Here is a 57,671-nt window from a genome sequence, read left to right on the forward strand (position 1 = left end):
CTTTCAGTCATACAATTGTTTACGATGATTGTTTGAAGAAAGGAAGAAAAAACCAATGAAAATTAGAAAGCTTTTACGGATCCTTCACCGCGATTTAGGATATTTTATTGTAGGAATGACCATCGTTTATGCCCTGTCAGGAATTTTTCTGAATCACCGGCACGATTTTAATCCCGACTACAACATCATAATTGAAGATTTCCGGTTTCCGGTTCAGGAGGATGGAATTTATGGCGCAGATGACATCAGAAGTATCTTATCTGAATTACCTCACGAGATGACGTATAAAAAGCACTATACCAATAACGAAGGTTACATTAAGGTTTTTATCGAGAGTGGCGAAGCTGTATTGGATCCGGAAACGGGAGAAGGCAGGTTTCAGTTTCTGCAACGACGTCCATTAATTTTTGAGATGAATAAACTGCACAAGGCGACGCTCGGAACCGTTTGGAAGTGGGTGAGTGATTTAATGGCAGTTATTCTTTTGTTTGTGGCCATTTCCGGGCTGTTTCTGTTAAAAGGAAAGCGCGGCCTGACCCGATGGGGATGGTGGTTGACGCTTGCCGGTTTTATCGTACCTTTAATTTTTGCAATTTTATACATTTAACCAAAAATAACTGATTATGAAGAAAATCGCGATGTTAAGTATGTTGGCTCTAATCGTGTTTGCATGTGGACAACAAGCCAAAAAAGCGCCTGTAAAAACGGAAGAAGCTCCGAAAGAAGTAGTTGTATTAACCGTAGACGAGCTGTTGCAGCAAGCTCCCGAACTGGCGGATAAAGAAGTAGTAGTAAAAGGAACAGTGTTTCATGTTTGCCAGCATGGCGGCGAACGCTGCTTTTTAATGGGAAGTAGTGAAGGCATCAGTATCCGCATAGAAGCCGGAGAAAAAATCGGTGCGTTTACCCAGGAACAAATGGGAAGCGAGCTGGAAATAGCCGGTATACTTAAAGAAGTAAAAACCGAGGCAGATGCGCACAATCCGGGAGCCGAACACGGTACTGGCGAAGGAGAAGCTGAAGAGGATACTGAAACAGCAAAGGCTCATCAGATTATTGCTGAAAACCAGGCTGCCGCCGAACGGGTATTTTTTATCGAAGGACTGAAAGTAAAAGAACTGTAAAGTCTTATCAGCACAAAAAGGCCTTTGAGGCTAACAATACTGATTTGGAAGGAGAAGGATGCAAAACGATCAATTTGCATCCTTCTTTTTTTGGGTATTGTTTCACATAGGTGAAAGCAATATGCCGGTTTTAGAGTTCATTTTTGCCTGTATTGGCGGCCGGATACTTTTTCTATTTTAAATTACTTGTCAGCCCCCAAGCATCGCTTTCATATTCAAGTATCCAATGAATGTTAATTATCTTCCTCTTTCCGCAACCTTTAATTGTTTGGAGTTCCAAACTCATACTTTCCAATTGTAAAGATTGCTAAAGAGAAACTGTTTGAGCAATTTGAAATTGCTCTCTTAATAGGCTTGATTAAGCTGAAACAAAGTGCTATGGCGGCACTTTCATTATGAGGTATGCCTGTACTCTTATAAATTAAGATCCAACAAATTTTCAGGATGAACTTTAATGGGCAGCTTAAACTTTCAGAAACAAAAAAGCCTCCCGTTTTTCAACGGAAGGCTCGGATATTTCAAGTTTCTTTGTTCTTATTTTGCGTAGCTCACAGCACGTGTTTCGCGAATTACCGTGATCTTGATCTGTCCAGGGTAAGTCATCTCGTCCTGAATACGTTTTGAGATGTCGTACGAGAGCTGTTCGGTTTCCTGATCGTTCATCTTGTCGGCACCTACAATTACACGCAATTCGCGTCCTGCCTGAATGGCGTATGTTTTCATAACGCCCGGGTAGGAGAGAGCCAGATCTTCCAGGTCTTTCAATCGTTTAATGTACGATTCCACTACTTCGCGACGGGCTCCCGGACGGGCACCTGAAATAGCATCGCAAACCTGAACGATAGGAGCGAGAAGGCTCTGCATTTCCACTTCATCGTGGTGAGCACCAATGGCGTTCGCAATGTCCGGTTTTTCCTTGTATTTTTCGGCCAGCTTCATACCGAGTACTGCGTGTGGCAATTCCGGTTCATCATCCGGCACTTTACCAATATCGTGCAGCAATCCGGCGCGTTTTGCTTTTTTCGGATTTAATCCCAGCTCAGCTGCCATAATTGCACTTAGGTTAGCTACCTCGCGCGAGTGTTGCAGCAGGTTCTGTCCGTACGACGAACGGTATTTCATTTTACCGATCAAACGGATCAATTCAGGATGCAGGCCATGGATTCCAAGGTCGATTGCGGTACGTTTCCCGGTTTCGATCACTTCTTCTTCCACTTGTTTTTTCACTTTCTGAACCACTTCCTCGATACGGGCCGGGTGAATACGTCCGTCGGTCACCAGTTGGTGCAAGGCCAAACGGGCAATCTCACGACGCACCGGATCGAACGCTGAAAGCACAATGGCTTCCGGAGTATCATCTACAACAATTTCAACACCGGTAGCAGCTTCAAGAGCTCTAATGTTACGTCCTTCACGTCCGATAATTCTTCCTTTTATCTCGTCGCTTTCAATATGGAAAATGGTAACAGAATTCTCAATGGCTGTTTCGGTTGCCACACGCTGAATGGATTTCACCACAATCTTTTTCGCCTCTTTATTGGCGGTTTGCTTGGCTTCTTCCATGATTTCATTGATATAAGCCACCGCATCCGATTTGGCTTCTTCTTTCAGTGATTCTACCAGTTGCGCTTTGGCATCTTCAGCAGATAATCCCGAAACCTGTTCCAGTTTTTCGAGTGTTTGTTTGTAGATTTTTTCGAGCTCTTCGTTTTTGTGTTCTACCCGTTGTAATTGGGCATTCAGGTTTTCACGAATAACTTCAATTTCACGTTTTTCGGTCTCAAATTCCTTAACCTTTCGGTTGATTTCATCGCGACGCTGGTTAAGCATATTTTCGCGCTGTTTGTGTTTGTTTTCAAGGTTTGACAGCGTCGAGTTCTTCTCGTTAATATACCTTTCGTGTTCCGACTTTAACTGAAGGAATTTTTCCTTAGCTTGTAGAATCTTGTCTTTTTTGATCACTTCAGCTTCGGCCATGCCTTCCGCTACTATCTTTCTTTTCTTTGCTTTCAGGGCTTTGTTCCATGCGAAGTAGGCCAATCCACCACCTCCAACAAAACCCGCAGCTACTGCAAATATCAAATTTATGTCCATGAATTTTTAATTTAAATACTAAAAAACCCGTAGAGAACCTTTTCTGTCCGGAAAAGGCCCAATACGGGCTTTGATAAATACTTTATAGTTCTATTTCCAATTCTGCTCTTTTAAGAAATCAGAAATGTCGTCATTTAAATCCTTAATATCATCGATGAATTGAGAATAATCCTGGCGATCCTGTAAAATGCTGTAATTCAAAGCCGCCTGAAATGCAGTCATTGCCATTATATCTTGTTGGTCGTTGTGTTGAAACCTTTTTCTGAATTCACTAATGGTTTCGTTCACAAATTTTGCAGCTTTCCGGTATCTCTCTTCATCTCTGCGATTGATGGTCAGCGGATAATTCCGCTCGTCAATCTTAATATTTATTCTAAAATCGTTGTCTTTCACAATACATTACTTGTTTAGTAATGCGATACATTTATCAATCTCCCGTATCAATAAGTTAATTTTCTGTTTTGCCTCCCCGTTGCCATGTTTCTCAGATAACAATTGGTTGGCAATTTTCAGTTGCTCGTTTTTTTGACCGATCTCCGACTTTTCGTGCTCCAATTCCCCGATTTTATTACGGAGTTTCGAAATTTCGTCGTGCAACAATCGGTTTTCATTTTCCAAATGCTTGAAACTGCTGAATAATTGCTGCACATTCGTTTTTAATTCTTTCAGAAGCAAACGATCTTCTTCGGTCATTATAGCTGCATTTCAGAGGCAAAGTTAACTTTTTTTCAATACCAAGAAAGTAAAAGTATTTGTTTGGGGACAAATAATGCTAACATCTCTGTGTTAATGAGATGGATGCACCAGTGACGTAAGATTGTGCAAATAAAATAGTTTGCCCTTCGTTGTAATAAGAATTGAAGCCTGTAAAAAGTTAAATTTGCGGGCCAACTAAATGATGTTTATGAGAACTTTAGTTCTGTTTATTCTGGTTATAGTCGCACTGGGAACAAGTGCACAGGAGAAATATTACAGCGATCCGTTAAAGATACCTTTGTTATTAAGCGGTAGTTTTGCCGAACTGCGGAGTAATCATTTTCATTCCGGGATTGATATTAAAACGCAGGGAGTTACCGGATTTCCGGTTTATGCAGTTGCAGAGGGGTATGTTTCCCGAATTTCGGTATCTCCCTCCGGTTTCGGAAATGCGCTCTATATTCATCATCCCAACGGAACAACTTCGGTTTACGGGCATTTGGAACGTTTCGCTCCGGCTATTCAGAAATATGTGACAGACCGGCAATACGAGCAAAAATCTTTTCGGGTTGACCTGGAGGTGCCATCATTTTTGTTTCCGGTGAAAAAGGGAGAGGAAATTGCCAAAAGCGGAAACAGTGGCAGTTCGGGTGGTCCTCATTTGCATTTCGAAATCCGGGATACACGGTCCGAAGAGCCACTAAATCCCCTGGAATACGGATTTTCAATAGTTGATAATATTGCGCCCAAAATGTTCTCGTTACTGGTAGTCCCACTATCCGACACTTCGCATGTTAACTATCAGCCGGTGGCCGCCAGTTATCCGCTGGTTTTATCCGAAGGAAAATATTGGGTAAAGGGAAACCCGATAATTCCGGTGTATGGGCCGGTGGGCTTTGCTGTTCAGGCCAACGATTACCTGGATGGAAGCTACAATAAGTGCGGTATCACTGGGCTCACTCTTTCGGTGGACGATCTTACACGTTTTGCTTTTCAGCTTAAGCGTTTTTCGTTTGGCAACTCGCGGTATATTAACAGCCATGTGGTTTACGGCGAATACATCGAATCGGGGCGGCGTTTTATTAAAACTTGGGTCGATCCCGGAAATCAACTACCCATTTATACTTACGATCTTTCGCAAGGTGTTTTTGTGGCAAGCAATGGTCGTCACAAAGTTCAGCTCGAAATGGCTGATACCTATGGAAATTCTTCTTTGCTTGAATTTAAGGTGGAAGGAAAGTTCAAAGAAATACAGGCAAGTGTTCCGAATGGGAGCGTGGCTATGAAATATGACAAGGATAATTTGTTTGAATCGGAAAATTGTATGCTGAATATTCCGAAAGGCGCACTTTATTCCGACTGCCGGTTTTTGTACAAAGAAGAACCGACTACCGATGCTTTTTATTCTGACTTTCAGGTATTAAAAGATGAAAAAGTGCCGCTTCATATTCCGGCTGAGCTAAAAATAAAACCGTGCCATCTACCGTCGGAACTGGAGCCGAAAGTGTTGATCGTTAGTCTGAACTCTAAAAGCGGCCAGCCCAGCGCTGTGGGAGGGACTTTTAACAACGGTTGGGTGGAAGGAAGCATCCGCACATTGGGAAGGTATGCCTTGATGGTGGATACCATTCCTCCGCTTATCAGACCGCTCAGTATAAGCGAAGGTCGTTTAAGCGAACAAACACGAATTCGTTTTAAAATCAGTGATGATCTTTCAGGAATAAAAAACATCGAAGCTTTCCTCGACGGGAAATGGGCTTTGTTTGAATACGATGCCAAAAACAGTTTGATAACCCATTATTTTGATAAAACGCGGTTTGAATTCGGGAGGCAGCATGAGTTGGTTTTAAGAGTAGTTGATTACAAAGACAATATCTCGGTTTACCAGTCCGGTTTCTGGAAGTGAAACAACTGAATCCGGCGTAGAAGGTGTTTTTTAACAGCAAGGCTGCCGGGTGAAAAACAGATTTTCGTCATTCTTCGGGGCCGCGAATCCTGTTAACTTGGGCGAAAACTAATTTACCTGAGTTATGAAATCTAATCCTGCAAAGAGAATTTACGACCTTCAGCAATTTGGTGAGTTTGGCGATGTGAACCCATCGATAACCGATTCGTCCACCTATACCTTTCTGGAAGGCGAAACCATGGAAGAAACGTTTTTGGGGCACATGGAAGGCTGTTTTCTGTATTCGAGACACTGGAACCCCAGTAATAAATACCTGGCCGATGCGCTGGCTGCCATGGAGAATACCGAAGCAGCCTGGGTAACATCGTCAGGGATGGCTGCCATTACCTGTGCGCTCCTGCAATTATGCAGCTCGGGCGACCATATTGTCACCAGTGTTACAACCTATGGCGGCACCTATGCTTTTTTAAAGAACTGGTTGCCGAGGTACAACATCGAGGTGAGTTTTGTGGATATCACTAACCTGGAGCAGGTGCAAAATGCCATGCGTCCGAACACAAAAGTTATTTACACCGAAACGGTTACAAATCCCTTGCTTCAGGTTTCCGATATTCCGGAGTTGGCCAAAATTGCACATGCGTCCGGTGCCAAACTAATGGTCGACAATACGTTTACACCCATGATTTTTACCCCGGCAGAACTGGGAGCCGACTTTGTAGTGTATAGCATGACCAAGTTTATTAACGGGAAAAACGACTGCGTGGCAGGAGCCATTTGCGGATCGAAAGACTTTATCGCAAAATTATCGAATGTAAACGACGGTACGGCCATGTTGCTGGGGCCGGTGCTCGATCCGCTGCGGTCATCCAGTATTTTGAAAAACATTCACACCCTGCATCTCCGGATGAAGCAACACAGTGCGAATGCGATGTATTTGGCTCATAAACTGGAAGAAATGGGTTTGGCTCTGAAATATCCCGGGTTGAAAAGCCATCCGCAGCACGAGTTGCATACCCAGCTAATGAACAAGCGTTTTGGATACGGAGGAATGCTGGCGATTGATTTCGGAACTGAAAAGGATGCCAATCACGTAATGTACAAACTGCAGCAGGCCAACGTGGGCTATCTGGCTGTTTCTTTGGGCTACTTCCGTACCTTGTTTAGTTGTTCGGGGCACAGTACTTCGTCGGAAGTGCCGGTGGAAGTCCAAAAAGAAATGGGCTTATCTGACGGATTGGTCAGACTGTCGGTTGGGTTGGACGAAGACATGGAAGAAGTATTTGACCGAATTAAAAGCTGCTTAGCTTAACTGAATTGATTTATTGTTTTCATTTAGATTGGACAAAGTAAAGTTTTCAAGCTGCAAAATATCATAAGAAGGGAAGCTGATTTCATTATCTTTGTCTCTTTCGCAAAATAAATAAGTAGTAGTAATGAAGAAAATTTCAATGATAGGAATGCTGATTTTTGCATTTCTGATTATCAACCAACAGGTTTCGAATGGGTGTACTAACTTCTTAATCACCAAAGGTGCGTCGGTAGATGGTTCCGTAATGATCACCTATGCAGCCGATTCGCACACTCTTTACGGTGAATTGTATTACCAGCCGGCACAGGATCACCCCGAAGGTGCCATGCGTAAGATTTACGAGTGGGATACCGGTACTTACCTGGGCGAAATACCACAACCAGCCCATACTTATAGTGTGGTGGGAAACATGAATGAATTTCAGTTGGCAATTGCTGAAACTACTTTCGGAGGCCGTTCAGAATTATCCAGCCAGGCTGGTGCGATTATGGATTACGGTAGTCTGATTTATGTGGCTTTGCAGCGTGCCAAAACAGCCCGTGAAGCTATTGATGTAATGACCGACCTGGTGGAAAAGTACGGATATTACAGCTCCGGCGAATCTTTCTCTATTTCGGATCCGAACGAAGCATGGATACTGGAACTGATTGGCAAGGGAGAAGGCGAAAAAGGAGCCGTTTGGGTAGCCATGCGTATTCCGGACGGATACATCAGCGGACATGCCAACCAGGCACGTATTACTACATTTCCGCTTGACGACAAGGAAAATTGCGTGTATGCCAAAGACGTAATTTCGTTTGCCCGCGAAAAAGGATGGTACGACGGACCGAACAAAGATTTTAGTTTTTCTGACGTGTATGCACCCGTTGATTTTGGTGGCGCCCGTTTTTGCGACGCCCGCGTTTGGGCCGGTTTTAACATGGTAGCTTCCGGAATGGAGAAATATACCGAATATGCCAAAGGTATTGTGGAGCATGGTGGCGAGCACAATTTCCCGACCAACCGTATGCCGTTGTGGATTAAGCCTGACAGAAAGTTAGACGTTCAGGATGTAATGGGAATGATGCGCGATCATTTTGAAGGTACTGAACTGGATATGACACAGGATTTGGGAGCAGGCCCTTATAAATTGCCTTACCGCTGGAGAGGACTGACCTGGGAAGTGGATTCAGTTCAATACTGCAACGAAAGGGCCATTTCAACTCAGCAAACCGGTTTCTCGTTTGTTACGCAGAGCCGTAGCTGGTTGCCCGATCCGATCGGTGGAATCCTGTGGTTTGGTGTAGACGATGCTTATAGCACCTGTTATGCTCCTATGTATTGCGGAATAACTGAAATTCCGGAGTGCTTTGCAGTTGGCAACGGCGACATGCTGACTTTTAGCGAAACTGCTGCTTTCTGGACATTTAGCCAGGTGGCCAACATGGCTTACCTGCGTTACGACGATATGATCAAGGATGTGCAGGTGGTTCAGTCGGAACTGGAAGACAAATTTGTAAGTTATGTTCCGGTGATTGACAAAGCGGCTGAAATTCTGTACAAAGAAAAAGGGGATGCGGAAGCCCGTCGTTTTATTTCCGAATTTTCGGTAAACGAGGCGAACAACATGACTAAACGTTGGAAAGAACTCCGTAATTACCTGGTGGTAAAATACACTGACGGCAACATCAAAAAAGAAAAAGACGGTCAGTTTGAACGTACGGAAACAGGTATGCCGGCTTCACCCATTTTTGCCGGATATCCGGAATGGTGGTACAGAGCTATCGTAAATGCAACCGGCGATCATTTTAAAGTGATTGGCTCAAGTCATTAAGCATTTCATCCTAAAACAGATAGAAAAAGGCCTCCGTTGCGAGGCCTTTTTTTGTAACTTAGCGCGACAAATTATTTTGTAGCTGAAAATCAGTCAACTAAAATTGAGTTTTGACATAAAAATAAGTTTGTTGAAATAAAAAGAAATGCTATTTTTGCAGCCGATTTTATGCAATCTCTTGTCCGTCAGCTGACGGATTACATTGCCAACTTATAAAAACTACAAGAAAATGGATTTAATTAAAGCAGTAGAAAAGGAATTTGAGGTAGTTACTCAGCATCCGGAGTTTGGCGCCGGTGATACGATTACCGTAAGTTATAAAATTGCGGAAGGTGGAAAAGAGAGGATTCAGAATTTCCGTGGGGTGGTTATTCAGATTCGCGGAAGAGAAACCACCAAAACTTTCACCATTCGTAAAATGTCAGGTAACATTGGCGTGGAAAGAATTTTCCCGTTGTTCTCTCCGTTCATCGATTCAATTGAAGTGAACAAACGCGGTAGCGTTCGTCGTAAAAGAATTTTCTATTTACGCAGTCTTACAGGTAAAAAAGCCCGTATCAAAGAAAAAAGATTCTAGTCTTTTACTACGATATTCAAAAGGTCTCTGGTTCAGAGGCCTTTTTTTTTGCTTTAAACTTTTGCTGATAATCTTTTGCCAAAGAGTTGCACCGAGTAAACCTGAGTTGCACAGAGACTTTCAACATGCTTTATGAAAAAGCCGTCGTTCCTTCGGAATTAAAATGGGAATCCTGTTTGAGGTGAAAATTCAGTGAAATTCAGGCTGTTTTAAACAAACGCAGCAGCTGTTTTATTTTGTCTTCCTTGTCAGTAAAACCAACTGTTTGATAAGCTTCCATCATCGATTCGAGTAAACGCACCAAAAACAGCGTGTCGGGTTTGGGTTCGGTATAATCGTGCAGGGGAAGATATTCGTGCTTTTTCAGGTGGTATTCAATTTCTTTGCGGCTGGTAATGGCCCCCTTGTTGGATGGGTTAACGTAGAAAAGAACATCGGAGCTTACCGAGGGCCCATGTACTTTTTGCGCCAGTTCGGCATCCACAATGGCTACCAGCGGATTTTTGGGAAAATCAACAAGATAAGCGGGCATTTCAAGCTGACGGGCAACAATGGTGTAAAAAATACTCATCGAAACCGGGTTGCCTTTCTTGGTATCCAACAGCTGATTCAAAAAACAATTCTGCGGCGAATGCGGATTGGAGAGGTTAATCGCGAATCCGTTTATGTTGAACAGAAAGTGATTCAGAATGGTTACCTTCTCGAGCAGCGTAAGCGAATTATTAAGTTCCAGCCAAATGCTTTTCCGGAGGTTCTCAATTTTTACCTGAATGTTCAGTGGATTCAAATCGGGATACTGGAAGCGGTCTACATGGCAAAAGCCGTTTAGTAAACTCCTGCCTTCGGCAGGATGACCCAGCCATTTTTTTATGCGCCGTTTGGTTTCTTTGAACTGTAAATGCTGAATAATGTTTTCAATCCGTTGTTGACTGTGTTCATCAAAGCTTGCTTCCCACTTTTTCTCCAGTTCAGGAATAATGTCGTCTTTGGTTTTTAACAGCTCTTTTTCGACCATCCCAAATACCGTTTCATCCGGGTCGTCGAGGAGGTTAATGAGTGCTTCCAGGCGGGTTTTGTCCATATATTTATTTAGCTAGGTTGTTGAGCACAAGTTGGATGAGTCTTTTCATCTCGTCGCGGTAATTCTCGTTTGCCGTGAGTGTTACCCGGTTGGCAATAATCAGGCAAACGGTTAGGGCATTGTGCCCCAGTAGCTTTGAAAGACCATAGATAGCCGAGCTTTCCATTTCAAAATTGGTAATACGCAGTCCCTTAAAAGAGAACGATTCAATTTTTTCATTTAAGTGTGGAAAAGCCAGTGGAATTCTTAATTCCCGACCCTGTGGACCATAAAAACCGGGAGCAGAAATGGTTACACCTTTCGAGAATTCTTTTCCGCTGAACAGGTTCAAAAGTTCGGCAGAAGCATCTGCCACGTAGGGCGAAGCCAGTGAGGCATCCCATCCGGTGTAAGCTTTAAAGGCTTCTTCAAATGCGTGGTCTACCACATTGTTTCGTCCCGAGTAATAATTAAGCAGCCCGTCGAAACCAATCGACTTTTCGGAAACCACAAATGAGTTTACCGGCAAATCAGTTTGCAGCCCTCCGGAGGTGCCAATTCGAACAATGTTCAGGCTTTTATGCTCTTTCTTTATTTCGCGTGTTTCCAGGTCGATGTTTACCAGCGCATCCAGTTCGTTCACAACAATGTCGATATTGTCGGTCCCAATCCCGGTTGAAAGTAAGGTAAAACGTTTGTTGTTGTACCAGCCGGTAACTGTTTTAAATTCACGGTTTTGGGTCGTAAACTCAATTTTGCTGAACAGCTGGGCAATGGTGTCAACCCGGGCCGGGTCACCCACCAGGATTATGTTGTCTGAAATGTTTTCAGGTTTCAGATGCAAATGAAAAATGGATCCGTCGGGGTTCAATATTAATTCAGAATTCCTGATCATAGCGGAAATTTTGATGAAAATCAAAACTATTTAAAATAAGATGAATAGCCAATTGCAACAGGGAAAACATATAAACAACCCGATCTTGAAAATTTACCTGTGTTTTTTATTTTGTTAAAAACTGGCTTTTGAGAGACGGTTTTGGTAAAAAATGTCCGCAGTGGGAAATGTGTTGCCCTGGTTAGGTAAAATAACGACCGAAATTTCTATTTTTGAGAAACGAATCTAACATACAAACGGATGTCATTCAAAATCTTTTCACTTCAACTTACCGGTAAAATTAAACCTACGGCAACCATTGAACAACAGAGAGCCCGGTTAAGAGCTGATTATGATGCCTTTTTAAAGACCGAAAGCTCAGAAGAATTAAAACTATTTCTGGAGCTGGAAGCCTGGGCAAACTCGGAGTCCTATAAAAACAAGAAAAAAGAGATTGAGGGGCTTAGCTTCAAAGGAAGTAAGGAAGAAAAAGAATGGAAGGAATTTGAGCGGCTTAAGAAGTCGGGGTCCATCAAAAAATATTTTTTGGTGGAAGGCTCATCTGATTTAAAACGGTTTGAAAAGGAACGTGAGTCCGATAAACTAAAGAGTTACTATGCGCTGCTCGATTATATGAAAGAGGGGCAGTTTGAGAAGGATAAAAAGGAAATTACCAGCCAGGTATTTAAAGGTTCGGTAGAAGAGAAGCACCTGCTCGAGTACAAAAAGCTGGCAAAGTCGGCAGGAATAAAAGCTTACCTGGAATTGCACGGCCTCGAGGTTTTGAAGAGACACGAAGCCCTTGCAAATTCTGAAAAATTCAAAGAATACAACGAACTGAAAAATGCTTCTGACCGCAGCAAGGAAGACAAAGCGGCGTTCAAAAAAATAATGGGCGACAGTGAGATCAAAGCCTATTTTAAGCTGGAAAAATCAAAAAAACTGAGACTTTATAAAGAGATCAGCAGTAGTCATGATCTGAAGAGATACCACGAATTAAAGGCTTTGGTGGAGTCGAAAGAGTTCAGGGAAAAGGAAGCTTTTTTGAAAGACAAGCAGAAGTTTGAAAAGAGTGAGGCGTATAAGAAGCAGACCGAGTTTAAACGGCTGGCAGCGGACGATACAGTAAAGTTTGTGTTGAAATACGAGAAGTCTTCGTTGTATAAAAATTACCTCGATGTAAAAGATTCCTTCGACCTGAAACGCTACCACGAGCTGGATGCACTTTTGCAGTCGGAAGAATACAGAAAGCAAAAAGCCTGGCTGGAAGACAAAAAGCGCTGGGAAAAAACGCCGGAATACGCGAGGTATCAACAGTATTTGAAGGATAAACAAATACCTGATTTTGTCAATTATTTCAAATACAAGGATTCCAACGATTTTGATTTGTTTAAAAACCTGGAAGTTGTTTTTGAAGATGATTTTTCGGGCAGGAAACTGGATTCCGAAAAATGGTCGACTGCTACTCCGGTGGCCGGTAAACTGCTGGGCGAGAATTATGCCATGCCGGGCGACCTCAATATTTTTACCAGTGGAGATAATCTGAAAGTGGAAGATAAACTGGTGATCCAGGTAAAAAAGGAGAAAGCAAAAGGAAAAGTGTGGCAGATGCCGGCAGGATTTGTGCCTACCGATTTTGAATACACATCCGGACTCGTTTCGAGCGCACCAAAATTTATGGTGGAAGACGGAATTCTGGAAGCCAAAATAAAATTCGATCCCGTAAAACAGGTTGTCAGTTCTTTGTACCTTACCGGAGAAAAGGCAACCAACCGTGTAAATTTATTGGAAATGGGTGCCAGAAACCATCTGGGGTTTACTTTCATGAATGGCAACGGGAAGGTGGAAAGCCAGGGAATCGATATCTCAAACCTCAAGAAAAACACCTACATTTTTAGTGTTGAAAAGGCAGGCTCAACATTCACCTGGAAAATTAACGAAGTGGAAATTTTGAAACAGGAAAAGCCGGAAATGAACAAGCAATTGTTTATTGAAGCTTCCAGCCTGGTGATCAATCCGGTTTCATCAGCCGTTAATTTCGAAATTGAATGGGTAAAATGCTATCGTAGAAAATGATGCAGAACAATTGGAATGTTGACTGGGCCGAAGAGTTTAACGGGGCCATTACTGTTTGCGACCGAAAGGGGATAATTGTGTACATGAATCGTCGTTCTATTGAGCAATTTCATAAATACGGTGGTGCCGATCTTTTGGGAAGCAACCTGCTCGATTGTCATCCCGAGCCCTCCAAAACAAAGTTGAAAGAGATGTTGGAAAAGCCGGTAGACAACATGTACACAACCGAGAAAGATGGCGTTACAAAAATCATTTATCAAACTCCATGGTACCAGGAAGGAATGTTTCGGGGAGTGATTGAGATTTCTTTTCAACTGGATACGTCCATGCCTCATTTCTTTAGGAAATAGGCTCAAGCATTGTTCTTAGTATAGCGAACGGCCAGACAGAAACACAGCAATATTGGCATTCGGCACCTATTACAATCCACGTTTGTTAAACAGAATGTATCCAAAATTCAGGGTTACATACCACTGCGTGTTTTCTTTCTCGTAATAATTAACGGCCAGACTTATCGGGCCAATTCCGGTCTGATAAACCATGGCTGCCATTCCCTGCCAGTAGATATTGTGGAAAAGATTGTCGCTTCTGTATGCCGTCAGGTCTTCTTTTATCAACTCTTCCCTGATGGGTAAAAATGCATAGCTTTCAAGCCGCAGGTGTATGTCGGGCGTAAAGTTAAAGATCGTTTTTAGTCCACCTGCGGTAAATTGGTTGGAGTGAAAATTGTTCAGAAACAGTGATTTGCTATGCGGCGTTGGCTGAAAACCGGGTGCACTTAATTTCACTGCTTTGTAGTTTCTGAACAGATCTTTTGTACCCAGCATTCCTTCGGCATGTACTCCCAAGGTAAAGGCTTTCCCAAAATTAAAATAGCGAAGCAATTTGGCATTCACCTGGAAATACTCCTGGTGTTGCAGGATTCTTCCCCGTACTTCGGATGTGCTTCCCGGGAGGTGTCCTTCTTCACCTACAACATATTTAATATCCAGCATCCGAAGGAGCCCTTCTGTTGCATATTGTTTGTAATTCAAAGAGTTGGTTTCAAGTCTTACATCGGCCACAAAGGCATTGAAAGTGCTTTCATCCGGTTCATCCTCTTTGTTGAAAATCTCTGTTTGGTAGTACTGGTCGGAGGCGGAAGAATAAGCAACTCCCGTGTAAAATTTGCTGTTCAGCCCAAGCGGAAAGCCCGTTTCAACCCTGAAACTAAGCTCGTCGCGGATGATGTAGGGAGGCCGCACGTTTTCGAAAAATAACTCGGAGCTGGAAGCAAAATAATCCCAACGGTTCAAGGTGAAATAAGATGCCAGGTAGTACGGCAATCTCGACGGGTAATCAATCCTGCCTCCCAGTTTAAAAGAACTGTAAAAACGACCAAAAAACAGGTTCGAGTTAAGCAAATAAGCCCTGCGGTTGTACATCCGGTAATTTACCCCCACATATCCCTGGTTGATGGGCTTGGTTGAAATATTACCGCCAATGTTTACATCCACTTTTTTTTCGGGTTCCACTTTTAAATGAAGGTCGAAATAACCTGTTTCCTTGTTGTAATAGGTAATAGGTTGTATTGATTTTACCTGCTGATCCGATACCAGTTTAAAATACTCCTTTTTCAGATCGGCCAACGAAACAATCGGCATTCCGTGTTTCATACTTTGGATAATAAATTGCCGTTGCATGTTGTCTTGCACACCTTCCACCTGTATGTTTTGGAAATAAAGCGCCGGTTTGCGCGCCACAAAATTATTTCGCTTCTCCTGTACTTCCTCTTTCGAAACTCTTCGGGTAACCAGTGCTTTAATGCTGTCGAGGGCATTCATGGCCGTTTTTCCTCCGGCTTCCATGGCCTGATCAATTTTGTCAAAGTCAAGCAAACCAACATCTTCAAATCTAGTTTCGAGCAAAATACCATCTTTCGGATCAATCTCGAAATTGGTGGGCCGCATAACAAGGTTGGAGATTTGCTGCATCAGGTCGTCGGCCTCTGCGGCCCTCACATTGTTGGCCACTTTGTGCCCGATAATAATATCGGGTTTAAAGATTTCCTTCATTTGCTGTGTGGGGAAGTTGTTCAGCAAGCCACCGTCGAACAACAGGCTGCCGTTAATTTCAATGGGTTTAAAATACAGGGGCACGGTCATCGATGCGCGAATGGCATTTCCCAGGTCGCCGTTTCGTAAAACAACCGGTTTGCTGTTATATACGTCGGCAGCCACACAAAAAAACGGGACCATCAGGTGGTTGAAATCATAGTCGCAGGCAGCGCTGGTGGCAGCCGTTAACTCCATAAACGCAAAATCCATTTGCTCGGCCGGAATAATGTTGGTAGGAGGGAGTAATTTAACCTTCTCGTTCTTTTTGGTAATTCTAAGCTGAAGCCAGGTGGGATCGGCTTCGGGCTGTTTGAAGTAATAACGGTAACCGGTTTGAATTTTCCCGGTCGACCAAAAATAGAAGTCGTCCGATTTAAACAACTCTTCCATTTCGTCGGGTGTATATCCTGCTGCATACAAGCCACCAACGATCGCACCGATCGAGGTCCCCGAAATATAATCGATCGGGATATTGTTTTCTTCCAGCACTCTTAAAACAGCAATGTGCGCCATACCTTTGGCACCGCCGCCACTCAATACCACGCCCACCGATTGGGAGTTTCCCTGAATGCCGATTAACAATAGAAATAAACTAAGGAGAAGTCTACATTTCATGGTTTTTCCGCCTACATTCTGAACACAACCAAATTTACAAAATCTACGGAATGTTAATTAGAAATATTCCGAAAAATAAAGCATTTTTGAAATATCTGTCCTTAATGATGCCTGATTGCTTCAGAAACAGCCTGGAATCAGTAGGACAATGAATCAAATAATAATAGATTTGTAGGACATTCTTTAAAAACCTGAATCATGTATAAACACATTTTGATTTTTCTTTTGGCGGTTGTGCCGTTTTCAATTTTTGCTCAAAGCGGGAAAGTGATGGAGTCGCTTCAGTTTGAGAGTAAACTGGTTTCATACCCGGTAGAATATTCGGTTTACCTGCCGGCTGATTATGAGACTTCTAACCGTAGTTATCCAGTTTTGTACCTTTTGCACGGTTATTCTGACGATGAAACCGGCTGGATCCAGTTTGGCGAAGCCAACCTGATTGCCGACAAGGGAATTGCCAACGGAGATTTTCCTCCCTGCATTATCATCATGCCCGACGGAAAAGTTAGCTGGTATGTGAATAGTTTTGACGGAAAAGATCCCTGGGAAGATATGTTTATCCAGGAGTTTATCCCGGCTATGGAAAAGAAATACCGGATTCGTTCGAAAAAGGAATTCCGCGCAATTGCCGGGCTTTCGATGGGCGGAAACGGAGCTTTGTTGCTTTCTATGCACCATCCCGAACTATTTTCAACTTGTGTAGCCATGAGTGCCGGAACGTTTACCGATGAAGAGATTAGCAGCAATGGTCGTTACGATCACTATTTCAAAAATATTTACGGCGAAAAACCCGAAACGGGCGTGAGCGATTATTGGAAAGCCAATAGCCCGATTCACCTGCTCGATAGTGTGGACAAAGAACAACTCAAATCCATTCGATTTTATATCGACTGTGGCGATGACGACTTTTTGTACAAAGGAAATTCGGCCTTGCATGTAAAAATGCGCGACCTTGGCATTCCGCACGAATACAGAGTCAGAAACGGCGGGCACCAGTGGGAATACTGGCGTACCGGCTTATTTGATGGATTAAAATTTATGGCGCAATCTTTCCACCGTTAATTCATCGTTTTTGCTTTATCGATTGATTTGAAACGCATATTTCCCATACTGTTGTTGCTGGGATTGTTGGGCACTACATTCAAAATTGCTGCCCAGACCAAGCCCGACTTTAAATGGGGAAACTGTGCTTATTTTAGTCTGAATGTTGGAGACAGCATTTTGTATGACAGTACCAGTGTACGGTTACTGTCCATTGAAAATCAATACAATCTGATAAAGATGGGAGCCGATACACTTGAAGTAAAAGTAAGCGGGCGTTCGCTGCCGCACAGCACTGCCGGCTTACAACTTTTTGTGGCCGACAACCGAAACGTGAAAGCCTTGTCGGGCAATGATTCCATCCATGGTTTGCTGAAAAAAGATGTTCTGCTGTGTATTTCCGACAGAAACAGGGAAATGCTGGATAAAAAGGAGTTCGTTTTCCCGGTTAGCTTTAACCAGGGTTTTGTTTGGAACGGCGACGAAGACACCTACATGTTTTCGTATGTTTTTGATGATCAACAAAAGAAGTACGAAACGTATCCAGGAATTGGAATTGACCTGAAAGATGCACGAGGCATTGAAAAACACTGGTTGGTAGCCATCGGGAACAGCACTGTGATTTGGGTCGACAAGGCAAAGGATGGAAGAACAGCTTGTGTGTTGCTGGCAAGTGAATTAAGTCCGGGAATTTATTACGTGTACGATTGCCTGTACGAAAAAACGCTGGAAGTAAAAAAAGGGCAAAAACTGGTGCGGGGCGAGTTGATTGGTACTGCCTGGGGAAATGCCTATTGGGGGCACGCACACCTGGCGGTTGTTTACAACGATACGATTCCTGCTTTTGGCGACCGTTTTGTGAATTGTGTCAACTTTTTTCCGCAACTATACGAGTTGTATTATTCTTTCACCTATAGTTCCGGCAAGTCGTATTCTAAGGGGAAAATTAGCTTTGGAAGGGCGGCTTCGCATCTCGGAAATGATAAAAACAATGCGGCTTTTGAAGAGTACCTGGGCAAAGGATGGATTTTCGGGCGCTGGAATCTTTCGGATAAAGTTGAAGCGGTTTCTGTGCGCGAAGGAGGCAATGTTCGTCTTGCGAAAAAGGTGTTCTCCGGAACGCCGGCGGAAAGTATTAATCCGAATGATTATTTTGACTACGAAATCAATGTGCGAAACGGAGTATACCGGATTCGGGCAAAAGTGGGTGATCTAAAAGCCGAATCGTGGCAAAAATTAGAGTACGAGGGCGTGTCCGATAAAACCTTCTCCTTGTCGGCAGGCGAACAAAAATGGACAGATGAAAGGACCGTAAGAGTGGAAGACCGAAAACTAACGGTTCGTGTTTATGTGGATCCCGAAAATAAAAAAGTAGCCGGTTTAAGTGAGATCGTATTTCAAATGGTTTATTAGGCGAACTCCAGTGTCATTCCCGTTTTTACCTGTTTTGAATTGAATTCTTTGTGAAACAAAGCCAGTGCAGGCAGTTCGGTGCAATGCGCAGGAAGTACGTGTTCTACATGGTTTTCTTTCAGGTATCGGATGGTTTGCATCGTTTGCTCATTGGGCTCCTTTAGGTGAAAACCGCCAATGACGGCTTTAATTGTTGAAATTCCGGTGACTTCTTTGGCATATTCGCAAATGTTGCAAATGCCGGCATGTGCGCAGCCCGAGATGATGACAAGTTGATTGCTTACCACGGCTGCCAATGCCGAATCATCGCTAACAAAATCTTCCGAATTGTCTGCAAATTCAAAACCGGTTGTTTGGCTTTCAAATGAATTTTTGCGGGGTATTTCTCCCAAAAACCAAAGATTGTCGGTGATTTTAAGCGGTTTTTCTGACAGAGTTAAATGGAAACGACTGGCCATTTCCTGACTGCTTATTTCAATACCTACAGGTGAGTGGTCCCTTTTTCGAAAGCGCTTCCGTAAAGATCCGGGATGCGTTATCAGTGTTTTATTTCGAAGAAACTTTAATCCATTGCCATGGTCCCAGTGTCCGTGGCTTAGCACAATTTTCGGTACGTCCTGTTGAATGTTGATTCCCATTTTACGGGCATTTTTCAGAAAAACATCTGAGTGGCCGGTGTCCACAAGGATTTTTTCACCGTCCGTTTCAAGCAGGTAAGAAAGACCGTGTTCGGCCTGAAACCTGCCGCCGGCGGTGTTATCGGTTAATACTGTCAGCTTCATCGGATGGTTTCTTCTAGTTTTTCCCAAACATGCTGAAGCTCTTTCCCGCTTGCAGAATCCGGTGCATATTCCATCATTGTCTGACTGTGTACCATCGACTCCACCATTTTTTTGTCGAACGGAATTTTGCCCAGCAGTTGAATGTGATTTTCTTTCAGGAACTCTTCCACAGTGCTTGTCATTTCCAGGTTGATGTCGTATTTATTGATCACCGCAAACATAGGAATCCGGAACGAGTTAACCAATTCTTTTAAACGCGTGGCGTCGTGCAGGCCCGAAACGGTGGGCTCTATTACCAGCAATACCGCATCGGTTCCGGTTACGGAGGCAATGGCTGCGCAACCGATTCCGGGAGGGCCGTCGTTGAGCAGAAATTCGGCTTTTATTTCCCGGGCAATGCTTTTGGCGTGCTCGCGAATGTGGGTAACCAGGTGCCCTGAATTCTCTTCTCCCGGGCCCATTTTTGCGTGAATCATTTTGCCAAAGCGGGTATCGGAAACAAACCAGTGGTTGTTGAATTTTTGGTGCGTTGAAATCGCTTCTGCCGGACAAATTCTTTCACAGAGGCGGCATCCTTCGCACTGAAACGGATTGACTTCCGGAAACTGAGCCTTGTTGGTGTGGATGGCATCAAAACGACACGAAGTTTCACACAACCCGCATTGCGTGCATTTCTCAGGATCAATTTCTGCGACTGAACCACTGGAGAATGGGTGAGTTTCCAGTATCTCGGGCTTAAAAATAAGATGCAGGTCGGCGGCGTCCACATCGTTGTCGCAAAACACGGCATTGCTTGCCAGCGAAGCTAAAGCAGCTGTGATGCTGGTTTTTCCGGCACCGCCTTTTCCGCTTACAATAGTTATCTCTTTCATTTGTTGAATAGTCAGTTTTTTATTCCGGTCACTTCCAGCAATCTTTCCGCTGTTTTGATGTAAAAAGCTTCGAGTTCTTCCGGAACATTGTTCAGAAGTGTTCCTTTGGAATAGCTTTCGGCATATTCTTTCGAAAACGGTATTTTGCCGATCAGTTCAATATTATTTGCTTCCAGATAGCCGTACACCGCTTTGTTTCCCAACCCGGCCTTGTTGACAATTACGCCAAACGGAATTTTAAGATCGTTTAGCAAGTCTACAGTCAGTTTTAAATCGTTCAGGCCAAAAGGCGTTGGTTCGGTTACCAAAATTACATAGGCTGCTCCGGAAACGGTTTCTACCACCGGGCAGCTGGTTCCCGGCGGAGCATCGAGTATTTGAAGTACAGCGCTGCCGGCTGTCTGCTTTTTTAGCGCACGGATAAGCGAAGTCTGCATCGAAGAGCCAATCCGAAGCCGGCCTTCGGTAATCCCCGTGCCAAAAGTTGTTTTGTAGCCGCTGATTGTTCCGATGGGATTTTTGTATTCACGAATGGCGGCAAACTCGCAGGCATGAAGACAGGCACCACACGAATGGCACAGGTCTTTGTTTATTTCCGCAAATTTCCGATTTTTTACAAGGGTGATGGCGTTGAACTCGCACCAGTCAGAACACTTTTTGCAAAATGTACATTGGGCAGTATCAATCTCCGGAACCATTGTAAACACCGTGTTTTCAGAAATATTGACTGCATTGGGGATAAAAAGCAAATCGTTGGGCTCTTCCACGTCGCAGTCGATCAACTGAACCTGATCATCCAAAAGTTTCGACAAATACTGGTAAAGGTGAATCGCCACAGTTGTTTTTCCTGTCCCACCTTTTCCGCTGGCAATGGCAATGCGCATAAAATTCTTTTTAATAAATGGAAAGCTACCGGGCATGAAAAGAAATCCCCGAAAAATGATTCCGGGGAAATCTCAGTAGCTAATTCAAAATCCGGACTAAAAGGTTCTACCTTTCCGGTTTACTTATATTAATGGTCGCAGTAGTTGGCTGTAAAACTGATGCTTCCGTTCAGGAAGCCTTCTGTTAACTCGTTGGCCGTTAATTTGGGCGCTCCAACAAACACGTTTACATCGTTGTATTTAAAAATCTCGATGGCTTTTTGGCCCATTCCTCCGGCCAGCACATCGGTTACTCCCTGTTGTGCCAGCCATTTGGGAAGTAGCCCCGGCTCGTGAGGGGGAGGAGTTACTATTTCTTCGGAAATAATTTTCTGATCTTCCACGGTCAGTAACGAAAAGTAATGACAGTGTCCGAAATGCCCGTCCAGTACGCTGTTTTCGTCAACGGGTATGGCAACTTTCTTTTTCATTTTATACTTTATTATTCAGTGTTAACGGCTACCGCGGTTCATACCACGACCTCCTAAGTTTTTTCCCTGACGTTTTCCTCGCCCTCTTCCAGTAATTTCTTCCGAGTCGCTGGCCTGAAACCTTCTTCTGAAACCGCGTCGTAATCCATTTTCTGCGGTTGCGACCTCAGTTGTTCCTGCTGTTCTGCATTTTCCTTGTCTTTTTCCGGTTTGGGAACCTTGTCCCAATGGACCGGTACCATCTAATCCTGGCATTGTTTTAATTTTTATTGATTCTGTCTATAATTTCCTGGATACTTAATTCCTTGTCTTCCAGAATCACCATCTGAATTTTAAACTTTTCGAGCATGGTTCTGGCTTTAGGTCCGAAGTCTCCGGAGATAACCTGATGTGCACCCAGCTCAGCAGCCATTTCCGATGTTTTGGTTCCGGCACCGCCGTTTACATTTTTAAAACTGTTTTCAATGAAATTGGTAGTCTTGGTTTCAGGATCGTACACGCAAAACCATCCGGCACGGCCAAATCTGGGATCAAAAACGGATTGTAGGTTATTCCCGGTAGATGTAATAATTGTTTTCATTGTTCTTTTTGTGCTTTGTTATTTCTAAAAGTCTGAAACAAAGATAGTGTAAAAAATAATAAATAACATATGTGCATAATAAAATTTAAAAATAAGCCTGTTTTATCAGGATGGAAGGACTTGGGATTTCCCGTAGAATGCTTCGTTTTGAGGATTTTTGAGTCGATACAAAAAAAGAAGGTTGATGAAACAAATCACCAACCTTCTGCTTGTCAAAAAATCAAATGCAATTACTGAATTCCCGCTTTTTTCAAAAAATACTCAAGCGGGCAGAACTTTGTTAACGACGACTGAAACAGGTTCAGCCCAACAAATGCGGCCAGGCCCAGCCAGTAGATGTGAACAAAAATGGCCAGAAGCAGGCTTGTCAGAACAAAAGTTCCGGCTACTCCGCGTATAATTCTCTCCCTCATAATTTTATTCTTTTTAAACATATTTTTCTACGTTCATAATGTAAGCGTTTATCGGGCTGATGGCCTCGAACGAATCGTTAAATTCCTTTACCATCCGAAGCAACTCGTTGGCCCTGTCTTCTTCCAGAAATGTGAAAGATATGATGTAGCGGTAAGGACGTCTTGCGGATCCAAACCAGTTGGCAATTTCCCGTTTTCCTTCCACATCTTTCATAAAGCCTTCCACCTCGGTTTCGCTGTACGAGTTAATGTGAAGCTGCTCTAAAATGTGAGCCAGGTTGTGGTGATGTGCTTCCACACATTGAATCATTACAAATTTCATAGTCCTCTATTCTTTATCGTTATTTACTTCTTCAATCATTATTTCCGCCTCCTGTTTCTGGTATTTTTTCTTTTCAGTCATGTAGTAGATGAGCGGAACAATTACAAGCGTTAGGAAGGTAGACGCGATGCTACCACCCATCAGCGAAATGGCGAGCCCCTGGAAAATAGGGTCGAACAGGATAACCACGGCGCCAATTACCACGGTTCCTGCGGTGAGTAGAATAGGGGTGGTACGCACCGCTCCGGCTTCAATTACGGCTTCTTTGAGCGGAATTCCTTCGGCCAGCCGCAGGTTGATAAAGTCGATGAGTAATATGGCATTTCGGACCATAATGCCCGCGAGCGCAATTAACCCGATCATCGATGTTGCGGTGAAGAAAGCACCCATCATCCAGTGGCCAACCAGGATCCCAACCAGCGATAGCGGAATGGAAATCATCATGACAAACGGCACTTTGAAGTTTTGGAACCAGCCAATAATCAGCATGTAGATAACCAGCAGTACCACCGCGAAGGCTGTTCCCAGGTCGCGGAAAACTTCGTAGGTAATTTGCCATTCGCCGTCCCACTTCAGGCTGTAATTTTCCTGGGTGAAAGGTTGCTGTGTGTACTCTTCGCTAAGCAAATAGCCTTCGGGCACCTGAATATCTTTCAGTTTTTCCGACATGTTGAGGATTGCATAGACAGGGCTTTCAAGGCTTCCGGCCACATCGGCGGTTACGTAAACCACGCGGCGTTGATTTTTCCGGTAGATGCTTTTGTCCTGCACGCCTTGTTCTATTTCCACCACATCGCCCAGCGAAACCATTTGCCCGCTTTGGCTCATGATGTTGATGTTTTTCAACTCGTTCAATCCCGAACGGTCTTTTTCGCCCAAACGCAGGTTAATACCGGTTTGCTCGTATTCCTGTTCCTGGTACAGCTGGGTTACTTCCTGTCCGCCCAGTGCCATTGCCAGGCTTTGTGTAACTTGTTGTGTGGTCAGACCATGCAAAGCAGCTTTTTCTTTCAGTACATCAAATTTGTATTCTATTTGGTCGTCTTCAGGATACCAGTCAATGTCTACTACATCTTCTGTTTCAGCAAACAAAGCTTTCAGCTGGCGGGCAACTTCTGTCTGTGTATGCAGATCGGGACCGTATATTTCGGCTACCAGTGTCGACAATACCGGAGGTCCGGGAGGAACTTCCACCACTTTTACATTGGCATTGTATTTTTTTCCGATTTCCTGCAAGCCCGGGCGCATGGCCTTGGCAATGTCGTGGCTTTGCAGACTGCGGTCTCCTTTATCAATAAGGTTTACCTGGATGTCGGCAACGTTGGATCCCTGGCGCAGGTCGTAATGACGTACAAGGCCGTTAAAGTTCATCGGCGAAGCGGTTCCCACGTAAGTCTGGTAATTCTGCACATTGTTTTGCTGAGCAATGTAGGCAGCCAGTTCTTTTGTTACAACGGCGGTGCGCTCCAGTGTCGTTCCTTCGGGCATGTCGACGATTACCTGGAATTCGTTTTTATTATCAAACGGAAGCATTTTAACGGCCACCATTTTGAAGTACACCAGTGTCATCGATCCGAACAACAGCACGGTAACACCGATTATAAATCCCCAGCGCTTAAAAGGAGACTCCAGCATCGGATTGATGGTTTTCTTGTACAGTTTATAGATAACTGAATCTTCCATGCGGAATTCCTTTTCCGTCTTTTTGTTATCGTGTTTCAGCAGGCGGTAAGCCAGGTAAGGAGTGATGGTCAGCGCTACCAACAACGAGAAGATCATCGCAATGGAAGCGCCAATTGGCATCGGGCTCATGTAAGGGCCCATTAATCCGCTCACAAAAACCATGGGCAGCACCGCAGCAATTACGGTGAATGTGGCCAGGATGGTTGGGTTACCAACTTCGTCGATTGAGCGCAGCGCTGCCTGAATAAAGGGCAACTTTTTCATTTTAAAGTGCCGGTGCATATTTTCGGCAATAATAATGGAGTCGTCCACAACAATTCCGGTCACAAATACCAGCGCGAATAAAGTAATCCTGTTCAGCGTATAATCCAGAAAATAGTAACTGAACATGGTTAAGGCGAAGGTGATAGGTACCGAAAGGAACACCACCAGACCACCGCGCCAGCCCATGGCCAGCATTACCACTATGGTTACCGAGATGATAGCACCAAATAAGTGCATCAGCAGTTCGGATACCTTGTGCGAGGCAGTTTCTCCATAATTACGGGTTACGCTTACCTGTACATCTTCTGGTATGAGGTCTTTTTTCAGAACGTCCAGCTTTTGCAAAATTTCGTCAGAAACGCGCATTGCATCGGCGCCACGGCGTTTGGCAACCGAGATAGTTACGGCCGGATATTCGCCCGGAAAATCAGCTTTTTGCTGGTCCATTTGGGCATAGCCAAACTCTACATACTGAACGGGCTCCTGTGGTCCGTCAATAATTTCGGCCACTTGTTTCAGGTAAACCGGGTGATTGTTAACAACGCCCACAACAAGATTTTCAACATCTTCCGACGATTTCAGAAAATCACCCGCTTCCACCAGGTATTCTGTATCGTTTTTGCTGAAGGAACCAGCCTGGAACTGACTGTTTGCCAGCTGAATTTGCTGGGCAATCATCAGTGCATCCACATGGGCGGCAGCCATTTTCTCGCTGTCCAGTACCACGCGAATCTCGCGCGAACGGCCTCCAATCACTTTGGTCTCCGAAACATCGGTTACCTGCTCAATTTCGTTGTTCAGTTCCTGGGCTATCCGCTTGAGTTGGTAATCGTCGTAATTCTCACTCCACAAAGTCAGGCCAAGCACCGGCACGTCGTCAATCGAGCGGGTTTTTACGAGCGGTAACGAAGTTCCGGCCGGCATTTGGTCCATGTGCTTCATAATCTCGTTGTACATTTTTACCAGCGAGCGTTCGATGTCTTCGCCCACATAAAACTGTACAATCAACATGGCCTGGCCCGGCATCGAAGTCGAATACACATACTCAACTCCGGGTATATTGGCTACTACTTTTTCGAGCGGTTGCATTACCCGCGACTCAATTTCCGTGGGGCTTGCTCCCGGATAGCGGAAAAAAATGTCGGCTATGGGTACGTCAATCTGAGGTTCTTCCTCCCTCGGTGTAAGGTACGAGCTGTAGATTCCGATGACCAGGAAAGCGACCATCAGAAGCGGTGTCAGCTTCGAATTTATAAATGCTTTGGCTATTCCGCCTGCAAATCCTGTCTTCATTTTACTACTTATTTGTTTTCAACAATTGCTCCGTCGTATAATTTACCCTCACCCGACAGAATGTATTTTTCGCCATCGCTAAGTCCCGAAAGAACTTCAGTGGAATCGTTGTATGTTTTACCGGTTCGGATCCAGCGCAACACCGAGTTGTTGTTGGCGCCAACCGTATAAAGTCCGGTGAGTTGTCCGCGTTTTACCAAACTGCTTTGGGGAACGCGGATCATTTTTTCGGTTCCTTTTGCATGCAGAACAGTTGCGTACATTCCGCTGTACAGATCGATGGTTTTTACAGCATCGGCATCCAGCAAGATCTTTGCTTCAAACTGGCTGCCGGTATTGGCAGATGAAGGGTTGATCTCGGAAATAACTCCTGCCACCTCAGTACCGGGTGATGCGGTAAATTGCACTTTTACCGGATCATTCAATTTTACGTTGGCAATTTCCAGTTCCGGAATGCGAGCGTAAACTTTCCATTGCGAAGGGCTTTCCATGCTCAGCAAAGGCATTCCCGGGTTGGCCATGTCTCCTTCGTTGACAAATTTGCCGGTAATAGTCCCGTTGTAAGGTGCTCTTATGGCAGTATAACGAATGTTTTCGTCCACTTCACGTTCCATTTGCTCCACCGCCGAAAGACGTGCTTTAGCCATTTGATAATGAGTACGCATATCGTCCAGCTCTTTGTCCGAAGCGCTGTTGGCTGCGTGTAAGGCCTCAAAACGTTTCAGGTCTTTTTCGGCACTTTCGTAAGCGGTAGTTGCTTCCACCTTATTGGCTTCTACTTGTGCTTTTTTTGCCAGAATATCCTGGTTGCGGATCTGGATGAGCAGGTCGCCTTTGCTTACCTTTTGGCCTGGTTTTGCGTAAATAGCTGTAATCTGTCCCATCATTCGGGTGCTCAGGTTACTTTGCTTGTCAGCTTCCAGTTTTCCTGAAAAGCTGTTTTCCATCGGAAATTCTTCCAGTTTAGCTGTCGCTACTTTCACCTGAATTTTCTCCGGATTGCTGGTTGTTGCGGTGTTTTCCTTTTTGCCACACGCGGCAACAAATAATCCCATCGCGGCAAGGGCGATGAAAAGGTTTTTATTAATTGATTTTACTTGCATTTTATAAGGCTTTTATTGATTAATATCTTTTTCCATGAGCAGTTCCATTTCGAAAATGGCCTGCCTGTAGTTATAAATAGATTGTATGTATTCCAGTTCTTTTCCGGAGGCCAGTGCTTCCGACATCAGCAGATCGGCTGTTTTTTCGAGCCCCTGCTCAAAACGGTTGGTGCGTATCCGGAGTGATTCCTGCGCCTGTTCTTTGGCCAGTTTACTTGATTGAATACGGCTGTAGTTGAGGTTTACGTTTCTGATGGCATTGTTTACCTGTACCTGGCTTTGTGACAGGTAATCCTGGTAGCTAAAACGTGCTTCGTCCAGTTGGGATTTGGCTTGCTGCACAGCGCCGGCATTTTTATATCCATTAAATAATTTCCAGCTGAGTGAGGCACCAAGCATGTAATTATTGGCCGAGGTGCCTAACAGTTTATCGTCGTTCCATTCTACCGCACCAAAGGCATTTACTCGCGGAACAAACTTCATTTTGTTGCTGCGAACCATGTTTTCTCCTGCTTCAATTTGTTTTTGAAAGGCCAGCAAGTCGGAGCGGTTTTCCAAATTATAATCGGGTTGAGTGCCCAGCAGTTGTGTAGGCGCTTGAGCCAGTGAATCGGTTGTGGTAATTTGTTCGTTCAGTTCCAGTCCCAGTAAATGAGCCAGAAAATCGTGGGCTGCTTCGCGCTGATTCTGTGCTTCCAGAAGCTGGTTTTTGCGCTCCTCGTAGCGAACCGAAGCTTCCAGCACATCGGCGTGTTTGGCAAATCCCTGCTCTTCGTTGTTTTTTGTTAAACGAAGCGCTTCTTCTGCTACTTTAACCGAACGCCCCAGCACATTCACCGAAGATTCAGCCAGTTCCAACATAAAATAGGCACGCTTTACTTCGTACTCAATATTTTTGCGCACCCGTGTAGCCTGGTAAGTTATGGCTTCAAATTGCTTCCTGGCTGCTTTTCGGGCGTAAATTCCATCGAGGTTAAGCAGTGGCTGCTGAATTTCGATTTTTGTTCCGAAGTTTTCATTGCTTCCCGGGTCGTTTAGGCGGGCCGGGTCAAAATCGGCTTGCTGAACGATCTCCTGTTTTAATTTGAATCCAAACGAAGAGAGAGGATCGTTGGTAGTAACACCGGTATGACTGGCTTCAATTCCGGGTAGAAAAACGGAGTTAGTCATTCGGTACGATGCTTTGGCGGTGTTTATTCGCGCTTCTGCACTTTTAATGTTCAGATTGTTTTCTGCTGCCAGGTTCAACGCTTCCTCCAGACTTAGCTGCCTGGTTTGGGCATTGTTCAATATAGGTATGGCAAGAAAAAAAATCAGTACTTTGGTAAATCGATCTTTAAACATATGCAAATGGTTTTATTTCTAATTTTCGGCACAAATATATGTTATAAAATATAAATATCTACATAAATAGATATATGAATATTTTATGGGATATATCCTGTATCTATGAGGTGTGATTTTTAGTTGTTATTTGGGGGTGAATACCTGATCCGGATACAGAATGCCAGATTCTGCAAACAGGGGTAGGGGGCTGTGTTACTGTGATGCCGTTTGGCTGTTCCGGTACTCAGTGTTTATTACTGAATACTTCATATACTATTCTGAATATTCAAAACTGTTTACGGTCTCAAACTGCCAGATTTCCTGAATTTGTGTTAGTGGCATCTTGTAAGTTTAGAAATTTGAAACAATACAGTCCGGGGAGATAGCTAATTTATTAATGTGCGATTGAGTATCCTTTGTGTCGAAAAACTACCTTTTTTGTTTGCTGGTTGTTAATCAAGCTTTGATAAATCTGTTCATTTTATAACGATGATTGCCTCGCCTGCGATTGATGCAAATGGCAGCATCCGTTGGTATTATTGGTCTTGTTCTTACATCGGTTGCCACTCTTTGTAGTACCCGTGCATTGAACAGATGTACTTAACTTCTGCTGAACTTTTACTTGTACAACCATTCTGTCAAATGACCATTTGCCGGGATCAGATTGGGACTCGAGCTTTTTTTCAATTGCATCATCCAGCTGCGGAAAGAAATCAACTTCGGTAAGTTCTTCCACGCGATCAACTGATACGACATAATCCGATAGCTGCTTTTTCCCTTCTGAATTGGGCAGGATCAGCGCAATCATTTTTTCTTCTCCTGAGTAGTCATAAATAATCTTGTAGTAATAACCGGGAACAGTAACTTTATTTTTCCCAATCGTTCCTTTATTATCCCTAAATATTGCTCCGGTAACTACCCAAATTCCATCTTCCTCCAAACTCCATTTTCGAACCGTTTCTTCTAAATTCTTCCATATTCCCCGGTTGAAGCCCGGCACCTGAGGCGACATATTGGATAAATAGAAAGTTTCGGACATGGCTGTTGACGACTGTTTCATATCGGCAGCCGGACACAAGTGTCCTCGGTCGTAACCGGACCCCTTGTAATCTTCAAGTGATGCTGATTGCGTCGAGACTTTCGGGTCGGGGCGAAAATCATCCGATCTGCCGGTTGCACCTGTCACCATTTCCGGCGTTAAATGATACAGCACCCAGATGGCTTGTTCGTGCTGTTCTGAATAGGCTAATGAATAAGAACTATGATTTACGATTTTGCCGGGAGATTTTGGCGTATAGTTTTGGGCAAAACCAGTCATAAATGACAAAAGCATTGCCAGCGTCAGTTTTATTCTCACTTAATTGGATAATTTATTCAAAATTCGGTCTGCAAATAAAGCCTTTTTCAATGTCGAAACATTCATTTTTTTCGATTTCATTTGCTGCACCGAAATATAAAACGTCAAAATGCTTCGGAAAATATTTTTTCAGGAGAAGTAATTTTTCGAACACATTATTTCAGTCCGAAAAGAAGAGTTGAAATATAGTTTGTACTTTAATTTGTTAAAATGAAAACAGGAGTGAGGTGTTGTATATGAGAGTTTCTGTGGTTTTGACGTGTTGTTCAATAACCAATTTAATTTTGAGATTAAGTTTGCCAGCGGAGTTTCCATAATATCTTTTGCCGGATCCCGGAATATGAATTTCACCATTGCTACACATTTTTGAGGTATGGATTTTCCGGTGCTGTTAATAACTCCCTTTTTCATCACAAACGATTCCTTGTATATTCGCAGCACGTATGATTGTTTGTATTGCAGAGAAACCAAGTGTAGCCAAAGAAATTGCCCAGGTAATTGGGGCAGGTTCGCGGAAAGATGGTTATTTCGAAGGAAATGGTTACCAGGTAACCTGGACCTTTGGCCATTTCTGTACGTTGTGGCCACCCGAGGATTATAACGCCCAATGGAAACGTTGGGATTTGCAGACACTTCCCATGTTGCCCAAACGTTTCGAAACCAAAGTGATGAAGGGTGATAGCGGGGTGACCAAACAATTTAATACCATTAAAAACCTGCTAAGTAAAGCAACTCTGGTAATCAACTGCGGTGATGCCGGGCAAGAGGGGGAGCTTATTCAGCGCTGGGTGATGAAAGAGGCTGGTTACCGAGGCGAAGTGAAACGTTTGTGGATTTCGTCGCTGACCAACGAAGCTATAAAAAATGGTTTTCAAAAATTGCAGCCTGCCACCGAGTTCGATAACCTGTACTATGCCGGTAGCTCACGCGCCATTGGCGATTGGCTACTGGGAATGAATGCCACCCGATTGTACACCCTGAAATACGGTGGTTACAAACAGGTGTTGTCCATCGGGCGGGTACAAACACCAACACTGGCCATGCTGGTAACCCGTCATTACGAAATCGAAAATTTTAAGCCACAGCCTTACTGGGAGTTGCAAACCACTTACCGCGATACGGTTTTCAGCAACACCGAAGGAAAGTTCTTCAAAAAAGAAGACGGAGAAAAATTGTTGAATCAGGTGTTGGGCAAAGATTTGTTTATCACTGATGTGGAAAAGAAAGACGGGAAAGAATATGCGCCCAAGCTTTTCGACCTGACCAGTTTACAGGTGTATTGCAACACACGTTTTGGATTGACTGCCGACGAAACCTTAAAGACTGTTCAGCGGTTGTACGAAATGAAAGCCGTTACCTATCCGCGTGTTGACACCACTTTTTTGCCCAACGATTTATATCCGAAAGTACCCGAAATTTTAAAAGGATTGAAAGCTTACACCCAGTATACCGGGAAGCTGCTGGAGAAAAAAATCAGGAAATCAACCAATGTTTTTAACGATAAAAAAGTTACCGATCACCACGCCATAATTCCTACCGGCGAAGAAAAATTGCTGGGGGGTAACGAGAAAAACGTTTACGATGCCATCACGCGCCGTTTTCTGGCGGTTTTTTACCCCGATTGCACGGTAGCCAAAACACAGGTGAAAGCCGAAGTAGACACGGTGCAGTTTGTGGCTAACGGCAAGCAAATTCTGCAACCGGGCTGGCGTGTTGTTTTTCAGGATGAAAATAGCAAAAGTGGCGATGGCGACACTATTCTTCCTGTATTCGAAGCGGGAGAACACGGTCCGCACGAACCCGCCTTTACCGAGAAAGAAACCAAACCGCCGCGTTATTACACAGAGGCATCTTTGCTGCGTGCCATGGAAACCGCCGGTAAAAATGTGGACGATGAAGAATTGCGCGATCTGATGAAAGCCAATGGAATAGGCCGGCCTTCAACGCGGGCAGCGATTATCGAAACCTTGTTCCGCAGAAAATACATCGAGCGACAGAAAAAGCAGATTCACCCCACAAAAATGGGAATTCAGTTGATTGATACCATTCAGAATGAGCTGCTGAAATCGGCAGAATTAACGGGGCAGTGGGAGAAGCGTTTGCGGGAGATTGAACAGGGTGAATACAGCGCATCGAAGTTTATTAACGAAATGAAGCGTATGGTTTACGATTTGGTGGTGGAAGTGCTCAGTGATCGTACAACGGTAAAGTTGGCGGCTCCCGAACCGGAACCAAAGAAACCAGCCGAAAAGAAAAAAAAGGAGAAGGATGACGCTAGTGATGAAATGAAATGCCCGAAATGTTCGGAAGGCCTGATTTTGAAAGGGAAAAATGCCTATGGATGCAACCGGTGGAAAGATGGTTGTGATTTCAGGTTACCCTTTGTTTTTATGGAGAAAAAGCTGACCGAAAAACAAGTGGCCCGACTGCTGGAAAAGGGCGCTACCACAAAACTGAAAGGCTTTAAATTGGGCGACAAAAAAGTGGATGGAGTACTGCAACTCACCAATGATTTTAATGTGGAGTTGGTGGAGGAAACTCCGGTAAAGACGAAGGCTGTTGATACAACGCCCAAATGTCCGAAATGTGGAGGGATCATTATAAAAGGGAAAACGGCCTACGGTTGCAGCAACTGGAAAGAAGGCTGCGATTTTAAATTCACTTTTGATGCCATTCGCGAAAAAGCTGCAGGAAAAAAGTTGACTAAAGAGTTGGTATTGGAAATTTTAACTTCCTGAGGAAATCTTGGGTTTAATGGGGCATAACTAATTGAACATCGCTTGCATTTTCGTTCCCCTAAAAGCAAAAAGGCCAGTAAAGGACGATTTTGTGTTTTATTTTATGGCTAATGGTTTAAACCCTGCAATTTCATTGCAGCTACTTCAGTTTCTATAAATTTGATAGATTTACAGTATGGTTGAATATCGAAAGACAAGCCATAGTGTAAGTAAACTATCGGTTCATCTTGTTTGGTTGACGAAGTATCGTTACCATGTTCTGCAAGGAGATATTCAGCAACGAACGCGTGATTTGATAATCCAGATTTGCAATGGGGAGAATGTTCTGATTCTAAAGGGAAGTTGTGAGTAAGGATCATGTTCATGTCCATATTGAATATCCACCTTCGTTGAGTGTGAGTAATCTGGAGAAGAGGTTGAAAGGTTGAACTTCATTTATTCTATAAAATGAATTTCTGAGTCTGAAGAAGAAATATTGGGGGCGTGACTTCTGGGCAGTTGGATATGGTGCTTGGAGTACTGGGCAAATAACCGATGAGATGGTTCAAGAATATCTGGAACATCATCGAGAGAAGCCAAATACCGAGAAGGGGAACTGGATATTTGAGTAAAATAGAAAAATCTCATTTTTCTTTTCAACCTATGGATTTCGAATCCATAGTTGTTTATTTTTCGAGGCTATTCACCCAACACATCGGCGAAAACCCCAAGTCGTTTTTAAAAACCACGAGGAAATAGAATTTGTGATAAAGCTGAAGTATTTTGTATTGAGTGTACGTAATGAAAGGATGCTTGTTCGAATATATGTTGTATTATTATTCTGGATGAAATTGGGATAAATTGGTAAAACAATAAAATTGATTCATGACTAAATTATGTAAATAATGCGTCTAAGTTATTTGATGGAAAGTAATTATATATTTTCTATAATATTGGTTATTATCTCCGATTCAATATATTTGTACGACTAATTCTAGCTATTCTTGGGAAAAAGCAATTCCAATACTGAACTTGTAAAGCTTCTGAAGAAAGGAGATATGGCGGCATTTGATGCCATTTATAATAAGTATTGCCATAAATTGCATGCATTTGTATTAAGATATCTCAAACAACAAGAAGATGCTGAAGAGATTGTTCAGGAAGTTTTTATTAAAATTTGGAACTCCAGAAGTAAAATCGATATCTATGCATCTTTTGAGTCATTCCTTTTTACCATTACTTATAATGCCACGATGAGTTTACTCCGAAAAAGAGTAAGCGAAATCAAATCAAAAGAGTATTTAAAATCGCTTCAGCAAGTCAACGATTCAGTTCCCGTAATAGATGAGTTACAATTCAACGAGTTGAATAATAAATTATCCTACTTGTTAGATCAATTAAGTCCGCGGCAAAAAGAAATATATCTTTTAAGCCGGGAAAATGGTTTGACCCACAAAGAGATTGCTGAGAACCTGAACATTACCGAAAGTACTGTAAATAATCACTTGGTCGCAGTTTTAAAATACTTAAAGTGCCATATTGACAATAGTTTAGCAGCCAATATTTTATTTTTCTATCTTTTTCTATAAAAAAAAGCAAATTCACATAGTTATCATCATTGGGCTATGCGTATTACTATCAAATCGCTGAGATTTTACTCATGTGTTTCATAGGTTTAGTTTTGTAGCTTAGAGTATCTCCCCGGTTATTTCAGGGGAGGTACATTATTTGAAAATGTATATGAATAAGGAGACACTCATAAAATATTTAAATAACGGATGTTCAGACAGTGAATTCGATGAGTTTGTAAGTTGGGTGAAAAAGGAAGCCGGTAGTGAAACGAGCCAAAGTTGGAGTCGTAATTTATGGAAGACTTTTGAACCTTCTATAATAAACGAGAGCGAGGCTACATACAATGTATTACTTGATAAAATCCATCATAGAATAAATCTTCAAAATAATCAGACCAGCAAAGGCAAAATTATTACTTTTTCGACCGTTGTAAAATGGTTCAATCGGGTAGCTGCGGTTCTTTTTATTCCATTGGTTATTCTTACATTTTATTGGTACACAACAAGCAATTTGCAAGCCGGAAAGCTTGCAAATTTAACGGTAGATTCATTGGAAGTTATTGCTCCTGTTGGTTCCAGAACAGTTGTCGAGTTATCGGACGGTACTCAAGTAACTTTAAATTATGGAAGCAAATTGAAATACCCATGGTATTTTACCGGAAATAAAAGAGAAGTTACATTGGTTGGTGAAGGTTACTTTGATGTCGCTCACAATCCGGATAAACCATTCATTGTAAAAACCGGAAAAGTGAATGTAAAGGCACTTGGAACAGAATTTAATGTACGTGCTTACCCTGAATATGATATTGTGGCAACTACCCTGGTAGAAGGAAAGGTAGTGGTGGAGAAGGTAAATGCTGATAATCAAATCCAAAATCTGGGCACAATGGTTCCTGGGCAACATGTCGAATACAATTTTGCCACCGGTGAAATGACTTCGATAAATGATCTTACTTATAAATACATTGCATGGAAAGATGGTAAACTGATATTTGATAATACTCCTATCGTTCAGGTGGCTGAAGAGCTGGGGAAAATGTATAATGTAGATATTGATATTGCTGACAATATAAAGGACTTAACTTATACCGTAACATTTGGAGATGATCCTTTATTTCTTATTCTTGATTTGATGACTGAAATAACCCCGATTACTTATAAGGTATTTCCACGAAAAAAACTTGAAGATGGCACATATTCGAAGCAAAGAATAAAAATTGAGAAAACTGATAAAGTATAAACTGATGAACAATAACTATTTGCCTATGAGTTAAAAAGAACAGGGAAATGCGCCAACACTTCCCTGAAAAGTTCAAAAATCATCCCGGTAGAATTGTACCGGGTAATTTATAATCTAAACAATACAAAAGTATGAAAAAAAATGAACGTATTCCTTGGGAATGGAAAATTCCCGGGGTGCAAGAAGTATTAAGAGCTATGAAACTTACTATCTTCTTATTATTGACTTCTGTAATTAGCGTGTTTGCGAATAAAACGTATTCGCAAACGAAAGTATTAAACCTTAAACTGGAAAGCAAAACAGTAAAGGAGGTGCTGCAACGGATTGAGGATCAGAGCGAATTCTATTTTATGTACAGCGAAAAGCTGGTTGATGTACAGCGCGAAGTTTCGGTTGACTTTCAAAACAAAAAAATCAATTGGGTATTAGACGAGTTGTTTGAAGGAACAAGTGTGAATTATAAGATTCAGGACCGTTTTATTTTGCTCACTACTCCAGAAGCTATGGGAAGTGATGCGACGGATGTGATGCAAAGATCTGTTTCCGGAATTGTCAAAGATGAATCTGGGCAAGCTCTGCCTGGAGTGACCGTTCTTGTAAAAGGTTCTGCTCAGGGTACGGTAACCAGTGCTTCGGGAGAATATTCATTTGCGAATCTTCCGGAGGATGCTGTTTTGCAGTTTTCCTTTGTTGGAATGAGGACGCAGGAAATCGAGGTAAAAGGACAATCTACTATCAATGTAACCATGGAGGCCAGCGCCGTTGGAATCGAAGAGGTAGTAGCTATTGGTTATGGTACTTTAAAGAAAAAAGACCTGACCAGTTCGGTCGTGACCATCTCTCCTGAGGATATGAACAAAGGGGTTGTGCGCGATCCGGTCCTGGCACTTCAGGGTAAAGTCCCAGGGTTAAATATTGCCAAGGATGGTAGTCCCTATGGAGGAACATCCATCCTTTTGCGAGGAGCTTCTACATTGCGAGGATCGCAATCGCCCATCTATGTCGTGGATGGAATGACCAATGCCGTAATGCCTCCTATTGATGATATTGCTTCAATCGATATCTTAAAAGATGCATCGGCCACAGCGATCTATGGTTCACGTGCGGCAAACGGTGTAATCCTAATAACAACCAAAAGAGGGAAATCGGGCAAACAGGTTATCTCTTACAATGGTTATGTGGGAGTTGAGACTATTTCAAATAAGATAGATATGCTTTCGGCCGATGAATACCGAGCCTATTTATCAGATAATGGCTTAAGTCTTAACCCAGAGGATGAAATGAATGCCAATACCGATTGGCAGGATGAAATGACCAGAGTAGGTGTTTCACACAAAAACAATATATCAATTAGTGGCGGTAATAACAGAACAACCTACATATCCAGTATTGAGTATTTTAAGCAGGAAGGTATCATTATTGGGACCAGCTACGACCGGCTGAATATGCGCGGGACTATTGAGCAGTATGGATTTAACGATAAGCTGAAATTGCAGTTTCAGGTGGGGGGTGTGATCAGCAACTCAGAAAGACTTCTAAACGAGCACGAAACATTACTCAATATGCTTCAGTTTCAACCGACGTATGCTGTTAAGAATCCCGATGGTTCTTATGCTGAGAGGGTTTCGACCTCACCATACAATCCGGTTGCTTTAGTTAATCAGCACGATTACGATGTTACAGGTAAATCAATGTTTGGAAATGCGCGTGCTGAATTAAATATAATTGAAGGACTTGATTATGTTTTTAATGCTTCATACAATACTGGTCAATCCATGTCAGGGCAGTATTATTCCAAAAACTCACGGGTCGATCAGGGAAGTAATGGCAGAGCAATACGATCTTCTTATGGTAGCGAAAGTAAACTGATGGAAACATTTGCTACCTATAGTAAAGAATTTCAAAACCAAAGTTTGAAATTAATGGCTGGTTATTCATGGCAAGAAGATAAGTCAGGCGACGGTTTTCAATCCTCAAACATAAATTTTGTTTCAGATGATTTGAAGTATAATAACCTGGGAATTGGAAGTGGTTATGACGGTTATGTTGCGGAGTACGGTACTACCACAATGAGGACTTTACGCATGATTTCTGGGTATGCTCGTCTTAATTATGAGTTAATGGACAAATACCTTTTACAGGCAACCATTCGTCGTGACGGTTCATCTGCTTTCGGGAGAAACGAACGTTGGGGGACATTCCCTTCGGCATCTGTTGGCTGGAGAGTAATGGAAGAACCGTTTATTAAGAATATGAATGTTTTTGATAATCTTAAGTTGCGTGCAGGTTATGGAGAAAGCGGCAATTCCATGGGATTTGATCCATTGATAAGTATTCTACGCTACGGATCGGGTGGCAGCTTCTATTATAAAGGGGCGTGGCTTACCGGTATCACGCCTACGCAGAACGAAAGCCCGGATTTGAAATGGGAACGCACAAGTATGCTTAATTTTGCACTTGATTTTGCCCTGTTCGACAGCCGGTTAAGCGGTACGGTTGAGTACTACAATAAAGTTACCAAAGACCTGATTTGGGATTATGAAGTCCCGGCAACTCAGTACTTTGTTAATTCAATAGTAGCGAATGTTGGGGAGATTGAAAACAAAGGATGGGAAGTTGCACTTAGTGCTACTCCTGTTATGACCCGAGATTTTTCGTGGACTACTTCTGCGAATGTAGCGTTCAATGATAATAAAATTGTCTCCCTGTCGAATGATGTATTCCAGGTTGAATATGTCGATATATACGGAGTCGGACAGCATGGCCAATCAGGAAACAGGGCTTTCAGAATACAGGAAGGATATCCGATCGGGCAATTCTGCCTTTGGCAATATGCAGGTGAAAATGAAGACGGAATCTCACAATTTCTGGACAAGGATGGTAATCTGACAATTAATCCTTCGACACAGGATCGAATCGTTACAGATGAAAATGCTCAACCCAAAGCCATATTTGGTTGGCATAATATGTTTACTTACCGGAATTTCTCTCTTGATTTTCTTTTCCGAGGTGTAACAGGAAATCATATACTGAATGTAACAGCGGCTGACTTGAACTATCCTTCGGAAGTTGTTCGCTTCAATGTGTCGAAATTAGCACTTAATGAAAAAGTAAACAATACCAGGGCCAATTATACATCAACCCGTTATCTGGAGAAAGGGGATTATCTGAGGCTGGATAATATAACGCTTTCTTATTCTCCAAAGATATCTTCTGCTTATCTTCAGAAATTAACAATCTATACTACGGTTAATAATGCTTTTGTAATCACAAATTACTCCGGAGTTGATCCCGAAGTTAATATCGGAGGACTTACACCCGGTGTTGACGATTCGAATTTAAATCCTTTGTATCCTAAAACCCGTTCATTTGTTTTTGGGGTAAGTGTTGATTTTTAGTTTTTTATAACAATGAAAAAATTAGAAGATATGAAATTTATATATAAGAGCATTTATTTAATTGCTTTAACACTACTGTTATTTGCCGGGAGCTGTACCGACCTCGAAGTCCCGGTTGAATCTGAACTGACAGCGGTAAATTTCCCTAACACAGAGGAAGATTTTATTGCAATAGCAGGTCCTGCCTATCGGTTTTTGCATTATAAGTTCTATACGATTAATCAAATATTAGTACAGGAATTGACGGGGGATATGGCCATATTAACAGCCAATGGAGGAAACTGGTACGATGATGGAAGATATCAGAACTATCACCTGCATACTCCTACACCCGACCAACGGTTTCTCCGAGAATCGTGGGCAGCCTGGTACAACGGTGTTTCCAAAATAAACAGTATCCTTCCCCTGTTCGAAGGAAAAGAAGAATCAGAAGTGAGGGATTTGGCTATTGCTGAATTGCGTGCTTTCAGGGCATACTTATATTTTATTCTTCAGGATAACTGGGGAGGAGTTCCCATTGTAACTGATTTCGGGCCCGAAGTTGAATTAAAGGGAAGAGACAGTCGGAAAGATGTTTGCAAATTTATCGAAGATGAACTATTGGAGGTGTTGCCAAATTTGAGTGGTGAAACAGGAGTCGCAACCTATGCAAGGATGACTCAATGGGCTGCTTATGCATTATTGGCAAAACTCTATATGAATTGGGAAGTTTATACCGGGGAAGCGGGAAGGTGGAACGATGCAGTAACTGCCTGTGATAAGATTATTGCAGAAGCTCAAACAAATGGGACTATTGCCCTTGATCCTGATTATTTAGCCATGTTTTATCCTGATAACGGTCCGCAGATTAAAGATTTTTTGTTTGCAATTCCCTGTGACGGGGTGCATATGCAAGAACATATTCCTGCCCGTTACTGGCTTCACCGGGGGCTTCGCTATAAATACGAACTCCCATTTAACCCCAGCGGATCTGTTAAAGCATTGCCCGAGTATTACGATAAGTTTGTAGTGTGGAATGATAACGATGTCAGGAAAGGAATTTGGTTGACAGGGAAACAATATATGTTTGATGGCTCACCTATTATTATTGAAACAACCAATTCGGGGCTTGATGACCGATACAATGGCCCAAATCCTAATGCTCCGGTTGATTATCATCTCGAATTTACCCGCGAAATTGAATTCCGAAATCTTGTAACTTTTGATACCGGAAATGACGAATTGGGGAAAGCAGTGGGATATCGTTGCAATAAATTTTATCCCGATAAAAATTCGATTACTAGAAATCAGAACAATGATCTGCCTATTTTTCGCTATGCAGATATCCTGTTGTTAAAGGCTGAAGCAATTTTACGGGGGGCTAATGCAACAATGGGGCATACGCCTGTTTCTCTTGCAAACATGGTACGGACGCGCGCCAAAGCTATGCCTTACACTACTCTTGATCTCGATGAGTTACTAGACGAACGTGCCAGGGAATTGGCATATGAAGGCTGGAGAAGGAATGACCTGATAAGGTTTGGAAAGTTCGAGGAGCCCTGGGGAGTGAAAACGAGTACAGATGTTCGAAAACGGATATTCCCAATACCTCAGGAGCAGATAGATCGTAATCCACTGTTGGAACAGAACCCATCTTATGAATAGATAATTTCTTTCTGACGTATTTGAATAAATAATAATGACCGGGGAGATAGAGTCTTCTCTGTCTGCCCGGTTCATTATCTGTCCAAATTTATGTGCGTGCATATAGGTATGGGATTATCATATCCTGTTGTTATCCTATTTTTTTAGAATGAAACGAGTTTTGGTTGATTACTGACCTTAGGGCGAGTTCCATTTATCTCTAAAAAACAAACAATTCTTAAATAAGATGAAACTACGAATTATCAGAGTACTGGCCCCTCTATTAGTGCTTTTAAGTTGTTCTGGTGAGCAAGAAGAAGCCAGACAGGAAGTTGGGGATAAAACAGATTTTGTGGATCCGTTTATTGGCACAGCCACCGTCGGGCACACGTATCCGGGAGCCACCACGCCGTTTGGCATGGTACAGGTGGGCCCCGATACCGGGGTAAAAGGATGGGACTGGTGTTCGGGGTATCATTCGCAGGACAGTTCGATCATCGGTTTTTCTCATATGCACTTGAGTGGAACGGGTGCAGCCGATATGGGCGATATTCTGGTGATGCCTGTTACCGGTGCCCCGACATTTAATCCGGGAACAAGTGAAAATCCAGACTCGGGTTACCGATCCCGGTTTTCGCACGACAATGAGTCTGCATCTCCTGCTTACTATTCGGTAGAACTGAAAGATTATAATATTCTTGCAGAGATGACTGCTTCGCCGCGAGTTGGTTTGCATCGTTATACTTTTCGTGATGATTCACATGCCGGGATGATAATTGATCTGGGGCATGGAATAGAAGATGTAACCAAAGAAAGTACGATTCAGATTATCGACGACCAAACCATTACCGGGTACCGTAATTCCAGTGGGTTCATCAGGGATCAGCATATTTATTTCTGTGCCCGTTTTTCCAAACCATTTGAAAAAGTTTCTTCTTTCATCGATGGCGATGAAGGGGAAGAAAAAAACCTTTCAGGAAAACTTTGCAAAGTTTTCCTTCATTTTAATACAAGCAAAGATGAGCAAGTACTGGTGAAAGTAGGACTTTCAACCGCCAGCGCCGAAGGAGCCATGAAAAACCTCGATGCTGAGATCCCCAACTGGGATTTTGAAAAAGTATTGAGTTCAGCACAAAATACATGGAACGAATACTTATCGAAGATTGATGTTCAAACCATCAATGACGATCAGAAGAAAATATTTTATACCGCATTATATCACTGTCTGGTTTCTCCCAATCTGGTTACCGACGTGGATGGAGTTTACCGGGGATGGGACGGAGATGTGCATACCAGCACAACAGGCGACCTTTATACCAATTTTTCCTTGTGGGATACTTACCGTGCCAGCCATCCTTTGTACTCTCTGTTGTACCCTGATAAAAACATCGCGTTTATCAACTCAATGTTGCAGCGATACAATGAAATTGGGCAGCTGCCGATCAACGAATACGGGTCGAACGAAACGTATTGCATGATTGGGTACCATTCGGTTCCGGTAATTTCAGAAGCCATCATGCAGGACCACAAAGGGTTTAGTTACGAATTGGCTTACGAAGCCATGAAAAATAGCGCGATGGACGATAGTCGCGGGGTGGGCTACATGAAGAAATACAAATATATTCCCAGTGAGCTGGAAAGCAATTCGGTATCGAAAGTGCTGGAATATTCATACGACGACTGGTGTCTGGCCCAGGTCGCCCGTAAGTTGTGGAAAATGGACGATCTTGCCTATTTTACTCAGCGGGCACAGTATTTCAAAAATCAGTTCGATGCTTCAACCGGGTTTATGCGTGGGCGAAAAGCCGACGGAAACTGGGTGACTCCCTTCGACCCGAAATCGGTATCAATCTTAAATCAAGGTGATTTCACGGAAGGAAATTCATGGCAATATTCATTTTATGTTCCTCAGGACGTGAATACCCTGATTGAACTGATGGGCGGTGATGAAAAATTCTGTACCAAGCTGGACTCTCTGTTTAATACCGATCCAACCATCGACAACGAACGGGCCTGGGATGTTACCGGCCTGGTGGGGCAATATGCACATGGTAACGAACCAAGCCATCATATTGCCTACCTGTACAATTTCGGTGGTCAGCCCTGGAAAACACAGGAAATGGTGAATAAAATAAAGACAACCTTGTACACCAGCTCACGCGATGGATTGTGTGGAAATGACGACTGCGGCCAAATGTCGGCCTGGTATGTATTTAGCTCGTTGGGATTTTATCCGGTAACCCCAGGAATAGACTACTACGTGATCGGTAGTCCTTCAGTGAAAAGCGCAACCTTGCACCTTCCCAATGAAAAGACATTTGAGATCAAGGCCGGCAATGTTACTGAAAGCAACTATTACATCCAGTCATCCAGCCTGAACGGACAAGCTTATTCCAAATCATTCATCAAATACAAAGACCTGCAGAAAGGAGGTTCTCTTGATTTCACCATGGGAGATGTTCCTCAGGAAAAATGGGCGGTAAAGTTAAACGAACGTCCGGAAGCCAAAGTTGTGGAAGTGAAATAAAGTTCAGAAACTAAAACTCTTAATGATGATTAAAACATATCTTTTCATAGGAAGCATTATTTGCCTGCTGGTGTTTAGCTCATGCCAGGAAAAACGGGCTGTCGATTATGTCGATCCGTTTATTTGTTCTCAGGGCGATCACGGGCATTGGTTGCCGGCAGCGCTGGTCCCTTTCGGTATGGTCGGAGTTTGTCCTGATACCTATCCCGGGAGTTTGACTGCTGATGGCGATTTTGCCCATTCCGGATATGACTTTTCAGATAATCAGGTTCGTGGATTTAGTAATTTTCACAAAGGGAGTTCAGGGGGAACTGCTGTAACCGATAGAGCCGGCTTGCTTTCGCTGCTCCCTTTTATCAATGTGCCTGATAGTTTTTATTTCAGCCCAATTGTAAATATCGACAAGAAAACAGAAAAAGCTTCGCCGGGATATTATTCCGTTTTTTTGCCTGACGACCAAATCAAAGCTGAACTGACTGCAGAAACCCACGTGGGGGTGCACAGGTATTCGTATCCTTCAGGTCCGCCTGTCCGCCTGTTTTTATATGAAGGAAACCGGTCGCGGTCGGGTGGAATTACTTTCTCGATGAAAGACAGTCAATGCATCGAAGGGATTCAATACAGTTACGGGGGTATTTACTTTACGATGAAGTTCAGTGCTCCGGTTATTTCATCCAAAACCTGGAATGGAACTGCGCTGGCCGAAGGTGCATCGCTGGAGAAACAGCATGCGGGAGGAATGGTGCTCGATTTTGGCGATCTGAAAGGAAAACCACTGGAAGTCAGGGTTGGTGTGTCGCTGACGAGTATAGCGGCGGCTCATAAAAATCTTAAGGCAGAATGCCCCGACGAAATAAGTTTTGAGCAAATCCAGTCAAATGCGTTGGAAACATGGAATCACACGTTGAGTGGCATTGAAGTGTCAGGTGAAGATGAATACAAAACGATTTTTTACACCGCGCTTTACCATAGCTGCTTTTTGCCACAGGTTATTTCCGATGTTGATGGAACTTATCCCGGGCTTGACCAGAAGAACCACATTGCTAAGGGATACCAGCATTACAATAACTATGCTTTCTGGGACGATTTTCGCACCAAATTCCCCTTGTACAGTTTGTGGCAACCCAGGGTTTACCGCGATATTGTCAAGTCGATCCGCGATCTGTACGAAGAGGCTCAAAGCTGGGGAATCACCGAGGATAGCGATCATGCAGCTCACGGCAGCGTGGGGTTTCGTCCCGAAGGAATTGGCGGTTATCAGGTATTCAATACTTGTCGCCACGAGCACATGTTAATGGTAATGGCCGATGCATATACCAAAGGGATTTTTCCGTTGGACCTGAAGTCGGTTTACCCGTACATGCGGCATGAGGCGATGATTCAAATGCCGGAACGCTACGATTCGATTGGGTTCATCCCTGCAAGACCCGACCAAACCGGCGAATTTTGCTGGGACAGCTGGTGCATGGCACAACTGGCCAGAGCTACCGGAAATGATGCCGATTATAACTATTTCACGAAACGTGCCGATTACTGGAAGAACACCTGGGATCCATCCATCCGGTATTTCCGTGCTCGTGAAGCCGACGGAACCTGGCTCGACTTTCCTGATGATCCTGCCATAAACCGGGAAAAATATACCTACGAAGGATCAAAATGGCAATGGCGATGGAATGTAATCCACGATGTGCCCGGTTTGATCGGGGCTTTTGGAGGAAAAGACGCTTTTGCGAAAGAACTGGAGTATTTTTTTAATAACGACTTGTACACGGCAGGAAACCAGATCGACCTTCAGGCTCCTTTCCTGTTTAACTATGCAGGAAAACCATGGCTCACCCAGGAATGGTCAACAAAAATCCTGACTCAGCCAATTACTCAAAGGTACGGAACCCACGATTTCTTCCCGGAACCTGTTTTCGACAGGATATATAAAACCACTCCTGATGGTTATCTCGAAGAGATGGATTGCGATTACGGGTGCATGGCCGCGTGGTACAACATGAGTGCCATGGGCTTATATCAAATGTGTCCCGGCGATCCGGTTTATCAGTTAACATCTCCGATATTCGAAAGCATTAAAATAAAACTGAACGATCCCACTTATCCGGGAAAAGAGTTTGTTATCGAAGCCAAAGGTTTAAGCGATACCAATATCTACATTCAATCGGCAACGCTCAATGGGAAACCATATAACCGTTCGTCGCTTACCCATGAAGAAATTGCAAGGGGCGGAAAGCTCGTTTACCAGATGGGCCCTGAACCCAATATGCGATGGGGGATGAATTAAAAACCGGATGTATCAATTAGCTTGAAATTTGAATATGAATAGAAATTTTAAAATAGAAATATTGATTCGGATTGCTTCTGTAATGTGCTTTTTGTTGTTGATAATCAGTGTGCCTGGTTTGGCGCAAATTCCTTCGGTATCGGTACAGTCTGATGATTTTATCGAATCCTGGCTTACTTGTGGCCCTTTTTTAATTAATCCTGAAGCCGGGGATCAGCTTGGAAAAAAGAGATACGAAACAGATTTTCTTAAAGGTGCTGGCGGAGAAAACAGCACGGGAATATCGGAGGGCCTTTCGTTTTCGTTCGAAGGGAAAAACTATCAATGGAAAAGATATAATTCTCCGGCTTCGTACATTGACCTGAAATCGTTTTATGGTGAATGTCCTTATTCAGTAGTATATGCGGCTTGTGAGGTCGAGTCGGAAAAAGAGCAGGAAGTGTGGCTCGGCACTGGTAGCGACGATGGTATTAAAGTGTGGTTAAATGGTACCCTGGTTTGGGAAAACCAGAGCAACCGGTTTGCTTCTGTTGATGAGGATTTATTTCCCGTCAGCGTAAAAAAGGGGAAAAACCTGTTGCTGGTAAAGATCGTTCAATCAACAGGCGGCTGGGGATTTTATACCCGTTTTGTGGATGCCCGGTTGCGACTGGCCGAGCTGACTTCCATGTCTTTGCCCGAAATCGTGGTAGAAGAAAGCAACAATAACTCGCTGAAGATTGTAATTGGCGACAAATCCATTTATTCGGTGCAGGGGCATCGGTTCGAGTGCGATGTGGTCATAACGGATTCTGACGGTAATACGATTCTTTCAGAAAAAGCAAACATTGGACAGGCACTGGAGTGTTCGTTGAAAGATTTTAAGAACGGCTTGTACGGGGTTTCTGCCGGCTTTCATCTGGGAAACAAAATCCTGCCATTGCAGGAAGTTACTTATTATCACGGGGCGAAAAACATCCGCTTGCTGGGATATACTGCCAAAGGAGATAAAAAGCATTTGACCATCAAAGTGCTGAATGATAACTTTAAAGAAATTGAAAATGCGATTGAGGAGCTGCCTGGAGGCGAATATGTTTTTCTGCGACCGGATATTCAGAATGTACGTTTCCAGGTATTGATCGATGTGCCGTCGCTGGGGCGTCGCTGGTTTTTGGCCGACAACCAGGGAAAAGGATATGATTTCTCGTCAGGTTCTCCCGTTCAGCTCAATTTGCCTTTGGAAGCGCTGAAGAGCCTGGCTGACAATCTTCAAAATTCGTTGAAATACGAAAGCGAGTTGCCAAAGTGGTACCGCGATAATCTGAAAGAGAAAATAGCAGGAACCGGTTTGGCAGGGCTGGAAAACAATGCCGCTTCAGTTTATTCGGGGCTGGAACGCTTATCAACCTGCAAATACCGGGTTTCAGTGAAATCGGATTTAAACATCTGGGCTGCTTCTTCAATGGAAAAAATAAGTCAGGACGAAGCTCTGCCAGTCGATCAACTGGATGCGGTGCATGTTGCTTTGGCAAAACACGAGTACGAAGCGGTGCAGCTAATCCTTCGTCCGCGGAAAGAACTGAAGAACCTGGAGATTGAGGCTGGTCCGCTTACCAATGAGGCAGGCAATGTGCTGGATGCATCGAATATCGCATTTAATCATGTAGAATATGTCGAAATCAAGATGGCATCGAACGCGAATGTGACGGTTGTTAATGGAAAAATGGTAGATGTTGGCATAAGTCCTGAATCTTTTGGAACAGCAGGTATGTGGCCCGATCCGTTGCCGCCGGTCAGGGAGCCATTTACCGCAACTGCCGGACAGAACACCCCGGTGTGGATTACTGTTTATGCCCCGGCACAACAAGCCGGGGGGATTTACAGAGGGCAGATAACAATCAAATCGAATGGAAAAGCAATCAGCGAAATTCCGCTCGAGGTTGAGGTGTTTGATTTTGCCTTACCCAGAGAAACGCACACGGCAACTGCCTTTGGAATTAATATCAATGAAAACTATCATGGCAAATTGAATTGCGACCAGCGGATGAAAGTCTGGGATCAATATGTGCAGTTATGTTCTTCGCACCGGGTTTCTCCTTACTCGCCCCATCAGTATTCAAATTTCAGCTACACTTTGCAAGGCAACCCGAAAGAAGCGGTGCTGAATTTTGCAGCTTTCGACTCGGCAATGGCTGTTTATCTCGATCAGGACAAATTAACATCGTTCAATTTGGGAGGCCTTCCGGGGCAGATCGATGGTCATGCCCGCTTTACCGATGAATACAACAGGCTCTTCAGAAGTATATACTCGCAGGTGCAGGAGCATTTGCGCGAAAAGGGCTGGCTTGACAAAGCCTACTGGTACTGGACCGACGAACCCGCAAAAGAGGCCTATGCTGATGTGAAAAAAGGGGCGGAATTGTTAAAATGGGCCTGTCCGGATATTCGCCGCTTATTGACTCTTCACCTGGAACATGCTCCGGTCAATTATTTTTATAATTACGTGAACCTGTGGGTGCCGGTTATGCATTGGTATGATGAGCAAAAAGCCCGTGTACGGCAAAAACTGGGAGAAACAGCGTGGTGGTATGTTTGCTGTATTCCTAAAGGACCTTATCCTGGAAATTTTATTGATCATCCAGCCATTAACCACCGCATTCGTTACTGGATGATGGACAAGCTTGGTGTTCAAGGAGATTTGTATTGGCGTATCACTTATTGGGACGGGCATAATCCCTGGAAACAGACCATGTCGATCAACGATAAGGGAACCGGTATTTGGGGCAATGGCGATGGCATTTTGGTTTATCCGCCCCGCCGGGAAATGTCTTCGGTCCCGGTTCTCGAAGGCCCTGTTACTTCTATTCGTTTTGAGTGCATCCGCGACGGGCTGGAAGACATGGAATATTTGCACTTGCTATCCCAACTATCAGCATCCGGACAGAAACAGGGTAACATCGCCAAATTGGTTTTGAACGATGCGCGTGACGAATTGGTGCAAAGTATGACCTGCTACGAGCAAAGTACCTCGCTGTTGCAAGCCATGCGTTTCAGGGCTGCCAGCGCGATAGTGAAAAGCACTCCTTAAAAAAGGAGAAGATAAATCTGAAAAAATAGATAAAATGAGAGCATTCAGGAACAACACAAATATTGCAGGTAATGGACGGAAGATATTTCCTCCCTTGATCTTCGCTGTTTTGCTGTTTGGTTTGGCCGGGTGTCAGAAGGCCAAAGAACAGAAGACCGAGACAAGTAAGAACAACATTGTTGTTGTAAGTCACCGGGGAGCCAACCGGCTTGCTCCTGAGTGTACTTATGCGGCAGCTCAGAAATCCATTGAGCACGGGGCTGCCTATATCGAGGTTGATGTGCGCCGGAGCAAGGATGGAGTTTACTACATCATGCACGATGGCATGCTCAACCGTACCACAAACGGTTCCGGATTAATTTCTGAAACAGAATCCACCGTAATGGATACGCTCGATGCCGGAGCCTGGTTCTCGCACACGTATGCCGGGGAGAAAGTTCCGCGGGTGCACGAGTTTCTGAAATGGGTGAAAGGAAAAGCCAAGGTGTATTTCGATGTTAAAGATGTGGATCTGGCAGAGTTTATTTCTATGGTTCAGGGGGCAGGCTTTGAAAACGATTGTTTCTTCTGGTTTTCGGATTGGGCACAGGCCAGGGAATTCAGAATGTTGTATCCCGAATTGGCATTAAAAGTGAATGCTGCGTCGGTGGATGCCCTTGATTCATTGAAAACAATCTACAACCCGCAGATTATTGAATGTTCGGTGGACGATCTGACCGATGAATTCATGCGTTCGTGCCGCGATAAGGGGATGAAAGTAATGCCCTGGATTCCCGGTGATGATTGGGAGGCATACCGCATTGCCATCGAAAAAAATGTTGACATGGTGAATCTCGATAATCCCGATGTTTTTTCCAGTATGCTCAAGAATAACGGGACATTCAAAGGATACAAACTGATTGCCCACCGGGGAGGAATTGTCGAACAAAAGTACAACGAATTTGACCCTGCTTCCATTCAGACTGCAATCGACCAGGGATATTACATGCTGGAAATTGATGTGAGGGAAACAGAAGACGGAGTGTTGGTGGTAAACCACGATGATCATTTCGAACGGTTTTTCAACGATCCGCGCAGCGTGAAGGAGATGAGTTGGGACGAAATACAGTCGCTCAGGGCATTCCCTGGCGATTACGCTCCTCTTTCCTTTGAAGAAGTAGCCCGGATGTGCTCTGGAAAAGTGAAAGTGATGATTGATGTGAAAGTGGATCGTGCTTCTGCTGATTTCTATTATAAACTCGGCAATATAATGGAGAAGTATAAGCTGTTCGAGGGAGCCTACTTTATCGATAATGAGGCAAGAAAGTATTTCTGGGGAAAAGCAAAATTTTCAATCCGTGCGACCGAAGCCAGTCTTATTCAGGAAAAATACTCGAAGGGTGAAGATGTTTCGTGTCATTATTTTTTGTTCGACGCGGGAACACGCCTGACTTCTTCATTGATAAAGATGTGTCAGAAAGCAAACATTACGGTGGTGCCGTCGGTCAACTTCGGGCATTACCGTTTTGAAAATGCGGTAAGGGGAGCCAAACGGGATATTGAGTTCCTTAAAGCCTGTGGTGTCACTGAGTTTCAGATCGATTCGGATTTTGATGAATGGCTTCCAAACAGGTAGAAACTTTATTTTTTAATTAAAAAGAAAAGAGATGAAAAGAACGATTGGACTTTTAATGATTCTGGCAGTTTTTGTACTGTCTTCGTGGGGAAAAGATAACAAGCCAAATTCGGTGTTGAAATTCAATAAGGATGGCAAATTTAAAATAGTGCAGTTTACTGATATTCATTTTCAATACGATTCATATCGCTCCGACAGTGCGTTGGCGATTGTTAAAATGGTAATCAATAAAGAGAAGCCCGATTTGGTGGCATTAACCGGGGATATCGTGTGTTCGAAAAATACACGAAAGGCCTGGGAGGCTTTTTCGCGGGTGATGGTTGAAGCCGGGGTTCCGTGGGCGGTAGTGCTGGGTAATCATGATATTGAATACGAAATGACTGGCAAGCAAATCATGGAAGCCATCGAAGGGCTTCCGTATAATTTGACGGTGAATGGCCCGGAGAATCTATCGGGGAATGGGAACTATGTGTTAACGGTACAGTCGTCACAGAACTCAAAAACAGCGGCGGCCCTTTATTTTCTGGATTCGCATTCCGGTTTGGATAAAGATCTGGGGATGGGAAAATACGAGTGGATCAAGTTCGACCAGATCGAATGGTACCGCGATCAGAGCAAGAAGCTAACCAACGCAAACGGGGGAAACCCGCTGCCAGCGCTTGCTTTTTTTCATATTCCGCTTCCTGAATACAATGAAGTATTGAATGATAAAGTGGGGATACAGGAAGAGACTGTTTGCTCCCCGGCAATCAATTCCGGGTTTTATACCGCCTTGCTGGAAGCAAAAGACGTGATGGGGACCTTTGTCGGGCACGATCACAACAACAATTACATTGCCTGCTTGCGCGGTATTTGCCTGGCATACGGGAATGTAACCGGCAGACAATGCTACGGAAAAATAGGCCGGGGCACACGTGTGATCGAATTGTACGAGGGACAGCGAAAATTCGACACCTGGGTTCTTAAATTGTATGAAGGCGACCGTGATAAAGATACCTGGTTCCCGGCTAAAGACAGTGAACCCAAATTCTTCGTGTCTTATCCCGACTCTTTTATCAAAAAATAGAGTTGATAGCCCTGCTGGACTATCGGAAACCCTGCTTTGTGGATATTTAAAAGATAAAGTGTTTCACGGAAATGAAACTTCAGTTGGTATTAGTTTATATGGACAATTGCTGGGAGCAGGGATTTCGTGGTAAACAGGCTTGAGGAAATATTAGCAAAAAGGAACCGCTAAAGAAATAGGATAATAATGAAAAGAGTATATTATGTTTTATTGTTGGGTTTGTTGTGCAATGTTGTAAATGCACAAATCGAATTCATCGCACACCGTGGTGCATCATACCTGGCGCCTGAAAATACCATCGCTTCAGCGAAGTTAGGCTGGGAATTGGGTGCCGAGGCTGTCGAAATTGATATCCATTTGTCAAAGGACAATAAGGTCATGGTCATTCACGACGGAGACACTAAAAGAGTTTCAGGAACCTTGCTGAAAGTTCCCGAAACCGAATCCGGAGTTCTTCGGAAATTGGATGTTGGCTCATTCAAAAACGAGAAATTCAAAAACGAAAGGATTCCTTTTCTGAAGGAGATTATCCGGCTGATTCCTCCCGGGAAAAAATTGGTTATTGAATTGAAAAGCCGGAAAGAAGTTATTCCGTGGATGAAAAAGGAAATTGACAAACACGGCAAGTTGAATCAAATGGTGTTTATCTGTTTCGACTGGGAAACCATTGTTGAAACGCAGAAATTGTTTCCCGCCAATGCCTGTTACTGGTTGTGCGACAACAGCGAAGAACTGGCAAAAAAATGGGAACAGATTGCTGCCTCCCGCTTGCGGGGTGTTGACCTCAAATACACGATTATCAGCCAGGAAGTAATGGACTGCGCCAATCAACTGGGGCTTGAAGTGATCACCTACACGGTGAACAAGCCGGAAGAAGCCCGGAGACTCATCAGTTTGGGTGTCAGACAGATTACAACCGATAGGCCTGCCTGGTTGAAAGAACAAATAAATTAAAAAGAAAGGATATACAATTCGCGCAAGAGTTCTTGCCGGAGTAAAAAAAGAATTTAAACAGGATGAAAAATATAGTTATCAGTTTTTTGTTGATTAGTAATTGCTTGTTTGTATCAGCCCAAACAAAAAACGCGAATGCTTTGAATAAGGGGGAAAAAATGGAGGTGGATTTTGGCTATGCCTTTTCAACTCCTCACCGGTTGACCGTATCAATGCCCAATGCCAGTGATAAAACCCTGGTTGATGTTTATCCTGACAAATTGCGACTGAAATGGTCGTACGATAATTTGTTGAGCATTCCGGCAGGCAGTTTTTGTACACCGAACCCCAAATGGCATGTATTTATAACTCCTGAACTTGATGGAAAGAAGTTTGAAAACTGCAACTGGCAGCGTGGCGAAGGCTGGTTGCCCATCGTTGAAACGGTTTATTCAGAACAGGCAGTAACAGCAAAAATGCAGATTATTGGAGCCGAATCGGCAGCGCTTGTCCGCATCGACATGGCAAACAACGATACAAAAGAGCACAGTATCTCCATTGATTGTTCAAACGATAGGAAAACAACAATATACAATCCCGCATGGGTTCAATCCGAATGGGACAGCGATGTGTTGCTTGCCGGAATGGAAGACCGTGCCGACCGGATTAACCTTTTTATGCTTGGAGGTGATGAGCAGCCAGTAAAAGACATAACCACCATTTCACAGGTGTGGAACCTGGAGCCGGGAGAAAAGCGGACCGCATGGATTGTGCGTCCTTATGTTGCCTATCACTCTCAGTTAAATACACTGCGAAAACAGGATTGGGAAAAAGAGTTCAACAAGGCAAAGGAAGCCTGGTATGATCTTATCCAGGAAGCCGTTGAAATTCATATACCCGATCCGGTTGTGCAAAACGCCTTTTATGCTGGTTTGGCCGATTGCTTTATCATGCGTGAGCCGGTAAGCAGTGAATATGTTGCCAGTACTCCGGGAACAGAAAAATACCGGGCTGCAAATACCGGAGAAGCTTCTATCGTGGCTATTTTTTTAGACCAGGTTGGTTTACATCTCGATGCTGAGAAAGGTTTTCAGCTGATTGCAGATATGCAGGGGGAAGACGGAAACTGGAACGATCCCAAAGGTTGGGCGCATTACATGTGGGCAATGTCGGGGTTTAAGTCCTGGGCACTTATGGAACATTATCGTATGACGGGCGACGTGGATTATTTGAAAAGCCTTTACCCGAGAATGCTGGCCAGTTCGCGCTGGCAGGAAACACAGCGGGCGAAAACCCGGAAATTGGTCGATGGTCAACGCACTCCTGATTATGGTTTAATGCCGAGGGGCATGGGCGATTGCGGATTATGGGATGGCGACGATCTGTTTGGAGTGTTTCTTCCTCACAATATATGGGCGGTTTTTGCCGACTCGCTGACGCTTGAGGCTGCACGTATTTTAGGAAAAGACAATGATGTTGAAGAACTGTCGCAGATTCACCGCACTGCGCTAACCGATTTAAAATGGTCGTTGGAAGACGGTGCTATTTCGGAAAACGGTTACCGCTGGATTCCCGGTGTTGCCAATAAGACCGATGGTAGCCGATGGGGAGCTCTTTATGCTGCTTATCCCTGTGCGACTTTGCCTGCTCATCATGAATTGATCAACGGTACCATCAGCAAAATCGAATCGTTTATCAGTCCGGGTGGAATACCGGTAAACACGGGTTGGCTGAAAGATGGTTTGTGGGTGGCCATTGCACTGGATAACCTGGCCGAAGCACTTCTTTACCGCAACGAAGGCGATAAAGCCATTCAATACCTGTATGCTACCCTGAACCATGCTTCTCCCTTGATCTCGTGGTGCGAGGAACGTGGTCAGCAGCCCGGGGCAACAGACGCTACGGGCGATCTTCAGCATTTGTGGACTCCATTGTCGGTCGGGCGTTTTTTACGAGATGCCCTGGTAATGGAAGATGGCAAAAAACTGCATCTGGCGCGGGGAACTGCCCGCCAGTGGTTGGACGATGGAAAAAAAATCAGCGCTTTGGACATGCCAACGCATTTTGGCCCGGTTTCCTATGAGTTACAAAGCAGTAAAAAGAAAGTAAGCGGCTACATCGATCTTTCCAACAATACGGCGAAAGAAGTTGTGTTGCATATTCGGCTGCCAAAAGATAAAAAAATTGTTTCTGTGGATTCTGATGTAAATTTGGAGTTGGATGCACAGGCACAGACAGTAACAGTTAAAAACACAAATAAAAAAATAGAACTGAATCTTGTGGTAAAATAGAAAATCATGGTTCAGGAACACAGATAAACCTTTCAGTAGGTAGGATGCTGATTTTTAATTTTTGTTTGACAAATCGAAGTTTTTAAAGGAATGCCCTTCCTGTGTTAATTGGAATTAAAAAGTGAGAGAATGAGGATCAAGAGGAACGTATTTATATTTCTGGTGCTAACAATTTTAAGTTGCAATGCTTCAGCACAGGATGATGATTTTGGACTGTGGCTGGAGGCTTTTGCCAATAAAAAGTACAGTTCATCTGAATTTTCTCTGTATAGTGAATTTTACACCTATAATAACAATCGTTCGATAGATCGGATAAGCATTGGCTTGGAGGGAGATCGCGATGTGTTTAGCTTTATGAAAGCAGGCGTAGGGTACCTGTTGATGAATAAGAATAAAACAGAGGATTATGAGTTAAGGCACCGGTTTTATGCCAATGTAAAATTTAAATGGGAGGTATTTAATCTCCGGTTTTCATTACGAGAACGTTACCAGCTTACAAGGTATCCCGGACACAATCTTGAATCGCCTGAATATCTGAATTACTGGAGAAATAAGATGAAAATAAGTTATGAAATACCTTCCTGTAAGGTGAAACCGGTAATTGGGGTTGAAACCTTTATACTAACCAATAAACAAGTATCTGATCGTTTAGATGAAATAAGATATAGCCTTTCAGCATTATATCCACTAACTGATTCAACTGATATCGAATTGTATGGATTGGTGGCACAAATGCATGATCTAAATCAATATATTATTGGTGTTTCTTATCAAATTAAATTATGAAATCCAAGATAATAACATATTTTATAGCATTCGTTTCCTGCTTCCTGCTTTGTTTTCAAGGCACATACGGAAACCCTATAATTCCCTTTAATGGTGATGAGCAAAAACAAAAGTTTGATATACCAACAATACTTAAATCAGCAAATGCTTCCGTAAAATTTGCAGTTGAAAGAACGTTAGTTCCATACAAAACGAACCTCTGTTGCAAATCAAGTTTTGTTGATTTAAATGGAGAAGTAATGGAAAGTATAAAGTGGCATCCTTTTGCTGCACTTGAGGGACCTGGATGGGCTGCTAATGCTGTTGGTGGAGCTTACGAAATTTTTTCATTTGGGAAATACATTAATGATTCCTCCATGGTCAATAAAGCAATTATGCTTCTTGATCATGTGTTGGAAGATGGTTTTGTAGATTACAATACCGGTTTTATTACAGGGTATCGCAATGTTGATACGGATATCCTTTTACAAAACTATGAACATAATAATGATTGGTTTTGCCCTGGTTCCATGGCTAAGATTGCATATCAACTTTTAATATTCAGTGATCATGTAGATGAAGAGCGAAAAACAAAAATGAGAAGTATTGCTATTAAAACTGCTAACTGGATTAATTCTAATGTAAAGCTGGCTTCTAATGGCTGGTATCCCAGGCGCAGTGCTCCAGATGGTAGTATTTACCCTTATAAACCTGATGGAAAAGATGACCCATTGTTTGAGAAAAGTGGAGATGGACTATTTATTATTCAGCTGAATACAGAATTAACAAAACGAGGTTTGGCAGATTATACCATTAGTATTAAGGAGAAAACAAACTTGTTTATTCAAATGGGAGGTATTTTCGGTAGCATTAACCATGATACGTATGATGAACATGAAGGAGTGGCTTATTCAGTTGCCTTCCTCACCTTGTTAGAAGTGTCATACCTGTTGGATAATGAAGCTATTCGTCAGTTTGCATACCAAAAATGTTTAAAAGGCCTTGATCGGTTTAAAATTACAGAAGATAAGAATGGTGTACAGTGTGCCGGATTATTGATTATGGAAGAAAGTTGGGACACCGCATACCTATGGGAAAATGCTGAAGCTGCGTTAGCCTATATAAAAGCTTTTAATGATACTAAAGAAGAAACATTTTTAGAGGAAGCGTTTGTAATTCTTGTGGCTATTTCAAAACATCATCATGGAGAACATGGATTTTTAACGGAAGGAGTTGATTGGAACAATCATGTGGGGGCACAGCATCATTTTGGTGGTGCAGAATTTGGTGATATACAATATACAGAACCTCTTTTAAACAATTTACATATTGTAGAACCGACACTTGTGGTAATAAGTCTTCTTGAACCGAAATAGCAATGTTGAATATGATTGGTAGTTTCGAAAAATAGTTAGTTATGAATAAGTTACCTGTGAAGATTCCGTTCTTGTTATTAGCCATTCCGGCAATACTCATGTACTTTGCATGTAATAGCTATGGTTTTGTGTTCCGGGCTTCAGTTACCGGCAGTTGCCTGATCATTTCAGCCGTTTTATTTTATAAAAGATTGGGGCAGAACCCTGATGTTTGGTATGTTTTAGCAGCCTTTGTTTTTTCAATTATTGGCGATTGGTTTATGTCGCACAAAGGATCCAGTTTTGCATTGTTTTCAAGCGGAGTGGGGGCGTTTTTTCTGGCGCATGTTGGTTTTCTGGCTTTTGCCTTGAAGAACGGCCGGATAAAAAAGGTATTTACTGCTGTACTACTGGCGGTGTATCTGGTTTTCTATATTTTCTGGCTGTATCCGGCCATTGAGAGTACTTTGTTGATGGTCTCCGTGTTACTCTATCTGTTAATTTCCTGTATTTCGTTGGGAGCAGCTTTAGGCATTAATAACTCTCCTGTGGTCAGGCAGTGGTATTCAATAGGGATTGCCTTGCTTTTTTTCTCCGATACAATCATCGCTTTCCGTGAGTTTGCTGCTCTGCCGCAACTAAGTTTTCTGATTCTGCCAACCTATTTTGCGTCGCATATTTTTGTGACACTTGCTTTAATATCTAAAACCATAATTCCAAATAACGAAGTTTAAGTGGTAGTCAATGAGTAATATCCATTTCATATTAATTCTGGTCTTGTTTATCGTTCAGGGTTGTCAACCGGTACCTGATTCAGAAAAAACGGTTAACACTACCAACCCCTGGACTTATTGGTGGTGGATGGGAAGTGCTGCAACCAAAGAGGATATCAAAATTCAGCTTCAGGAATTTTCAGCTTCAGGAATCGGCGGAGTGCACATCATCCCAATTTATGGTGTACAAGACAATGAGCAGAACGACATCTCTTTCTTAAGCGAAAAATGGATGGAAATGATTGAATACACCATCGATGAAGCCGGAAAGAACGGTTTGGGTGTGGACATTACTTTAGGCACGGGATGGCCATACGGTGGACCTTTTGTAAAAGAAGAAAATGCCGCCAAAAAACTTCAGCTTGAAACGTATGATTTTGGAAATACCTCAAAAATCGTT

44 protein-coding genes and 1 pseudogene (1 of these 45 running past the window's edge) are annotated in these 57,671 nt (G+C 43.3%); 27 read left to right on the plus strand and 18 right to left on the minus strand.

What is annotated here, in order from left to right:
* The first annotated feature begins 55 nt into the window (after positions 1 to 55).
* Positions 56 to 607 carry a PepSY-associated TM helix domain-containing protein gene (locus D1614_RS12800; protein ID WP_147384203.1) on the plus strand — a complete coding sequence of 184 codons (552 nt, stop codon included), beginning with the start codon at positions 56 to 58 and terminating at the stop codon, positions 605 to 607.
* A 16-nt stretch (positions 608 to 623) separates the two neighbouring features.
* Positions 624 to 1,124 (plus strand): hypothetical protein, encoded by a 501-nt coding sequence (locus tag D1614_RS12805; RefSeq protein ID WP_119438337.1) that lies wholly within the window; start codon positions 624 to 626, stop codon positions 1,122 to 1,124.
* Between the two features lie 534 nt (positions 1,125 to 1,658).
* Here D1614_RS12805 and rny read toward each other — a convergent pair.
* From rny to D1614_RS12820, 3 genes are all read right to left on the minus strand, one after another.
* Positions 1,659 to 3,218 (minus strand): ribonuclease Y, encoded by a 1,560-nt coding sequence (rny, locus tag D1614_RS12810; RefSeq protein ID WP_119438338.1) that lies wholly within the window; start codon positions 3,216 to 3,218, stop codon positions 1,659 to 1,661.
* Positions 3,219 to 3,308: 90 nt separating this feature from the next.
* Complete coding sequence (locus D1614_RS12815; protein ID WP_162304491.1) at positions 3,309 to 3,611, minus strand: cell division protein ZapA; 303 nt, start codon at positions 3,609 to 3,611, stop codon at positions 3,309 to 3,311.
* A 6-nt stretch (positions 3,612 to 3,617) separates the two neighbouring features.
* On the minus strand, positions 3,618 to 3,911 hold the full coding sequence (locus D1614_RS12820) for a coiled-coil domain-containing protein (protein ID WP_119438340.1): 294 nt from the start codon (positions 3,909 to 3,911) through the stop codon (positions 3,618 to 3,620).
* A 211-nt stretch (positions 3,912 to 4,122) separates the two neighbouring features.
* Between D1614_RS12820 and D1614_RS12825 the strand changes: the two genes are divergently transcribed.
* The 4 genes from D1614_RS12825 to rplS all read left to right on the plus strand — a co-directional run bounded on the left by D1614_RS12825 (position 4,123) and on the right by rplS (position 9,519).
* Positions 4,123 to 5,820: a M23 family metallopeptidase gene (locus D1614_RS12825; protein WP_162304492.1), complete on the plus strand. Its 1,698-nt coding sequence runs from the start codon at positions 4,123 to 4,125 to the stop codon at positions 5,818 to 5,820.
* 124 nt (positions 5,821 to 5,944) lie between these two features.
* A complete protein-coding gene (locus D1614_RS12830) occupies positions 5,945 to 7,129 on the plus strand; it encodes an aminotransferase class V-fold PLP-dependent enzyme (RefSeq protein ID WP_119438342.1) in 1,185 nt (394 codons plus the stop codon).
* Between the two features lie 124 nt (positions 7,130 to 7,253).
* Complete coding sequence (locus tag D1614_RS12835) at positions 7,254 to 8,942, plus strand: dipeptidase (RefSeq protein ID WP_119438343.1); 1,689 nt, start codon at positions 7,254 to 7,256, stop codon at positions 8,940 to 8,942.
* 229 nt (positions 8,943 to 9,171) lie between these two features.
* Positions 9,172 to 9,519, plus strand: coding sequence for a 50S ribosomal protein L19 (gene rplS / locus D1614_RS12840; RefSeq protein ID WP_119438407.1), 348 nt, complete (start codon positions 9,172 to 9,174; stop codon positions 9,517 to 9,519).
* A 199-nt stretch (positions 9,520 to 9,718) separates the two neighbouring features.
* Here the strand turns inward: rplS and D1614_RS12845 are convergent, their stop codons facing one another.
* Together D1614_RS12845 and D1614_RS12850 are read right to left on the minus strand one after the other, a co-directional pair.
* Complete coding sequence (locus D1614_RS12845) at positions 9,719 to 10,600, minus strand: transglutaminase-like domain-containing protein (RefSeq protein ID WP_119438344.1); 882 nt, start codon at positions 10,598 to 10,600, stop codon at positions 9,719 to 9,721.
* Positions 10,601 to 10,604: 4 nt separating this feature from the next.
* Positions 10,605 to 11,474 (minus strand): nucleoside phosphorylase, encoded by an 870-nt coding sequence (locus D1614_RS12850; RefSeq protein ID WP_119438345.1) that lies wholly within the window; start codon positions 11,472 to 11,474, stop codon positions 10,605 to 10,607.
* 240 nt (positions 11,475 to 11,714) lie between these two features.
* Here D1614_RS12850 and D1614_RS12855 point away from each other — a divergent pair, with 240 nt between their 5' ends.
* A complete protein-coding gene (locus tag D1614_RS12855) occupies positions 11,715 to 13,529 on the plus strand; it encodes a hypothetical protein (protein WP_119438346.1) in 1,815 nt (604 codons plus the stop codon).
* Entirely contained in the window at positions 13,526 to 13,879 is a 354-nt protein-coding gene (locus tag D1614_RS12860; RefSeq protein WP_206610013.1) for a PAS domain S-box protein, read from the plus strand. Before D1614_RS12855 ends, D1614_RS12860 begins: the two co-directional genes overlap by 4 nt.
* A gap of 69 nt (positions 13,880 to 13,948) precedes the next feature.
* Here D1614_RS12860 and D1614_RS12865 read toward each other — a convergent pair whose 3' ends face one another.
* Positions 13,949 to 16,240 (minus strand): patatin-like phospholipase family protein, encoded by a 2,292-nt coding sequence (locus D1614_RS12865; RefSeq protein WP_119438347.1) that lies wholly within the window; start codon positions 16,238 to 16,240, stop codon positions 13,949 to 13,951.
* 198 nt (positions 16,241 to 16,438) lie between these two features.
* On the opposite strand from D1614_RS12865, the gene D1614_RS12870 reads away from it, so the two are divergent.
* Positions 16,439 to 17,302: an alpha/beta hydrolase gene (locus D1614_RS12870; protein ID WP_119438348.1), complete on the plus strand. Its 864-nt coding sequence runs from the start codon at positions 16,439 to 16,441 to the stop codon at positions 17,300 to 17,302.
* A gap of 27 nt (positions 17,303 to 17,329) precedes the next feature.
* Positions 17,330 to 18,694, plus strand: coding sequence for a M23 family metallopeptidase (locus tag D1614_RS12875; RefSeq protein WP_147384205.1), 1,365 nt, complete (start codon positions 17,330 to 17,332; stop codon positions 18,692 to 18,694).
* On the opposite strand, the gene D1614_RS12880 is transcribed toward D1614_RS12875, so the two are convergent.
* The 12 genes from D1614_RS12880 to D1614_RS12935 all read right to left on the minus strand — a co-directional run bounded on the left by D1614_RS12880 (position 18,691) and on the right by D1614_RS12935 (position 30,043).
* Positions 18,691 to 19,476 (minus strand): MBL fold metallo-hydrolase, encoded by a 786-nt coding sequence (locus D1614_RS12880; RefSeq protein WP_119438350.1) that lies wholly within the window; start codon positions 19,474 to 19,476, stop codon positions 18,691 to 18,693. The genes D1614_RS12875 and D1614_RS12880 overlap by 4 nt on opposite strands.
* Positions 19,473 to 20,348 (minus strand): nucleotide-binding protein, encoded by an 876-nt coding sequence (locus D1614_RS12885; protein WP_119438351.1) that lies wholly within the window; start codon positions 20,346 to 20,348, stop codon positions 19,473 to 19,475. The genes D1614_RS12880 and D1614_RS12885 overlap by 4 nt, the downstream gene beginning before the upstream one ends.
* An 11-nt stretch (positions 20,349 to 20,359) precedes the next feature.
* The gene (locus D1614_RS12890) at positions 20,360 to 21,232 is read right to left on the minus strand and encodes a nucleotide-binding protein (protein ID WP_162304493.1); all 873 of its coding nucleotides are present in this window, start codon (positions 21,230 to 21,232) and stop codon (positions 20,360 to 20,362) included.
* A gap of 128 nt (positions 21,233 to 21,360) precedes the next feature.
* The gene (locus D1614_RS12895) at positions 21,361 to 21,702 is read right to left on the minus strand and encodes a NifB/NifX family molybdenum-iron cluster-binding protein (RefSeq protein WP_119438353.1); all 342 of its coding nucleotides are present in this window, start codon (positions 21,700 to 21,702) and stop codon (positions 21,361 to 21,363) included.
* A 21-nt stretch (positions 21,703 to 21,723) separates the two neighbouring features.
* A complete protein-coding gene (locus D1614_RS12900) occupies positions 21,724 to 21,957 on the minus strand; it encodes a DUF5320 family protein (RefSeq protein ID WP_162304494.1) in 234 nt (77 codons plus the stop codon).
* Between the two features lie 4 nt (positions 21,958 to 21,961).
* Complete coding sequence (locus D1614_RS12905; protein WP_119438355.1) at positions 21,962 to 22,282, minus strand: NifB/NifX family molybdenum-iron cluster-binding protein; 321 nt, start codon at positions 22,280 to 22,282, stop codon at positions 21,962 to 21,964.
* Positions 22,283 to 22,512: 230 nt separating this feature from the next.
* Positions 22,513 to 22,695 (minus strand): YgaP family membrane protein, encoded by a 183-nt coding sequence (locus D1614_RS12910; RefSeq protein ID WP_175579281.1) that lies wholly within the window; start codon positions 22,693 to 22,695, stop codon positions 22,513 to 22,515.
* A gap of 13 nt (positions 22,696 to 22,708) precedes the next feature.
* Positions 22,709 to 23,017 (minus strand): hypothetical protein, encoded by a 309-nt coding sequence (locus D1614_RS12915; protein ID WP_119438356.1) that lies wholly within the window; start codon positions 23,015 to 23,017, stop codon positions 22,709 to 22,711.
* A 6-nt stretch (positions 23,018 to 23,023) separates the two neighbouring features.
* Entirely contained in the window at positions 23,024 to 26,257 is a 3,234-nt protein-coding gene (locus D1614_RS12920) for an efflux RND transporter permease subunit (RefSeq protein WP_119438357.1), read from the minus strand.
* A gap of 8 nt (positions 26,258 to 26,265) precedes the next feature.
* Complete coding sequence (locus D1614_RS12925; RefSeq protein ID WP_119438358.1) at positions 26,266 to 27,360, minus strand: efflux RND transporter periplasmic adaptor subunit; 1,095 nt, start codon at positions 27,358 to 27,360, stop codon at positions 26,266 to 26,268.
* 12 nt (positions 27,361 to 27,372) lie between these two features.
* Complete coding sequence (locus D1614_RS12930; protein ID WP_119438359.1) at positions 27,373 to 28,704, minus strand: TolC family protein; 1,332 nt, start codon at positions 28,702 to 28,704, stop codon at positions 27,373 to 27,375.
* Positions 28,705 to 29,167: 463 nt separating this feature from the next.
* Positions 29,168 to 30,043: a DNA/RNA non-specific endonuclease gene (locus D1614_RS12935; RefSeq protein ID WP_119438360.1), complete on the minus strand. Its 876-nt coding sequence runs from the start codon at positions 30,041 to 30,043 to the stop codon at positions 29,168 to 29,170.
* Positions 30,044 to 30,486: 443 nt separating this feature from the next.
* Between D1614_RS12935 and D1614_RS12940 the strand changes: the two genes are divergently transcribed.
* The 17 genes and pseudogenes from D1614_RS12940 to D1614_RS13020 form a co-directional block, all read left to right on the plus strand.
* The gene (locus tag D1614_RS12940; protein ID WP_119438361.1) at positions 30,487 to 32,781 is read left to right on the plus strand and encodes a type IA DNA topoisomerase; all 2,295 of its coding nucleotides are present in this window, start codon (positions 30,487 to 30,489) and stop codon (positions 32,779 to 32,781) included.
* A gap of 175 nt (positions 32,782 to 32,956) precedes the next feature.
* A pseudogene (tnpA, locus tag D1614_RS12945) lies at positions 32,957 to 33,392 on the plus strand (IS200/IS605 family transposase).
* A gap of 372 nt (positions 33,393 to 33,764) precedes the next feature.
* On the plus strand, positions 33,765 to 34,349 hold the full coding sequence (locus tag D1614_RS12950) for an RNA polymerase sigma factor (RefSeq protein ID WP_119438362.1): 585 nt from the start codon (positions 33,765 to 33,767) through the stop codon (positions 34,347 to 34,349).
* Positions 34,350 to 34,500: 151 nt separating this feature from the next.
* Positions 34,501 to 35,571 (plus strand): FecR family protein, encoded by a 1,071-nt coding sequence (locus D1614_RS12955; protein ID WP_162304495.1) that lies wholly within the window; start codon positions 34,501 to 34,503, stop codon positions 35,569 to 35,571.
* 131 nt (positions 35,572 to 35,702) lie between these two features.
* Positions 35,703 to 38,969, plus strand: a complete 3,267-nt coding sequence (locus D1614_RS12960; protein WP_119438364.1) for a TonB-dependent receptor — start codon at positions 35,703 to 35,705, stop codon at positions 38,967 to 38,969.
* Between the two features lie 30 nt (positions 38,970 to 38,999).
* A complete protein-coding gene (locus D1614_RS12965) occupies positions 39,000 to 40,613 on the plus strand; it encodes a RagB/SusD family nutrient uptake outer membrane protein (protein WP_162304496.1) in 1,614 nt (537 codons plus the stop codon).
* A 226-nt stretch (positions 40,614 to 40,839) separates the two neighbouring features.
* Complete coding sequence (locus D1614_RS12970; RefSeq protein ID WP_119438366.1) at positions 40,840 to 43,119, plus strand: GH92 family glycosyl hydrolase; 2,280 nt, start codon at positions 40,840 to 40,842, stop codon at positions 43,117 to 43,119.
* A gap of 22 nt (positions 43,120 to 43,141) precedes the next feature.
* Complete coding sequence (locus D1614_RS12975; RefSeq protein ID WP_119438367.1) at positions 43,142 to 45,406, plus strand: GH92 family glycosyl hydrolase; 2,265 nt, start codon at positions 43,142 to 43,144, stop codon at positions 45,404 to 45,406.
* Between the two features lie 34 nt (positions 45,407 to 45,440).
* Positions 45,441 to 48,473: a DUF4091 domain-containing protein gene (locus D1614_RS12980; protein WP_119438368.1), complete on the plus strand. Its 3,033-nt coding sequence runs from the start codon at positions 45,441 to 45,443 to the stop codon at positions 48,471 to 48,473.
* 34 nt (positions 48,474 to 48,507) lie between these two features.
* Complete coding sequence (locus D1614_RS12985; RefSeq protein ID WP_119438369.1) at positions 48,508 to 50,088, plus strand: glycerophosphodiester phosphodiesterase family protein; 1,581 nt, start codon at positions 48,508 to 48,510, stop codon at positions 50,086 to 50,088.
* Between the two features lie 31 nt (positions 50,089 to 50,119).
* Positions 50,120 to 51,154 (plus strand): metallophosphoesterase family protein, encoded by a 1,035-nt coding sequence (locus tag D1614_RS12990; RefSeq protein ID WP_119438370.1) that lies wholly within the window; start codon positions 50,120 to 50,122, stop codon positions 51,152 to 51,154.
* Positions 51,155 to 51,340: 186 nt separating this feature from the next.
* Positions 51,341 to 52,108 (plus strand): glycerophosphodiester phosphodiesterase family protein, encoded by a 768-nt coding sequence (locus tag D1614_RS12995; protein ID WP_119438371.1) that lies wholly within the window; start codon positions 51,341 to 51,343, stop codon positions 52,106 to 52,108.
* 140 nt (positions 52,109 to 52,248) lie between these two features.
* Positions 52,249 to 54,378 (plus strand): hypothetical protein, encoded by a 2,130-nt coding sequence (locus tag D1614_RS13000; RefSeq protein ID WP_147384210.1) that lies wholly within the window; start codon positions 52,249 to 52,251, stop codon positions 54,376 to 54,378.
* Positions 54,379 to 54,507: 129 nt separating this feature from the next.
* The gene (locus D1614_RS13005) at positions 54,508 to 55,164 is read left to right on the plus strand and encodes a DUF2490 domain-containing protein (protein ID WP_119438373.1); all 657 of its coding nucleotides are present in this window, start codon (positions 54,508 to 54,510) and stop codon (positions 55,162 to 55,164) included.
* Positions 55,161 to 56,519 (plus strand): hypothetical protein, encoded by a 1,359-nt coding sequence (locus D1614_RS13010; protein WP_119438374.1) that lies wholly within the window; start codon positions 55,161 to 55,163, stop codon positions 56,517 to 56,519. Before D1614_RS13005 ends, D1614_RS13010 begins: the two co-directional genes overlap by 4 nt.
* 41 nt (positions 56,520 to 56,560) lie before the next feature.
* A complete protein-coding gene (locus D1614_RS13015) occupies positions 56,561 to 57,232 on the plus strand; it encodes a lysoplasmalogenase (RefSeq protein ID WP_119438375.1) in 672 nt (223 codons plus the stop codon).
* A gap of 10 nt (positions 57,233 to 57,242) precedes the next feature.
* On the plus strand, positions 57,243 to 57,671 hold the 5' portion of the coding sequence (locus tag D1614_RS13020; RefSeq protein ID WP_119438376.1) for a glycosyl hydrolase. Its footprint extends 2,313 nt past the window's final position; 429 of the gene's 2,742 nt are visible here — the first part of the coding sequence; it begins with the start codon at positions 57,243 to 57,245; its stop codon lies beyond the right edge, outside the window.

The organism is Maribellus luteus (assembly GCF_003576475.1).
Classification (GTDB): domain Bacteria; phylum Bacteroidota; class Bacteroidia; order Bacteroidales; family Prolixibacteraceae; genus Draconibacterium; species Draconibacterium luteum.

Excerpts from the sequence above, each read along its gene's own strand:
- D1614_RS12980 (WP_119438368.1), top strand. The coding sequence starts at position 45,441 with ATGAATAGAAATTTTAAAATAGAAATATTGATTCGGATTGCTTCTGTA.
- D1614_RS12895 (WP_119438353.1), bottom strand. The coding sequence starts at position 21,702 with ATGAAAAAGAAAGTTGCCATACCCGTTGACGAAAACAGCGTACTGGAC.
- D1614_RS12880 (WP_119438350.1), bottom strand. The coding sequence starts at position 19,476 with ATGAAGCTGACAGTATTAACCGATAACACCGCCGGCGGCAGGTTTCAG.
- D1614_RS12825 (WP_162304492.1), top strand. The coding sequence starts at position 4,123 with ATGAGAACTTTAGTTCTGTTTATTCTGGTTATAGTCGCACTGGGAACA.
- D1614_RS12910 (WP_175579281.1), bottom strand. The coding sequence starts at position 22,695 with ATGAGGGAGAGAATTATACGCGGAGTAGCCGGAACTTTTGTTCTGACA.
- rny (WP_119438338.1), bottom strand. The coding sequence starts at position 3,218 with ATGGACATAAATTTGATATTTGCAGTAGCTGCGGGTTTTGTTGGAGGT.
- D1614_RS12970 (WP_119438366.1), top strand. The coding sequence starts at position 40,840 with ATGAAACTACGAATTATCAGAGTACTGGCCCCTCTATTAGTGCTTTTA.
- D1614_RS12865 (WP_119438347.1), bottom strand. The coding sequence starts at position 16,240 with ATGAAATGTAGACTTCTCCTTAGTTTATTTCTATTGTTAATCGGCATT.
- D1614_RS12960 (WP_119438364.1), top strand. The coding sequence starts at position 35,703 with ATGAAAAAAAATGAACGTATTCCTTGGGAATGGAAAATTCCCGGGGTG.
- D1614_RS12965 (WP_162304496.1), top strand. The coding sequence starts at position 39,000 with ATGAAATTTATATATAAGAGCATTTATTTAATTGCTTTAACACTACTG.
- D1614_RS12905 (WP_119438355.1), bottom strand. The coding sequence starts at position 22,282 with ATGAAAACAATTATTACATCTACCGGGAATAACCTACAATCCGTTTTT.
- D1614_RS12885 (WP_119438351.1), bottom strand. The coding sequence starts at position 20,348 with ATGAAAGAGATAACTATTGTAAGCGGAAAAGGCGGTGCCGGAAAAACC.
- D1614_RS12855 (WP_119438346.1), top strand. The coding sequence starts at position 11,715 with ATGTCATTCAAAATCTTTTCACTTCAACTTACCGGTAAAATTAAACCT.
- D1614_RS12835 (WP_119438343.1), top strand. The coding sequence starts at position 7,254 with ATGAAGAAAATTTCAATGATAGGAATGCTGATTTTTGCATTTCTGATT.
- D1614_RS12925 (WP_119438358.1), bottom strand. The coding sequence starts at position 27,360 with ATGCAAGTAAAATCAATTAATAAAAACCTTTTCATCGCCCTTGCCGCG.
- D1614_RS13005 (WP_119438373.1), top strand. The coding sequence starts at position 54,508 with ATGAGGATCAAGAGGAACGTATTTATATTTCTGGTGCTAACAATTTTA.
- rplS (WP_119438407.1), top strand. The coding sequence starts at position 9,172 with ATGGATTTAATTAAAGCAGTAGAAAAGGAATTTGAGGTAGTTACTCAG.
- D1614_RS12870 (WP_119438348.1), top strand. The coding sequence starts at position 16,439 with ATGTATAAACACATTTTGATTTTTCTTTTGGCGGTTGTGCCGTTTTCA.
- D1614_RS12900 (WP_162304494.1), bottom strand. The coding sequence starts at position 21,957 with ATGCCAGGATTAGATGGTACCGGTCCATTGGGACAAGGTTCCCAAACC.
- D1614_RS12955 (WP_162304495.1), top strand. The coding sequence starts at position 34,501 with ATGAATAAGGAGACACTCATAAAATATTTAAATAACGGATGTTCAGAC.
- D1614_RS12975 (WP_119438367.1), top strand. The coding sequence starts at position 43,142 with ATGATGATTAAAACATATCTTTTCATAGGAAGCATTATTTGCCTGCTG.
- D1614_RS12830 (WP_119438342.1), top strand. The coding sequence starts at position 5,945 with ATGAAATCTAATCCTGCAAAGAGAATTTACGACCTTCAGCAATTTGGT.
- D1614_RS12800 (WP_147384203.1), top strand. The coding sequence starts at position 56 with ATGAAAATTAGAAAGCTTTTACGGATCCTTCACCGCGATTTAGGATAT.
- D1614_RS12940 (WP_119438361.1), top strand. The coding sequence starts at position 30,487 with ATGATTGTTTGTATTGCAGAGAAACCAAGTGTAGCCAAAGAAATTGCC.
- D1614_RS12860 (WP_206610013.1), top strand. The coding sequence starts at position 13,526 with ATGATGCAGAACAATTGGAATGTTGACTGGGCCGAAGAGTTTAACGGG.
- D1614_RS12990 (WP_119438370.1), top strand. The coding sequence starts at position 50,120 with ATGAAAAGAACGATTGGACTTTTAATGATTCTGGCAGTTTTTGTACTG.
- D1614_RS12850 (WP_119438345.1), bottom strand. The coding sequence starts at position 11,474 with ATGATCAGGAATTCTGAATTAATATTGAACCCCGACGGATCCATTTTT.
- D1614_RS13015 (WP_119438375.1), top strand. The coding sequence starts at position 56,561 with ATGAATAAGTTACCTGTGAAGATTCCGTTCTTGTTATTAGCCATTCCG.
- D1614_RS12805 (WP_119438337.1), top strand. The coding sequence starts at position 624 with ATGAAGAAAATCGCGATGTTAAGTATGTTGGCTCTAATCGTGTTTGCA.
- D1614_RS13010 (WP_119438374.1), top strand. The coding sequence starts at position 55,161 with ATGAAATCCAAGATAATAACATATTTTATAGCATTCGTTTCCTGCTTC.
- D1614_RS12845 (WP_119438344.1), bottom strand. The coding sequence starts at position 10,600 with ATGGACAAAACCCGCCTGGAAGCACTCATTAACCTCCTCGACGACCCG.
- D1614_RS12995 (WP_119438371.1), top strand. The coding sequence starts at position 51,341 with ATGAAAAGAGTATATTATGTTTTATTGTTGGGTTTGTTGTGCAATGTT.
- D1614_RS12930 (WP_119438359.1), bottom strand. The coding sequence starts at position 28,704 with ATGTTTAAAGATCGATTTACCAAAGTACTGATTTTTTTTCTTGCCATA.
- D1614_RS12985 (WP_119438369.1), top strand. The coding sequence starts at position 48,508 with ATGAGAGCATTCAGGAACAACACAAATATTGCAGGTAATGGACGGAAG.
- D1614_RS12890 (WP_162304493.1), bottom strand. The coding sequence starts at position 21,232 with ATGCGCATTGCCATTGCCAGCGGAAAAGGTGGGACAGGAAAAACAACT.
- D1614_RS12820 (WP_119438340.1), bottom strand. The coding sequence starts at position 3,911 with ATGACCGAAGAAGATCGTTTGCTTCTGAAAGAATTAAAAACGAATGTG.
- D1614_RS12915 (WP_119438356.1), bottom strand. The coding sequence starts at position 23,017 with ATGAAATTTGTAATGATTCAATGTGTGGAAGCACATCACCACAACCTG.
- D1614_RS12920 (WP_119438357.1), bottom strand. The coding sequence starts at position 26,257 with ATGAAGACAGGATTTGCAGGCGGAATAGCCAAAGCATTTATAAATTCG.